Raw genomic sequence first — 57,671 nt, 5'->3', positions numbered from 1 at the left:
AGCAGGCGGTGGTGGCCAGCGTCATGGCCATCCCGACCGGCCAGGAGACGTGCAGGTCCTCCCAGCTGTGGTTGTGCATGGCCCACTGGGCGGTCATCCGGCCCTTGGCCCAGTACGCCATCACCGCGCCGCCCGCCAGCACCGGTACCGAGGCGATCCGCACCCACCGCGTCCGCAGCAGCTGCCAGTGCTCGGGGCGCAGCACGAGGCCGATCACGAAGAACGGCAGGAACTGCAGGACGCGGGCGAGGTTGAGGACGCCGCTCAACGGGGTGGCCGCGCCGATCAGCGCGACGGCGAGGGCGAGGCCGACCGCGACGTACCAGCGCAGCGCGCGCCACACCGGGGCGGTGAGCCGCCATACGAAGAGCGCCGCGAGGAACCAGGTCAGGTACCACGGGGAGAGCAGGCTGAGGTCGTTGTGCCGGCCGTCGACGGCGTTGCCGTAGAGCGTGTACGCGGCCTCGAAGACGAGGTAGGGCACGGCGACCCCGGTGATCAGCCGTTTGCCCTGCTCGGGCTTGAAGGCGAAGCTCCGCGAGAAGTAGCCGGAGATCACGATGAACAGCGGCATGTGGAACATGTAAAGGAACAGGTACCCGGACCACACGGCGTGGCTGTCCTTGAGCGGCTGCCAGGCGTGCCCGGCCACGACCAGGACCATGGCCAGCAGCTTGGCGTTGTCGAAGAACGGATCGCGTCCCGTGCCCTGCATGTCCGGCGAGCGCTGTCCCACGTGACCTCCTCAGCGATGACCGCGGCACCCTCCCGCTGTCCCCACCGCTTCCACCGGTCACCGTGAGCGGGACGGCCCACCCTCCTCCTACACGTTGTAGGGCACGACCCTAGGGGCCGATGGGGCGCGGCGTCGAATGCCGTACGGAGGTGGAGGCGGAGGGCCGCCCGGCGCCCCGGCTTCCCGGCTTCCCGGCTTCCCGGCTTCCCGGCTTCCCGGCTTCCCGGCTTCCCGGAGGACGGCATCCGGCCGTGCGGGGCGGCCGCCGGGGCGTGACACTGGCCGCATGGACTGGTACCCCCTGCGGCTGACCACGCCCGTGAAGCAGCACGTCTTCGGTGGCCGCGCCATCCCCGACCGGCTCGGCCGCGGCGGGCTCCCCGAGGGGCCGGTCGCCGAGACCTGGGAGGTCAGCGACGTGGAAGGGGAGAGCGCGCGGATCGGCAACGGCGCGCTGGCCGGGTGGACCCTGCGCCACTTGACCCTGGAGCATCCGGCGGAGCTGGTCGGGCGCGACTGGCACGGCCCCCGCTTCCCGCTGCTGACCAAGTTCATCGACGGCCACCGCCCGCTCCCGGTCCACCTCCACCCCGACGACGCCGCGGCCCGCGGCAAGGAGGACGAGCCGAACGGCAAGACCGAGGCGTGGCACATCCTCGACGCCCCGCCCGGCGCCACCGCGTACGCGGGTGCGCACCCAGGGGTGGACCGCGCGCGGCTGCGGCAGGCACTGCTCTGCCAGGACTTCGCCTCCGTACTGCGGCGGCTGCCGGTCCGCGCGGGCGACACCCTGTACGTACCGGCGGGAACGCTGCACCGCTTCGGGCCCGACACGCTGGTGTACGAGATCGAGCAGACCTCGGACCTGCAGCAGCACGCGATGCGGCACCGGATGGAGGACGGTTCGCCGCTGGACGAGGCGGAGTGGCGGGCGAACATCGAGGCACTGCTGGACGAGTGGAAGCCGGAGCCGCGGCCGGAGTTCCACCCGGGGCTGCGGCTGCCGTCGCCCGACGGCGTCGAGGGCCGGATGCTCTGCGCGGGCCCGTACTTCGCGCTGGAGCGGTGGCGGACGCGGCACACAGGGACACCGCTGGTCCGCTCGTTCGACACCGCCGTCGTGCTGAGCAACGCCGGGCCCGCGGTGACCATCGCGTACGGAACGGGGAGCGAGCCGCTCGGGCGGGCCGAGACGCTGCTGCTGCCCGCGGCGCTCGCGCGGGTGGAGATCCACGGCCCGGCGGACGTCCTGCTCGGTTACCTGCCCGACCTCGACCGGGACGTCCGCACCCCGCTCCGCGCCGCGGACCACGACCCGGCCGCGATCGCCGCGCTGGGCGAAGGCCTGGAGGGCTAGCGGGCGCGGGCTAGAGGGCTGGCGGCTCCCCCGGCGCCTGACGCCCATCCGGCACCGAACACGCGAACACGGGAGCGGTTGTTCCCCAGAACGCGTGATCACCCGCCAAAGCGCTTTCCTTGGTTGCCTGAGGCAGGCGATTCTTACGGGGCGCAAGCGACGGGCTGCAGACCGTTACAGCGCCGCTTCCGGCCGAAGTCCCTTTCCGGAGCGGGAGCGTGTCCCAGAAACGCATCATGCACAAGGAGAACGACGAGATGAACTTCCTCACCAACCTGCTGGCCGGCGTCGTCCACTTCGTGGGTTGGCTCGTCTGACAGAACCGCACGACCGGGCGCCGCTCCTCCCCGTCCCAGGGAGGAGCGGCGCCCGCCGTTGCGCCTAACCGGCAGTCTCGTACTGCCCCACCTCGCGGAAGTGGCGCAGGGTTTCCGGGGAGCCGTCGTCGAGGGCGGCGTTGGCTGCGGCGCGCAGGGAATCACTGATATTCGGGTCCGCGAGCAGGCGAGCTGTGTAGACGGCGTCGTCTTCGGCTTGGGCCAGCCGGTAGCCGGTCTCCAGCCAGGCGCGCATCTCTTCGGGGGAGCCGTTGTCGAGGAGCTTGTTGGCCTCCTCGATAACTCGCTTGTCGTTGTTCTGCGTTGCTCCGTAGAGGATGCGGGCGATGGCGACCCGGTCGTCCTCGGCCTGAGCCAGCCGGTAGCCGGTCTTCAAGAAGGTGCGCATGTCGTCCACGGTGCCGTTGAGTGCCTCATTGGCCTCTCGGGCGACCCCCCGGCCGCTGTCCTCGTCCGCCAGGATGGCGGCGATCGCGGCCCGCAGTTCGTCCTCCGACATCTCGTCCACCGGTGTGTCGGACATGGTCGCCGCGGTGGTGGCGACCGGGGCCGGCGCCGAACCGCCGGCGAACGCCGGGGCGGTGAAGAGGAGGGCCGGGGTCAGGGCAGTGGCCACGACGAGCAGAACGGCACGCGTCGGTCTCATGGAAATATGCCTCCGTGTTCGAACTTGGGTTATGAGATTCAGATATGACGCCAGGTAGGCAGATGATCCCCCAGCACCGGACGCTCCGGTAGCCACATGCCCACAGCATCCGGGTCCGGCATGGGGCCCGGTCCGTGGGGCGTGGGAAGGCGCTGGTCATTTCTCCTTCAGGCCCGCGACCATCGCCGCGACCTGATTGCGGGAGCTGAAGCCGAGCTTCGAGAGGATGTGTTCGACGTGTGCATCCGCCGTGCGCTTGGAGATGACCAGCCGCTCGGCGATCTGGCGGTTGGCGAGCCCCTCGGCGATCAGGCGGGCGACCTGCCGCTCGCGCGCCGTGAGGGGGCCGAGGGGGCTGCCGTCCTCGGCGCCCTTGGGGCCGCGGGAGCGTCCGCTGGCCACGTCCACCAGCTCCTCGACGGAAAGCCGCGCCCCCTGCGCGTACATTTCGGTGAAACGCTCGGCGCCCAGGCTGAGCATCAGCGTGCGCTCGATGTCGTTGTGCAGGCGCGTCAGACCCCGCTGGGACCACAGGAGCGTGCCGACCTTGCGCCACAGGGCCCCCGCGCCGCCCAACAGCACGGTGCCCAGTGCGTGCTCCCCTTTTGTGCAGGCCACCCAGGACAGGTACTCCATCACGGCGGCGAGCTCCATCGTCTCGCCCTGCTCGACGATGGAGGGCAGCACGGACTGGCCCAGTTCGCGGCTGCGGTCCGGCTCGCCCGCCGCCCACAGGCACAGCACCTGCATGATCAGCAGATAGTTCCGCACCCAGCGCTCCTGGGGGATGTGCTCCAGCGCCCGCAGCCCCTGCTCCACCTCCTGCAGGGCCCGGGCGTGATCGCCGCGCGTGGCGTGGATCGCCGCGGTGTCGGGGCGGCCGGCCGCCAGCAGAAACAGGTCGTCCGCCGCCGCGAGCTGCTCTCTCGCCTGCTCGTACAGCGCGAGTGCCTCGTCCGTGTCCCCCCACAGGGCCGTGTCGAACGCCTCCATGAGCGCGGTTCGGGCTCGCAGGAAGTCGTCGTCCAGCTGCTCGGCGACCGCCCGGCAGCGGCCGACCAGTTCGCGGGCCGCCGTGTCGGCCTGCAGCAGCCCGTACATGCAGCCGTGCCAGAGTGCCTTGCCGTACTCGGCCGTCACCTCCTGCTCGGCCGCGAGGGCCTTGTCCGTCCAGCGGCGGGCCTCCGTCAGCCTGCTCTTGCCCAGCCACAGCCCCCACAGGCCGTTCACCAGCCGCAGCGCCGCCTCGTCCCCGGGGCGCGCGACGGCGCAGTCCATGGCCGCCCGGAAGTTGTCGAGGTCGGCGGCGAGCCGCTCCCCCCACCGGACCTGGTCGTCACCCAGCCACTCCTGGCCGGCGCGGGTGGCCATCCGCAGGAAGAAGTCCAGGTGGCGCCGCGCGTAATCGTCGGTACGGCCGCTTCGCTGCAGCCGCTCGGCGCCGTACTCCCGGAGCGTGTCGAGCATCCGGTAACGGTCCTCCTCGACGCCGTCGGCGCGCTGCACCACCGACTTGTCCACCAGGGCGAGGAGTACGTCGATCACGTCGGCGCCGTCCAGCTCGTCGCCGAAGCAGACCTCCTCCACCGCGGCCAGCGTGAAGCCGCCCGCGAAGACCGACAGCCGTGCCCACAGTTCCTGCTCGTGCGGCGAGCACAGGTCATGGCTCCACTCGATGGTGGCGCGCAGCGTCTGATGGCGGGCCTGCGCGGACCGTACGCCCGTCAGCAGCTGGAAGCGGTCGTCGAGGCGGCGCAGGATCTGTTCCAGGGAGAGCGTGCGCAGCCGCACGGCGGCGAGTTCGATGGCCAGCGGCATGCAGTCGACGCGGCGGCAGAGCGCGACGACCTCGGCACGGTTGTCGTCGCTGACGACGAAGGAGGGGCAGGCCGCCCTGGCGCGGGCGGCGAACAGCGCCACGACGTCGCTGGTGCTCTCCGTCGCCTCCGGGTCCGGCTCGGGCAGCGGCCCTACCGGCAGTACGTACTCGCCGGCCAGCGCCACCGGCTGCCTGCTGGTCAGCAGCAGGACGAGCCGGGCCGAGCTGTGGACGAGGATGTCGGCGAACATCGCCACGGCGTCCACGAGGTGCTCGCAGGTGTCGAGCACCAGCAGCGCCCGCTTGTCCGCGAAGTACTCGATGAGCTGGTCCATCGCCGACTGGGCCACGATCTCGGGCAGGCCCGTCGCGGAGGCGACGGTGTGCGGCAGAAACTCCGCATCGCGCAGGCCACTGAGCTCGGCGACGGTGACGCCGTCGGGGAAGTCGACGCTCAGCTGCTGTGCGGCCCGCAGGGCGATACGGGTCTTGCCCACTCCCCCGGGCCCGGTCAGCGTGATGACCCGCGCCAGCGCGACGGCCTGGCCGACCGCGGCGAGTTCTGCCGCACGGCCGACGAAACCGGTGGGCTCATGCCGCATACTGCCCCTGGCCCACTCCCATTGCGCCACGGGGACAGTGTCCTCCCGTAACGTACAAGTCCCCCACGGATTCCACGGTTTGAGCGCGACGGCAAGAATTCCGCGCTACCCTCGCACGTCGCACGCTCCTGCGGACCATGGGCCGATTCCCAGCATCCTCACCGCTCCAGCGGGCGGTGGGCCGTCTCGGGGAGCCGGAGGTAGACGGCGGAGGAGACCAGGCACAGCACGGCCACGTACACGGGGAAGAGGCCGGCCTGGCCCATGTCCTTGAACAGCGTGCCGATGTAGGGCGCCGTGCCGCCGAAGAGGGCGACGGTGAGCGAGTAGGGGAAGCCGATTCCCGCGGCGCGCACCCGGGCCGGGAACGTCTCCGCGTTCACGGCCGCCGAGATGGCCGTGAAGCCGCTCAGCAGGATCATGCCCGCGCACTGCACGAGCAGCAGCGTGGTGAAGGAGTCGTTCAGCGCGCGCAGCAGCGGCACGCTCAGCAGGGCGAAGCCGATGCCGAACGTCAGCAGCAGCGGCTTGCGCCCGAAGCGGTCGGACACCATGCCCGCGATGGGCTGGAGCACGGCGAAGAACGTCAGCGAGAGGGTGCCCGCCAGCAGCGCGTCCGCCTTCTCCACCCCGGCGTTGAGCTCGGCGTACGTCGGCAGGTACGACGTCCACGTGTAGTACGCGAGCGTGCCGCCCGCCGTGATGCCGCAGATCAGCAGCGACTCGCGCGGATGGCGGCGCAGCGCCTCGAAGAGGCCGGGGCGGGGCGCCTTCGCCTGCTCCTCGCTCCGCGTCTCCTCCGCGCCGCGCCGGACCCAGAAACCCACGAGACTCAGCAGCGCGCCCAGCACGAACGGCACTCGCCAGCCCCAGCTGTCCATGGTGGCGGGCGCGAGTTCCGCGACGAGCAGCGCCGCGACGCCGGACGCGACGAGCTGCCCGATGGTCGTCGAGACGTACTGGAAGCTGGAGAAGAGTCCGCGTCGCCCGGGCCCGGCCGACTCCACGAGGAACGTGGTCGACGCGGCGAACTCACCGCCCACCGACAGCCCTTGCAGCAGTCGGGCCAGGACGAGGATGACCGGCGCGAGGACCCCGGCGGCGGCGTACGTCGGCGTCAGTCCCACCAGCAGGCTGCTGCCGCCCATCAGCAGAATGGTCACCGTCAGCGCCGTACGGCGCCCGCGCCGGTCGGCGACCGCGCCCATCAGCAGCCCGCCGACGGGCCGCATGAAGAATCCCACCGCGAAGACCGCGAACGTCGAGAGCAACGGCACCAGCGAATTCGCCGCGCCCTTGGGAAAGATCTGCGCGGCGATGTACGTGGCAAGGAAGGTGTATGTGTACCAGTCGTACCATTCGACCGCATTGCCTACGGACGCCGCGGCGAGCTGCCGCACCGCGGACACCGGGCGCGTCTCCCCCGCCTGCCGGTCCGCCATCTTGTTCTCCGCGCTCGACATGCGCCTCCGCTCCCGGGTCCTTCACGTGGCCCTGCCGCTCGGGCAGGATGAGCCGTCAGGTGATCATGCCTCCGCGAGGCCGGTGGCCGCCAGCCGATTCGGCGGCCGAAAGGAGATGGCAACGTGCGCGTAGCGCTCTTCGTCACCTGCATCAACGACACGCTGTACCCACGGACCGGCCGGGCGGTGGTCACCCTCCTGGAACGGCTGGGCGTGGAGGTCGGCTTCCCGGCCGAGCAGAGCTGCTGCGGGCAGCCGCAGTTCAACACCGGTTACCGGCATGCCACCGAGCCGCTCGCGCTGCGGTACGCGCGGGCCTTCCGGGACTACGAGTACGTCGTGGTGCCCTCCGGGTCGTGCGCGGCGATGGTGCGGGACAACTATCCGCGGCTCGGCGAGAAGGCCGCGGCGGAGGGGCGCGGCCGGGCGCTCGCCGAGGCGGCGGCGGAAGCCGTGCCCAAGACGTACGAGCTGACGGAGTTCCTGGTCGACGTGTTGAAGGTGACGGACGTGGGTGCGTACTACCCGCACGCGGTCACCTACCACCCGACCTGCCACGGCCTGCGGATGCTGGGGCTCGGCGACCGGCCGCGCGCCCTGCTGTCGCACGTGAAGGGCCTGGAGCTGCGGGAGCTGGAGGGTGCCGAGGAGTGCTGCGGCTTCGGCGGCACGTTCACGGTCAAGAATCCGGCCGTCTCCGCCGCGATGGGTGCCGACAAGACCCGGCACATCCGGGAGACCGGCGCGGCGGCGGTCTGCACCGTCGACAACTCCTGTCTGATGCACATCGGCGGGATGCTCTCCCGCCAGGGATCGTCGGTCCGTCCAGTCCATCTCGCGGAGATCCTGGCGAGTACGGAAGGGGACGTGCTGTGACGGGGACGGGCGAAGGACCTGCGGCGGAAAGGGAGCGTGCTGTGAGCGTCACCGAACTGGGTATGCCCGCCTTTCCGGCGGCCGCCGCCCGCTCCACCCGCGACACCCGCCTGCGCGCCAATCTCCAGTACGCCACGCACACCATCCGGGACAAGCGCGCCAAGGCGGTCGGCGAGCTGGCGGACTGGGCGCAGTTGCGCGCGGCGGGGCGTGCGATCAAGGACCGCACGCTGCGCCACCTGGACCACTATCTGGAGCGGCTGGAGGAGGCGGTGACCGCGGCGGGCGGCCAGGTGCACTGGGCGGCCGACGCGGCGGAGGCCAACCGCATCGTGACGCGGCTCGTGCGGGCCACCGGGGAGCGCGAGGTCGTCAAGGTCAAGTCGATGGCGACGCAGGAGATCGGGCTCAACGAGGCGCTGGCCGAGGCCGGCATCAGCGCGTACGAGACGGACCTCGCGGAGCTGATCGTGCAGCTCGGCAAGGACCGCCCGTCGCACATCCTGGTCCCGGCGATCCACCGCAACCGCTCCGAGATCCGCGACATCTTCCGCTCCGAGATGGGCAATTGGGGGCGGCCGGCGCCGGACGGGCTCAGCGACCGGCCGACGGAGCTGGCGGAGGCGGCCCGGCTGCACCTCCGGGAGAAGTTCCTGCGCGCGAAGGTCGGCATCTCCGGCGCCAACTTCATGGTCGCGGAGACCGGGACGCTGGTGGTCGTGGAGTCCGAGGGCAACGGCCGGATGTGCCTGACGCTCCCGGAAACGCTGATCTCGGTCGTCGGCATCGAGAAGGTCGTGCCCAGTTGGCAGGACCTGGAGGTCTTCCTGCAGCTGCTGCCGCGCTCGTCCACGGCCGAGCGGATGAACCCGTACACCTCGATGTGGACCGGCACCACCGACGGTGACGGCCCGCAGACGTTTCATCTGGTCCTGCTGGACAACGGGCGGACGGACACCCTCGCGGACACGGTCGGCCGGCAGGCGCTGCGCTGCATCCGGTGCTCGGCCTGTCTCAACGTCTGCCCGGTGTACGAGCGGGCCGGCGGGCACGCCTACGGCTCGGCCTACCCGGGGCCGATCGGCGCGATCCTGACGCCGCAGCTGCGCGGCACGGCGAGCGCGCTGGACGCCTCCCTGCCGTACGCGTCGTCGCTGTGCGGGGCCTGTTACGAGGTCTGCCCGGTGGCGATCGACATCCCGGAGGTGCTGGTGCACTTGCGGGAGCGGGTGGTCGAAGGCGGCCGGGTCACCCGGCACGGGATGCGGACGGTGATCCAGCCGGCGAAGGGGCACGCGGCGGAGCGCGCCGCCATGCGTGCCGCGGGCTTCGTGTTCGACCGGCCCGGTGTGCTGCGCGCGGGCCAGCGGCTGGCGGCCCGCACTCGGAAGCTGCATCCGCGGCGGCTGCCGGGCCCGGCGCGCGCCTGGACCGACACCCGCGACCTGCCCCCGGTGCCGACGGAGTCGTTCCGGGACTGGTGGCAGCGCACCCGACGCGTAGAGCGCGGCGACGGACGCGAGGAGGACGGTAAGTGAGCAGCCGGGATGTGGTGTTGGCGCGGGTGCGCCGGGCGCTGGCGGACGTGCCGCGCGCCGCGGGGCCCGAGGAGACCGCGGTGCCGAGGGACTATCTGCGGGCGCACGGCGATCGGCCCGCGGCGGACACCGTACGGCTGCTGGCGGAGAACCTCGCGGACTACCGCGCGATCGTGCACGACATCGACGACGCCGGGCTGCCGGGCCTGCTCGCGCATCTGCTGGGCGAGCGGGGCTCGCGGTCGGTGGTGGCGCCGGCGGGGCTGCCACCGGAGTGGCTGGCGGCCTGTGACCTGGAAGTGGTGCCGGACGCGCCGGAGACGACGCCCGGCGAGCTGGACGCGGTGGACAGCGTGGTGACGGGCTGCGCCGTTGCCATCGCCGAGACCGGCACGATCGTGCTGGACGCGGGCCCGGACCAGGGGCGCCGCCGCATCACGCTCGTGCCGGACCATCACATCTGTGTCGTACGGGTGCCGGAGCAGGTCGTGGCGTCGGTGCCGCAGGCGTTGGAGCGGCTGGCCCCGCAGCGCCCGCTGACCTGGATCTCCGGCCCGTCCGCGACGAGCGACATCGAGCTGGACCGGGTGGAGGGCGTGCACGGGCCGCGGACGCTGGAGGTGGTCCTGTTGACGTCACGGCGGGGGTCCGAGTGACTTTCTGAGCGAAATGGCGTGCGTGAGGCTTGTGTTACGGACGGATTGCGTTCGATCCTGATGCTTCCTGTTGCCTTACGTTCGGAGCTGTCGCATGTCGTCGCGTCGTTTCAGCCGCCGGTCGTTCCTCGCCACCGGCACAGCCCTGGCCGGCTGGGCCGCCTTCAGCGCGCAGAAAGGTGCCTTCGCCGCCGTGGCCGGACGGGCCACGGCGACGGCGGGCGAGGAGTGGAACGGCGCGCCCCGCACGTTCCAGGTCAACCGTGAGCCCGCCCGCCCGCGCCTGATCCCGTTCGCGAGCGCGGCGGCCGCGCTCGCCGGCGAGGTCTCCAGATCGCCGTACCACCGCTCCCTGAACGGCACGTGGCGCTTCCACTGGTCCAAGAACCCCGACGAGCGCCCCACGGGCTTCCACGCCCCCGGCTTCGACGACGGCTCCTGGGACCGCATCACCGTTCCCTCCAACTGGGAGATCGAGGGCTACCCGGAGCCGATCTACCTCAACATCAAGTACCCCTGGGTCGGCTACGAGGACCCGCAGCCGCCGCAGGTCCCGCACGACTTCAACCCGGTCGGCTCCTACCGCCGTACGTTCACCGTCCCCAAGGACTGGGACGGCCGCCGCACCCTGCTCTCCTTCCAGGGCGTGAAGTCCGCGTTCTTCGTGTGGGTCAACGGCGAGAAGGTGGGCTACAGCGAGGACAGCTACACCCCCGCCGAGTTCGACATCACCAGCAGGCTCAAGCCCGGCGAGAACAGCCTGGCCGTCGAGGTCTACCGGTGGTCCGACGGCAGCTGGCTGGAGGACCAGGACATGATCGACCTGTCCGGGATCTTCCGCGAGGTGTATCTGTACTCCGTCCCACAGGTGCATCTGCACGACCTCTTCGTGCACACCGACCTCGACGCCGCCTACCGGGACGCGACGCTGAAGGTGTCGGCGACCGTACGCAACGGGGGCTCGGCGGCGCCCGGCGACCACCGGCTCTCGGCGGTGCTGTACGACGCGCAGGGCAAGCCGGTACTGGCCAAGCCGCTCACCGCTGACGTGCGGTTCGGCGAGGGCGCGGAGGTCACGGTCGCGCCGGAGGCCGCCGTGAAGGCCCCCGCCCTGTGGTCCGCCGAGGACCCGAACCTCTACACCCTCGTCGTCACCCTCACCGGGCCCGACGGCAAGGCCGTTGACATCCAGCGCACCCGTGTCGGTTTCCGTTCGGTCGTGTGCGAACCGGGGAAGTTCACCGTCAACGGCGTGCCGATCGTCTTCCGCGGGGTCAACCGCCATGAGTCCGACCCGGACCACGGCCAGGCCGTCCCCGAGCAGCGGATGATCGAGGACATCCGCATCATGAAGCAGCACAACGTCAACGCGGTGCGCACCTCGCACTACCCGAACTCCACGCGCTGGCTGGAGCTGTGCGACGAGTACGGGCTCTACGTCGTCGGCGAGGCGAACCTGGAGTCGCACGGCGTGCGCGACAAGCTCCCGGCGAGCCTGCCGGAATGGACCGACGCCTGCCTCGACCGGATGCGCACGATGGTCGAGCACGACAAGAACCACCCCTCGATCGTCGTCTGGTCGCTGGGCAACGAGGCCGGCCAGGGCGACAACTTCAAGGCGATGGCGGAGTGGACGCACGGCCGGGACTCCTCGCGGCCCGTCCACTACGAAGGCATGAGCTCCGTGGCCGACATGGAGAGCCAGATGTACACCAAGCCGGCCGACGTCGAGAAGTACGGCAAGTCCGGCAATCCGAAGCCGTTCATTCTGTGCGAGTACGCGCACTCCATGGGCAACAGCACCGGCAACTTCCGCGAGTACTGGGACATCTTCGAGCGCTACCCGAACCTGCACGGCGGCTTCATCTGGGACTTCGTCGACCAGGCCATCCGGCTCCCGGTCCCCGGCGACCGCAAGCGCACATACCTCTCCTACGGCGGCGACTGGAAGCCCGGCTACCCCACCGACGGCAACTTCAGCTGCAACGGCATCGTCTCCTCGGACCGCGTGCCGCATCCGGCGATCCACGAGGTCAAGAAGTGCTACCAGGCCGTCCGGATGGCCGCGGCCGACCTGGCCTCCGGCACCGTGAAGGTCACCAACAAGCAGCTCTTCCTCGGCCTGGACGCGTACGAGCTGCGCTGGGAGGTCACGCGTAACGGGGAGCGCATCCAGCAGGGCACGCTCCCCGCGCCGCAGATCAAGCCGGGCCAGGACGGCACCGTACGCATTCCGTACCGGCGTCCGGCGCGGCCCGAGCCCGGCGCCGAGTACTGGCTGAACCTCTCCTTCGTGCTGCGCCGCGGCACCCGGTGGGCGGACGCCGGACACAGCGTCGCCGCCGAGCAACTGGCGCTGCCCTGGCACGCGAAGGCCCCGGCCGATCCCCCGGCCTCCGCGCTCCCCGCCCTCAAGGTCTCCGAGACCGACAAGGCGGTGACGGTCAGCGGCAAGGACGTGGAGGTCGTCGTCGACAAGTCGACCGGCACGCTGTCCGCCTACCGCTACCGCGGCCGGACCCTGTTGGCCGGCGGCCCGGTCCCCAACTTCTGGCGGGGGCCGACCGACAACGACATCGGCCGCGGCGCCCAGAAGTCGCTTCGGACGTGGCGCGACGCGGGCACGAAGCGGACGGTCGACTCCGTGAAGGCGGCGCAGCCCTCGGCCTCCGAGGTCACCATCGAGGTCACCGCCACCCTGCCCACCTCCCCCGCCGCCTCCACCTGGCGCACGGTCTTCACCGTGCGCGGCGACGGCGAGGTCCGCGTCGCGCACACCCTGAAGCCGGGCGCCGGCCTCCCCGACCTGCCGATGGTCGGCGCCCTTCTCACCGTCCCGGCCGGCTTCGAGACGCTGTCGTGGTACGGCCGCGGGCCGCAGGAGAACTACCAGGACCGGCGCACCGCCGCGTTCGTCGGCAGCTACCGCTCCTCGGTGGACGACCAGTACGGCCCGTACATCCGGCCGCAGCAGACGGGCAACGTGGTGGACGTCCGGCACGCCTCGCTCACCGACCGGGACGGCGCGGGCCTGACCGTGCGCGCCGAGCCGGGCGACGACGCGCCGCTGCTGGAGATCAGTGCGCTCCACTACACGCCGCACGATCTGGACGGGCCGCGCCATCCGTACGAGCTGAAGCGCCGGCCCGAGACGATGCTCGGCGTCAATCACCGCCAGATGGGCGTCGGCGGCAACGACTCCTGGGGCGCGCCCCCACTGGAGCAGTACCTGCTGCACGCCGACCGCGAGTACACGTACGCGTACCGGCTGACGCCCGCGTAACGGGACCGGCGGTGCCCTTCCCCGCGGGACCCGTTACGCGGGCAGGGGGAGGGCATCGTGCTCGGGCACGGCCCGCAGGCTAAGGGGCCGGCTGGGGCTGGGCCACGGGCTTTTCCGGAGCCGTCGGCTTTTCCGGAGCCGCCGGAGTCCGGTCCGGGTCCGCCCCCGCACCGTCGTTCCGCGCCTTGTCCGACGCGGCGCGCTCGTCCCGCCGTACGAGGGCGGCGTACCGGCCGTCGGCGGCCAGCAGTTCGTTGTGCGTGCCGCGCTCGGCGATCCGGCCCGCGTCCAGGACGACGATCTGGTCGGCGTCGCGGACGGTGGAGAGCCGGTGCGCGATGGTGATCGTCGTGCGGCCCGCCGACAGCTCGTCGATGGCCTGCTGGACGGCGTGCTCGGTACGGGTGTCCAGCGCGCTGGTGGCCTCGTCCAGTACCAGCACCGGCGGGTCGCGCAGGATGGTCCGGGCGATGGCGAGGCGCTGCTTCTCGCCGCCGGAGAAGCGGTAGCCGCGCTCGCCCACGAGGGTGTCGTAGCCGTCGGGCAGGGCGGCGATGTGGTCGTGGATCTGGGCGGCCCGCGCGGCGCGGACGATCTCCTCGTCGGTCGCGTCGGGCGTGGCGAAGCGCAGGTTGTCGGCGACGGAGGCGTGGAAGAGGTATGTCTCCTGGGAGACCACGCCCACCGAACGGGCGAGCGTGTCGAAGTCCAGCTCGCGGACGTCCGTACCGTCCAGCGTCACCCGGCCGCCGGTCACGTCGTACAGCCGCGGCACCAGGTAGCTGAGCGTGGACTTGCCGCTGCCGGTGGGGCCGACCACGGCGAGGCTGCCGCCGGCCGGGACGGTCAGGTCGATGCCGGTCAGGGTGGGCGCGGCGGCCGGGTCGTACGCGAAGGTGACGTCCTCGAAGCGGACCTCGCCGCGGGGCGCCGCAAGCCGCACCGGCTTCTCGGGCTCGGTAATGGCCACCGGCAGGTCGAGGTATTCGAAGATGCGCTGGAAGAGCGCGAGCGAGGTCTGCATCTGCACGCCGGTGGTGAGCAGCGAGACGGTCGGGCGCAGCAGGCCCTGCTGGAGCGAGACGAAGGCGACGAGCGTGCCGATGGAGAAGACCGGGCCACCGAACTGGAGGACCATTCCCGCCGCCCAGTAGATCACCGCGGGCATCGCGGCCATGACGATGCCGATCGTGGCCATCCGCCAGCGGCCCGCCATGTTGGCGCGGATCTCCAGGCCGACCAGTCGTTCGGATTCCTTGGTGAAGTTCTCGGTGAGCGAGTCGGCGCGGCCCATCGTGCGGCCGAGCAGGATGCCGGAGACGGAGAGCGATTCGGTGACCATCGCGGACATCGTGGCCATCTGCTTCTGCCGCTGGGTGGTGATCCGCTTGCGCTCGTTGCCGACCCGGCGGCTGACCCAGACGAACAGCGGGAGCAGCAGAAGGGAGACGAGGGTGAGCCGCCAGTCCAGGGCGAGCATGGCCACGACAGTGGCGATCACGCTCGTGAGGTTGGAGACCAGCGAGGTCGCGGTGGACGTGACGGTGGCCTGCATGCCGCCGATGTCGTTGGCGATGCGGGACTGCACCTCGCCGGTGCGCGTACGGGTGAAGAACGCCAGCGGCATCCGCTGCAGCTTGGCGTAGACGCCGGTCCGCAGGTCGTGCATGACGCGCTGGCCCACGGTGGTGGAGATCAGCGTCTGCAGCACGCCGAAGACGCTGTTCATCACGGCGGTGGCGATCATGCCGAGGGCGAGCAGGCTCAGCAGTCCGGTGCGCCGCTCCGGGATCGCCACGTCGAGGACCGCGCGCAGCAGGAACGGCGAGGCGACGGAGACCAGCGAGGCGGCGGCCACCAGCAGGCCCACCAGGGCCAGCCGGCCGCGGTAGGGGCGGAAGAGGCGGAGGATCCGCCGCAGCTGGACGGGCTGCTGCTCCTCCTTGGGCGGCGGGGTCCAGTCAAGGGTGTCGGGACGCAATGAGCTCCTTCGAAGGGTCGAGGCCGACGGGCGGCTGCCGAGCGGCCGACGGGCAGCTTCAGGGGTTGCGGCGGCCCGTGCCGGGCCCGGCGACAGCCGAGCGTAGTCCATTGTTACCTATACTCACAATGAGCCATGTCCTGATAACCTCCCGGCATGTCCTCGCCCCAAACCGGCCCCGGTCCCGGCTCCCCCACCGGCTCCGGCACCGGCGCCCAAGCCGGCACGAGCACCGGCACGAGCACCGCGCGCTCCGCCCCCGACACCGACCTCGCCGAACAGCTGGTACGGCTGACCCGGCGGATGCACCGCGCGCAGAAGCGGCACCTCGAACCGCTCGCCCTCACCCCCGCGCAGTCCCGGCTGCTGCGCATCGTGGCGCACTGCGACACTCCGCCCCGGATGGCCGACCTGGCGGCGCGCCTGGACGTCGTGCCGCGCGCGATCACCACCCTCGTGGACGCGCTGGAGGCGGCGGACGCCGTACGCCGGGTACCGGACCCGGCCAACCGCCGCGTCGTACGCATCGAGCTGACCGAGACCGGCCGGACGACACTCGGGGCGCTGCGGAGCGCGCGCCGGGCCGCCGCGGAGGACATCCTGGCTCCATTGACCGCCGACCAGCGCGAGCTGCTCGGCGGGCTGCTGTCCACCCTGGTCGACGAGCCGGGGCGGCGCTGCTGAACCGATGGCCCGCTGACGAGGAGACGCCATGCCGTTGCTGGAGCCGGAGCCGACCGCACTGCGGCCCGCCACGACCGAGGGACCGGCCGTCGACCGGGTGGCCGACGCGCAGGCGTCCGGCACGCCCGAGCCACTGCGCGGCGACCTGATCGCCCTGCTCGGCCCGGAGAAGGTGCTGCACGGCCTCTCCGACCTGGTGAAGTACGCCTCGGACGCGAGTCCCTACCGCTTCGTCCCGCAGGTGGTCGTGCTCGCCGAGGACATCGACGACGTCTCGGCGGTCTTCTCCTACGCGCACGGCCACGGCCGCGAGGTCGTCCTGCGCGCCGCCGGCACCTCCCTCAACGGCCAGGCACAGGGCGAGGACATCCTCGTCGACGTGCGCCGCCACTGGGCAGGCATCGAGGTACTGGGCGACGGCGAGCGGGCCCGCATCGGCCCGGGGACGACCGTCGTCCGGGCCAACACCACGCTCGCCCGGCACGGCCGGCTGCTCGGCCCCGACCCGGCCAGCGCCATCGCCTGCACCGTCGGCGGCGTCGTCGCCAACAACGCCTCCGGCATGACGGCCGGCACCACCCGGAACTCCTACCGCACGCTGGCCTCCGCCACGGTCGTGCTGCCGTCAGGCACGGTCGTGGACACCGCCGACCCGGCCGCCGACGAGGAGCTGGCGCACGCGGAGCCGGCGCTCTGCGAAGGACTGCTGGCCCTGAAGGCGGAGATCGAGGCGGACCCCGAGCTGGTCGCCCGCATCCGCGCCAAGTACGAGCTCAAGAACACCAACGGCTACCGGCTCGACGCCTTCCTCGACGGCGCCACCCCCGTCGAGATCCTGCGCGGCCTGATCGTCGGGTCGCAGGGCACGCTCGGCTTCATCGCCGAGACGGTATTCGACACCCTGCCCCTGGACCGCTGCACCTCCACCGCATTGCTCTTCTTCCCCGATCTGCGGGCCGCGGCCGCCGCCGTCCCGCGGTTCAACGAAGCGGGCGCGCTCGCCGTGGAGCTGATGGACGGCAACACGCTGCGCGCCTCGGTCCGCGTCGCCGGAGTACCCGCCGACTGGGCGGCACTCCCCACGGAAACGACCGCGCTGCTCGTGGAGTTCCGCGCCCCGGACGAAGAACGTCGGGCAGCGTACGAAGAGGCCGCCCAACAGGTGCTGAGCGACCTCGAACTGGTCGCGCCGGTCGAATCCGTCACCAACGAATTCACCCGCGACCCCGGCACGATCGCGGGCTACTGGAAGGCCCGCAAGGCGTTCGTCACCGCGGTCGGCGGCTCCCGGCCCTCCGGTACGACGCTGCTCACCGAGGACTTCGCCGTACCGCCCGCACAGCTCGCGGACGCCTGTACGGCGCTGCTGGAGCTGCAGGCCCGGCACGGCTTCGACGCCGCCGTCGCCGGCCACGCCGCCCACGGCAACCTGCACTTCCTCCTCGCGTTCGACGCCGCGAAACCCGCGGACGTGGCGCGCTACGCGGCGTTCATGGACGACTTCTGCCGGATGACCGTGGAGCGCTTCGACGGCTCGCTCAAGGCCGAGCACGCCACCGGACGCAACATCGCGCCCTTCCTGGAGCTGGAGTGGGGACCGCGCGCGACGGACCTGATGTGGCGGATCAAGGACCTGTTCGACCCGCACGGCATCCTCGCCCCGCGCGTCGTCCTGGACCGCGATCCCAAGGCCCATCTCCGCGGTCTGAAGACCATCCCCGAGGTCGAGGCGGTCGCCGACCCCTGCATCGAGTGCGGTTTCTGCGAGCCGGTCTGCCCCAGCCGCGACCTCACCACCACGCCCCGCCAGCGCATCGTGCTGCGCCGCGAGATGATGCGCCAGCACCCCGACTCCCCGGTCACCGGCGCGCTCCTGGACGCGTACGGATACGACGCGGTCGACACCTGCGCGGGCGACTCGACCTGCAAACTGGCGTGCCCGGTCGGCATCGACACCGGCGCGATGATGAAGGACTTCCGGCACCGCCGGCACTCCCCGCGCGAGGAGAAGGCCGCCGCGCTCGCCGCCAAGCGCTTCAAGGCGGTCGAGGCGTCGGCGCGGCTCGCGGTCGCGGCGGCCGAGCGGATCGGCGACCGGCTCGGCGACCGGCTGCTGGAGACCGTGACGGACGCCGCCCGCAAGGCCGTACGGCCGGATCTCGTGCCGCGGTGGCTGCCCGAACTCCCGGGCGCGGCGGCGCGCCGGCTGCCGCCCACCCGTAAGCAGGACGCGGTCGCGGTCTACTACCCGGCGTGCGTCAACCGGATCTTCGGTGAACCGGACGGGTACGAAGGCCCCTCCCTCCCCGAGGCCGTCGTCGCCGTCTCCCGGCGGGCCGGCAAGCCGGTGTGGATCCCCGGGGACGTCGCGGGCACCTGCTGCGCCACGATCTGGCACTCCAAGGGCTACGACGAGGGCAACGCCGTAATGGCGAACCGGATCGTGGAGGCGGCCTGGGGCTGGACCGCCGGCGGCCGCCTGCCCCTGGTTGTCGACGCGTCCTCATGCACCCTCGGCATCGCCCACGAGGTCGTCCCGTACCTCACCGAGGACAACAAGCAGCTGCACGCCGAGCTGACCGTCGTGGACTCCGTCGTCTGGGCGGCCGAGGAGCTGCTGCCGCACCTGGAGGTGGTGCGGACCGTGGACTCCGCGGTGCTGCATCCCACTTGTTCGATGCGCCACCTGGGTGACGAGGCGCAGCTCCGTACGGTCGCCGAGGCGTGCGCCCAGGAGGTCGTGGTACCGGACGACGCGGGCTGCTGCGCCTTCGCCGGCGACCGCGGGATGCTGCACAAGGAGCTGACCGAGGCGGCGACAGCCCGGGAGGCGGCCGAGGTGACGTCCCGTCACTTCGACGCGCACCTGTCGGCGAACCGCATGTGCGAGGTGGGCATGGACCACGCGACGGAGGGCCGCGGCTACTACTCGGTGCTGCTGGAACTGGAACGCGCGACGCGGCCCGCCTGAGGGGCGGACCGCGCGCGGCGTACGGGAGGGGTCAGGCCTCGGCACCTACGTGCAGGGCCACCGCCCCCTTGGCGGGCACGGTCAGCTTGGCCTTGCCATCGTCGCCGACCGTGACGGTGTTGCCGTCACAGGAGTCCGGCGCGGCCTTTGCGACATTGCAGTACGTACCGGTGGGCAGTGACGTCGCGAAGGTCTCGGACAGCTCGCCGTCGCCTGCGTTGAGGGCGACGAAGCCCTTGTCGCCGCGGCCGAAGGCGATCGCGCTGGACCCGTTGTCCCACCAGTCGGTCAACTTGGCGTCGCCGACCGCGTTGCGGAACCCGACCAGGCCGGTGATCTCCCGCTTCGCGTGCATGTCCGTCCAGCCGTCGGCGCCGCTGGGCGGGCCCGCGTCCTTGTCGGACCACTCGTAGCCGGAGAAGACGTTGGGCGAGCCGTAGGGCGAGGCGAGCATGAAGACATTCGCGAGCGTGTACGCCGCGCCGTCCTTGTACGTGAGCGTCGAGCCGTTACGCTCGGTGTCCCAGTTGTCGACAAAGGTACGTGCCGACCCGCTGCTGAGCTTGCCGTCGGCGACGGACTTCAACTGGGCGATGCTGCCCCCTTGGAAGGCGCTCTTGAGGTGGCCCCCGTAACGGAACTCGTCGACGTCGCCGATCCCCGTGTACTCCTCCGGCTTGACCGCCTCGCCGCCCCCGTAGATGACTTCGGAGACCCAGAAACCCGGGTCGCTCATCTTTCCCTTGATCGCGGCCATGTCGTCGGCCGCCATGTGCTTCGCGGCGTCGACGCGGAAGCCGTCGGCGCCGAGCGAGCGCAGGTCGTCGAGGTACTTGGCGATGGTGGTGCGGACGGCGTCGCTGCCGGTGTCCAGGTCCGCCAGGCCCACCAGTTCACAGGTCTGCACGTTGTCGCGGTTGCCGTAGTCGGAGATGTCCTTGCGGCAGGCGTGGAAGTCCTGGTCCTGGAAGTACCCCGGGTAGTTGTACTTCGTGTACTGCGTGCCGCCGGTGCCCGTGCCGGACCCGGAGGACATGTGGTTGATGACGGCGTCGGCGATGACCTTGACGCCGGCCTTGTGGCAGGCGGCGGTCATGGCGGCGAAGGCGTCCCGGTCGCCGAGCCGGCCCGCGATCTTGTAACTCACCGGCTGGTACGACGTCCACCACTGGTCGCCCTTGATGTGCTCCGAGGCGGGCGAGACCTCGACGTAGCCGTAACCGGCCGGGCCGAGCTGGTCGGTGCAGGCCTTGGCGACGTCCGCGTACGGCCGCTCGAACAGCGTGGCGGTGACGGTCTTCTCGCCGGGCGGGGTGGCCTGGGACTGCCAGGGCGCGAGGGTCGCGAGGCCGGCGGCGACGAGCACGCCGGCCAGCGTGCCACCGATTATCCGGGATCGTTGGTGCAACATGCGGCTCCTTCTGCATACCGACGCGGTGGGGGACGCGTCCACGAAGGCAGCCACGCGCCGGGCCGCCGTGGGGGGATTCCGCGAGGGAGCCTGCCTTTACGAAGTGAACACGTCAAGGCGTTACGCAAGAATTTCCAGGAGCTTGCGCAAGAGAAGAGTCCAAGAACTCACCCCAGGAGTCCAAAGAGCCCTCTTGTGGCCCAGTGGTCTCAACCACCAGGGTCCTCTTCGAGCTTGGACGTATTCGCCGCGCACCATCCGCACCCCGGGAGGACCCATGCACGACGCACGACCTGAGCCTCACGACCGGCACAACGAGCACGACCAGCACGACGAGCACGGCGGCGCCGGCACGGCCGGCCACGGCGGCACGGCCGACGGGTCCGGCCCGAGCCGCCGTTCGGTGCTGTGGACCGCGGGCGCCGCGGGCACCGGGCTCGGACTCGCCGGAATGGCCGCGGGCACGGCGTCGGCGGCGACGCCTTCGGCGGCCGGCTCCGCAGTCGGCGCCGCCGACACCGCCGCGGCGCCGAAGCGGCGCGGCAAGACGATGATCGGCGTGCCCTTCGAGGGGCGCAGCACCGTACGCGTCGGCATCGTCGGCCTCGGCAATCGCGGCGGCTCCATGATCGACCTCTTCCTCGCCGTGCCGAACACCCGCGTCGTGGCGGTCTGCGACCCGGTCAAGGAGAAGACCGCCAAGGCCGCGAAGAAGGTCACCGACGCCGGTCAGCCGGCCCCCGCCGTCTACACCAAGGGCGACCACGACTTCGAGAACCTCTGCAAGCGCGGCGACATCGACTTCGTGTACGTCGCCACGCCCTGGGACTGGCACTTCGAGATGGCGAAGACGGCCATGCTCAACGGCAAGCATGTGGGCGTCGAGTGTCCGATAGCGCTCCGGCTGGAGGAGCTGTGGGAGCTCGTCGACCTCTCCGAGCAGACCCGTAAGCACTGTTTGCAGCTGGAGAACTGCTGCTACGGGCGGAACGAAATGCGGGTGCTGCGGATGGCGCACGCGGGCCTCTTCGGCGACCTGCTGCACGGCGCCGGCGCCTACAACCACGACCTGCGCGGCCTGATGTTCGACCCGGACTACTACGAGGGCCCGTGGCGGCGGCTGTGGCACACCCGGCTGCGCGGCGATCTGTACCCCAACCACGGGTTCGGGCCGGTCGCCAACTACATGGACGTCAACCGCGGCGACCGGGCGGTACGGATCTCCAGCTTCGGCACGCCCTCGCTGGGCCTGGCCGCGTACCGCAAGGAGCACATGCCGGCCGGCGACCCGAGCTGGAAGGAGACGTACATCGAGAGCGACCGGACGCTCTCCCTCGTGCAAACGGCCAAGGGCCGCGTGATCCGCCTGGAGCACGACGTCTCCACCCCGCACCCCTACAGCCGCATCAACAGCCTCGGCGGCACGAAGGGCGTCTTCGAGGACTACCCGGAGCGGATCTACATCGAGCCGGACCACAGCAACGACGAGTGGGGCGACTTCGGCGCGTACACCGAGTGGGACCACTGGCTCTGGAAGGAGCACGCCAACCCGCCCGGCGGGCACGGCGGCATGGACTACATGCTGGTCTTCCGGCTGACCCAGTGCCTGCACCTGGGCCTGGTACCGGACTTCGACGTGTACGACGCGGCGACCTGGACCGCGCCCGTACCGCTGAGCGACCTGTCGATCAAGGCGCACGGCATGCCGCTGGAGATCCCGGACTTCACGCGCGGCGACTGGAAGAAGGCACGGCCGGGGATGGATTCGGAGAAGCCCACGGCGTGACGGCCGGCGGGGCCCGGCCTTGCGCCGGGCCCCGGGAGGTCACTTCTCGACGGGCGCGTCGGCGGGGACGGGCTTCGCTGCGGCGGCGGGGGCATCGGGTGCGGCGGGCGACGTGGAGGTGGCGTGTGCTGCGGAGGTGGCGGGCGCGGCGGACGTGGCGGGCGACGTGGAGGTGGCGGGCGCGGCGGGCGCCTCCCCGTTGAGGACCTTCTTCGCCGTCACGCGGTCCAGGGCGCCCTCCCAGCGGGAGACCGCGAAGACCGCGACACAGTTGCCGAGCAGGTTGGTGACGACCCGCATCGAGTCCATGATCCGGTCGACGCCGAGCAGCAGCGCCACCGCCGCCGCGGGGATGACGCCCAGCGCGGACGCGGTCGCCGACAGCGCCAGGAACGCCGAACCGGGTACGCCCGCCATTCCCTTACTGGTCAGCATCAGGATCAGCACAACGGTGATTTGCTGACCTATCGACAGATCGACACCCACGGCCTGCGCGATGAAGAGCGTGCCGATGGAGAGGTAGATCGACGCGCCGTCGAGGTTGAAGGAGTAACCGGTCGGCAGGACCAGCCCGACCGCGTCGTCCCGGCAGCCCGCGGCGCGCAGCTTCTGCATCATGCGCGGCATCACCGTCTCGCTGGAGCCCGTGCCCAGCGCCAGCAGCAGCTCCTCGCGGGTGTAGCGGACGAACTTCCACAGGCTGAGCCCCGTGACGGCCTTGAGCGCGAGCCCCAGCAGCACGAGGAAGGCCAGCGCGACGCCGTAACAGACCGCGATCAGCTTCGCGTACGTCGTCATCGCGCCGAGGCCGTACTCCCCCACGAGGTGCGCGGTCGCCCCGAAGACGGCGAGCGGCGCGAGTCGCATGATGTAGCCGACGATCGTGAAGACGACCTCCTGCGCCTGCTCGATGAACGGCAGGATCTGCGGCACCTTCGTCTGCCCGAGGTGCAGCAGTGCCGCGCCCACCAGGCAGGACAGCACGAGGACCTGGAGCAGCGAGTTCTCCGCGAACGCCCCGACCGCGCTGTCCGGCAGCGACTCCAGGATGAACTGCGCGGTGGACGGCAGGTGCCCGCCCCCGGTCTTGGCGTCCACGGCGCCCTGGTCGAGCGACGCCGGGTCGACGTGCATGCCCGTACCGGGCCCGAAGACGTTGCCGGCGAGCAGGCCGATGACGAGCGCGAGTGTGGTCGCCACCTCGAACCAGATCAGCGCCTTGAGGCCGATCCGCCCGAAGGCCCGCAGGTCACCGGCCTTGGTGATGCCGGCGACGACGACGCAGAAGACGAGCGGGGCGATCATCGCCTTGATGAGGCGGACGAAGCCGTCGCCGAGCGGCTGGACGGCCGAGCCGAACTGCGGCCACAGCCGTCCGACGAGGACTCCGATGAGCAGGGCGACGAGGACCTGCGTGAACAGACTGGTGCGCAGCATGCGGCCTGCTCGGCGAGCGAGCGATCCGGTGGCGTGCGGCACGGGCACTCCCTAGGACGGATTCTGGGATGCGGAAACGGACTTCCGGTTTCCGTGATCCGTCACTATGGCTGAGCCGCATGCCGCACAGAAGGGGTCGGTGTTACATCGAAGAAAATCTTGGAGCTTGCTCCAAGTAACCGACGGTACGACAGCCTGTTACCAAATCTGTCACCCCGCGCGGAGTGCGTTCCGCGCCGCGCGTGATCAGCGTGCTGCGGAGAGCATGATCATGCCTCCAGGTGGGCCTTGTCGCCCATCACCACGACGGGGTGCTGCGCGGGATCGATCGTGCGCAACAGGTACCGCATACCGGACTTGGGCAGGCTCACGCAGCCGGACGTACCACTGCCGTGGTCCATGTGCAGCCAGATGCCGCCCCCCTTGGACTCCCCCTCGGGCCGGGTCGGGTCGAGCGGCGAGACGCCCTTGGCGCGGTTGTAGTCGATGGCGATGACGTAGTCGAAGTCGTGCCGGGTCCGCTTCGCCCAGTACGAGGGCGGCGTGAAGGCAGCAGACGCGGTGTACGGCAGCTTCGCGCCCGGGTCGGGCAGCACGCCGCCCGCGTCCGAGAGCGTGTACACGCCGACCGGGCTGCGCTTGTCCCCCACGTGGTGGTGCAGCGTCCAGCCACGCTTGCCGTTGTGCGCCTCCCAACTACGCTCCCGGCTCCAGGTGCTGCCGGAGCCGCTGCCGGTGCTGGTACCGGAGTTCTCTCCGGCGTCCTTCGTATACAGCACGACGGTTGAGGTGGTGGCGTTCTCGCCGTTGCCGTAGACCGCGATCACCTGCCGGGAATCGGCAGGGATGCGGGACTGCAGCCCCTCACCCACGCCGGGTATGCGCGTCAGCCCCGTCGACGGCGTGGCGCCGGACTTCCCCGCGCGCCCGGCGGCTTCCTTGCCGTCCCCCTGGGCACCGCCACAACCCGCCACCAGGACCAGCCCCGCGGCGACCAGCACGGCCGCCTTACTTGTACTCCGCATGGTTCACATGGTCGCACTGTCCGACCCCGGCCCATCGGGCGAGGCGGCCCACCACGAACGGGCCGACGCCCTCCCGGACCGCACATCGTGGCCCGATTCATGCGTTCCGCCAGAAAAACAATTGAAAATCCCGGCCATTCCACGCCAACCTTCCATGGCTCTGCCCTGCTCCTGTCGCAGGCGCAAGCGGCACAGCCCTGCCCTGTTCCGCCGCGCCTGCCGCGCCCCGCGGGCTCCCGGCCACGCTCCTCCGGCCGGGGCTCCGTGCCCGGCCTCGTGCCCGGACTCCTGTCCGGGCCCCGCACCCGGGCTCCGTACCCGACGAAACTCTTGGACGTCATGCAGATTCGCGATCTACCGCATCCCGACCCGGGTGTCCCCGACGTCCGTTCCGGCGGCCGCTTCCTGGTCTGGCTCTACCGCCGGCAACTGGGCGGCCAGCTCAAGGCCACGGCCTGGGGGCTGGTGCACACCGGTGCTGTGGCCTCCTTCCCTGTGCCGGTGGGCATCGCCGTCCAGGCCGTCGCCGACCGTTCCGGCGCCGGACTGGCCCTGGCGGGCGGCCTGATGGTGGTCCTGGGCGTACTGGTCGCGGTCGGCGACACGATGCTGCACCGCGCTGCCGTCACCAACTGGATCACCGCCGTCGCCCGCATCCAGCAACTGCTCGCCCGCAAGACCGCGGAGTTGGGCTCCGCCCTGACCCGGCGGGTCGCGGCCGGCGAAGTGGTCGCCGTGAGCACCGGCGACCTGGAGAAGATCGGGTGGTTCGTCGAGGCCATCTCCCGCTTCTCGGCCGCCGCGCTCACCACGGTCGGCGTGTGCGTGGCCCTGGTGATCTACCAGCCCACGCTGGGCGTCGTGGTCGCGATCGGCGTACCGGTACTGGCGCTCGCCGTACTGCCGCTGCTGCCGCGCGCGACGCGCCGCGCCGACGAGCAGCGGGAAAAGGCCGGCCGCGCCACGGAACTGGCCTCCGACACCGTCGCGGGACTTCGTGTGCTGCGCGGCATCGGCGGCGAGGAGCTGTTCCTCGGCCGCTACCGCACCGCCTCCCAGGATGTCCGCAAGGCCGCCGTCCGCAGTGCCCGGATGTGGTCGCTGATCTCGGCCGTCCAGGTCGCGCTGCCGGGGCTGCTGCTGATCGTGGTCGTCTGGTACGGCGCGCGGCTGGCCCTGGACGGCCGCGTCGAGGTCGGCGCGCTGGTCACCATGTACAGCGCGGTCACCTTCCTGCTCTTTCCGCTGCGGCACTTCGAGGAGATCGCGCAGGCGTACTCCTTTTCCCGGCCGTCCGCGAAACGGACGGCCCGCGTCCTGGCCCTCAGCCGTCCGACCGACGGTCGCATCACGGACCACGCCCCGCTCCGGGGTGACCTCTACGACCCGGCCACCGGCCTGCTCGCCCCGGCCGGCCGTCTCACGGCGGTGGTCTGTGGCGACCCGGACGCGGCCGGCCGACTGGCGGAACGGCTGGGCGGACATCCGGCGAACGAACCGGAGGAAGGGGATGAGCGGGGCGAGCGCGCCGCGGACGGCGCGGGCAGCGTGGGCGACGCGGGCGACGCGGGCGACGCCAAGCGCGAGGACAGCGAGAAGGGCAGCGGGGAGGCCGCGGCGGACGCGGCCGTTCCCTCGCGCGTCGCTCTCCCTTCCGTGGAACTCGGCGGCACCCCCCTGGACGACGTACCGCGGGACGCCGCCCGCCAGGCGGTCCTGGTACAGGACAAAGACCCGGTACTGCTGTCCGGAACGCTGCACGAGCTGTTCGATGTGCCGTCCTCCGGCGCCGTCACCGCCGAACAGGCCCTGGCCGCCGCCCAGTGCGACGACGTACTGGCCGCGCTCGCCCAGTCCGGCACCGACGACTCGGGCGACCCGATGCACAGCCGCATCACCGAACGCGGCCGCTCCCTCTCCGGCGGTCAACGCCAACGGCTGGCGCTGGCCCGGTCGCTGGTCACCGACCCGGAGGTGCTGGTACTCGACGAGCCGACCAGCGCGGTCGACTCGCACACCGAGGCCCGGATCGCCGACGGTCTGCACGCCCTCCGCGACGGCCGCACCACGGTCGTCCTCACCTCCAGCCCGCTGGTACTGGACCGCGCGGACCAGGTGGTCTTCGTGCCCGACGGCAAGGTCACCGCGGTCGGCCCGCACCGCGACCTGCTCCGTACCTCCCCGGCCTACCACTCGGTCGTCACCCGCGAGACCGAGGAGGAACGTGTGCGGAAGCAGGCCGCCGACGCCTCCGTCCCGCGGGAAGATCCGCAGGAAGGTCCGTACGAGGGCCCGGGCACAGACCCGCGTGAAGGAGCGCAGGGCACCTCGCACGAAGCCCGGACGGACACCCCGCGGGACACGGAGCCCCTCACCCCACCGCACGCCCGCGTAGGCGCGCTCGACTCCATCGAGGAGACGGCATGATCGGCCTGGCGCCGCCGGAGCACGATCCGGAAGCCGCACGTACCACGACCATTCTCCCCGTCGGTTCCCCCGCGACCGTACGCAGCTACGCCGCGGGGCTGATCCGCCGTCACCGAAAAGCATTTGTCCTCCTCGTCACCGTCAATGCCGTCGCCGTCGTCGCTTCGATGGTCGGCCCGTATCTCCTTGGCGGCCTCGTGGAAGACCTCGCCGACGGCGCGCGCGGCCTGCATCTGGAGCGCACCATCGGGCTGTTCGCGCTCGCCCTGGTCATCCAGACGGTGTTCGTGCGGATGGTCCGGCTGCGCGGCGCGATGCTCGGCGAGCGGATGCTCGCGGACCTGCGCGAGGACTTCCTCGTACGGTCCGTCGGGCTGCCGCCCGGCGTGCTGGAGCGGGCCGGCACCGGCGACCTGCTGTCCCGGATCACCACGGACATCGACCGGCTGGCCAACGCGATGCGCGAGGCCGTGCCGCAGCTGTCCATCGGCGTGGTCTGGATCGGGCTGCTGGTCGGGGCGCTCGGCGTGACCGCCCCGGCGCTCGCCCTGTCCGTACTCGTCCCGCTGCCCCTGCTGATCGTGGGCTGCCGCTGGTACTTCAAACGCGCACCGAGCGCCTACCGTTCCGAGGCCGCCGGATACGCGGCGGTCTCCGCCGCGCTCACCGAGACGGTCGACGCGGGGCGCACCATCGAGGCGCACCGGCTCGGCGACCGCCGCATCCGGCTGTCGGAGCGGCGAGTCCGCGAGTGGACCCAGTGGGAGCGGTACACGCTCTACCTCCGCTCGGTCCTCTTCCCGGTGATCAACGCGACCCACACCCTCAACCTCGGTGCCGTCCTGATGCTCGGCGGTGTCTTCGTCCTGCAGGGCTGGATGACGCTCGGCCAACTGACGACGGGCGCGCTGCTCTCGCAGATGATGATCGAGCCGATCGGCATGATCCTGCGCTGGTACGACGAACTGCAGGTCGCCCAGGTGTCGATCGCGCGGCTCGTCGGCGTGCGGGAGATCGAGCCCGAGGCGGCCGACGAACGGATCACCCCCGACGGCCGGCACGTCCATGCCGACGGGGTGCGGTTCGGCTACCGCGCCGGCGTCGACGTCCTGCACGACGTCTCGCTGCGGGTACAGCCCGGCAGCCGCGTGGCACTCGTCGGTCCGTCGGGCGCGGGAAAGTCGACACTCGGCCGGCTCCTCGCGGGCATCTACGCACCGCGCAAGGGTGAGATCACCCTGGGCGGTGCCGAGCTGTCCCGGATGCCGGCGGAGCGAGTACGCGCCCACGTGGCGCTGGTCAACCAGGAGCACCACGTCTTCGTGGGCTCGCTGCGCGACAACCTGCTGCTGGCCCGCACGGGCGCCGACGACGCGGAGCTGTGGGCCGCGCTGGGCGCGGTGGACGCGGACGGCTGGGCACGCGGACTGGACGAAGGGCTGGACACGGAGGTCGGCTCCGGCGGCCACGCCTTGACTCCGGCGCAGGCCCAGCAGATCGCACTGGCGCGGCTCGTCCTGGCGGACCCGCACACGCTGGTCCTGGACGAGGCCACCTCGCTGCTGGATCCGCGGGCCGCTCGTCATCTGGAGCGCTCGCTGGGCAAGGTGCTGGACGGCCGTACCGTCGTCGCCATCGCCCACCGGCTGCACACCGCTCACGACGCGGACGTCATCGCCGTGGTCGAGGAAGGCCGCATCACCGAGCTCGGCAGTCACGACGCGCTGGTGTCCGCCGACGGCGCCTACGCCGCCCTCTGGCGCTCCTGGCACGCCTGATGCGCTCGCCCCGGCCGCGCTCTCCGGGGACCGACGACCTCCGGCGAGCGTGGCCGGGGAGCCCCGCTCGGGGGCGGCGGGACCACGCGTCCGGGCGTCAGACCGCTCGCTCGGGGCCCGTCGCCCTGGTCGGTCGGCCGGGACGGCTGGGCCGCCGGGGCCGGCCGGGTCGCCCGGACCGACCGGGTCGCTCGGGCCGGCTCGACCGGCTGGGCCGGCTCGGCCGGACAGGACGGCCGGGCCGTTCGGGCCTGCGGGGTCGGCCGGGCTGCACAGTACGGCTTGGCCTTTCGGGCCTTCGGGGTCGGCCGCGCCGCCCGGAGCCTCCGGGGCGCGGCGGGCTCCGGGAGTACCGAGGGCGCCAGAGGACCTCGGCGCGCCAGTGGTACTCAGTACTCCAGCGGCACTCAGTACGCCAGCGGTACTCGGTGCGCCCGGGGAGTCCGGGATGTCGCGGGCGACCGGTTCGCCGCGGGTGCCGGGCCCAAGGGCTACAGGAAGCCGAGGGCCGTCAGGCCGCCTATGCCGCCGAGGAGGGTGAAGATCGGCATCAGGACCTTCAGCTCCACCCAGCTGCCCGCACGGAAGCGCATGCCCTTCGGCGGACCGACCGCGTACCAGCGCTTGCGGCCTATCGGGATGGGCCACATGATCGGGCAGCCCGAGACGGTCAGGGCGTCGCCGATGTCGTGCACCAGCGCGCCCAGCACGATCGGCAGGCCCAGCCAGAGGTACTCCTGGCCCGGGTCCGTGAAGAGCCAGTGCGAGCCGTTCCCCGGCTGGTCCAGCACCCCGGCCAGAATCCACGCCGAGGCCGCGCCCAACAGCCACACCAGCACATCGCTGGAGACCCGCGCCGCTCGCCACAGCAGCCCTTCGATGGCGAGGACCATGTGCACGAAGAGAATGGCGAGCACCGCCCAGCGGCCACCCTGTACGGCCAGTACCGACATGCCCGCGCCGACGAGCACCGCCCACAGCCAGGTGTGGGTCAAGGTGCGGTGACCACCGGAACGGCGTGCGTCGCCCTTCATCCGAGTGGCTTTGTAGACGGCGTGGGAGATGTTGTCGACGATCTCGCACAGCCCCCGGGACAGCGGGCCGAAGGCACGCGAGATCGTGGCCGCCTTGTGGTCCAGGTCGGGGGCGAGGGCCGCACCGGCACAGATCAGCGCGCCGACGACGACCACCGGCCAGGGCATCGGGTGCCCCGCGGCGCCGGCCGCCGCGCCCACCCCCAGCCAGGCCGCGGCCCCGGACAGCGAGTGCGCCGGTCCCATCATGGTTGTTCCCCACCCCTTGTCGTCTTTGTTCTCGCCCCGGCGACGGGTGTTCGCGCGCCGGTGACGTGTGGTCGGCGACACAGCGTAGCGCCCGATGATCACCGCCGAACCCGCCGGTTCCCTCTTCCGGGGTGAAGGAAGGCAGTATGGGGGCGTGACCCTCATCGATCATCTGCCGAACGACGCCGACCCCGATGCCCTCTTCGAAGCCTTTTCGACCTGGGCCGAGCAGCAGGGCATCTCGCTCTACCCTGCCCAGGAAGAGGCAATGATCGAGGTGGTCTCGGGGGCGAACGTCATCCTGTCCACCCCCACCGGTTCCGGTAAGAGCCTCGTCGCGGCGGGCGCGCACTTCACCGCCCTGGCCAAGGACCAGGTCACCTTCTACACCGCCCCCATCAAGGCGCTGGTGTCCGAGAAGTTCTTCGACCTGTGCAAGCTCTTCGGCACCGAGAACGTCGGCATGCTCACCGGCGACGCCTCCGTCAACGCCGACGCACCCGTCATCTGCTGCACCGCCGAGGTGCTCGCCTCGATCGCGCTGCGGGACGGCAGGGACGCCGACGTCGGCCAGGTCGTCATGGACGAGTTCCACTTCTACGCCGAGCAGGACCGCGGCTGGGCCTGGCAGATTCCGCTGCTGGAACTGCCGCAGGCGCAGTTCATCCTGATGTCGGCGACGCTCGGCGACGTCTCGATGTTCGAGAAGGACCTGACCCGGCGTACGGGCAGGCCGACCTCGGTCGTCCGGTCCGCGACGCGTCCCGTGCCGCTGTCGTACGAATACCGCACGACACCGATGACGGAGACGCTGACCGAGCTGCTGGAGACGCACCAGGCGCCGGTCTACATCGTGCACTTCACGCAGGCCGCGGCCGTGGAACGGGCGCAGGCGCTGATGAGCATCAACATGTGCACGCGGGCCGAGAAGGACGAGATCGCCAAGCTGATCGGCAATTTCCGCTTCACCACCAAATTCGGGCAGAACCTCTCGCGGTACGTACGGCACGGAATCGGCGTGCACCACGCCGGGATGCTGCCCAAGTACCGGCGCTTGGTGGAGAAGCTGGCCCAGGCGGGTCTGCTGAAGGTGATCTGCGGGACGGACACGCTCGGCGTGGGCGTGAACGTGCCGATCCGCACCGTGCTCTTCACCGCGCTGACGAAGTACGACGGGACCCGGGTGCGCACCCTGCGGGCCCGTGAGTTCCACCAGATCGCGGGACGCGCCGGGCGGGCCGGTTTCGACACCGCGGGCTTTGTCGTCGCGCAGGCCCCCGAGCACGTCGTCGAGAACGAGAAGGCGCTCGCGAAGGCGGGTGACGATCCGAAGAAGCGCCGGAAGGTCGTCCGGAAGAAGGCGCCCGAGGGCTTCATCAACTGGGGTGAGAACACCTTCGAGAAGCTGATCGCCGCCGATCCGGAGCCGCTGACCTCCCGTTTCCGCGTCACCCACGCGATGCTGCTGTCCGTGATCGCCCGGCCCGGCAACGCCTTCGAGGCCATGCGCCGCCTGCTGGAGGACAACCACGAGTCGCGCAAGAACCAGCTGCGGCACATCCGGCGGGCCATCGCCATCTACCGTTCGCTGCTGGACGGCGGGATCGTGGAGCGGCTGGACGAGCCGGACGCCGAGGGCCGGATCGTGCGGCTCACCGTGGACCTGCAGCAGGACTTCGCTCTCAACCAGCCGCTGTCCACGTTCGCGCTGGCCGCATTCGACCTGCTGGACCCCGAGTCGCCGTCCTACGCGCTCGACATGGTCTCGGTCGTGGAGTCCACTTTGGACGACCCGCGGCAGATCCTGGCCGCGCAGCAGAACAAGGCCAAGGGCGAGGCGGTCGCCCAGATGAAGGCCGACGGCGTCGAGTACGAGGACCGCATGGAGCGCCTCATGGACGTCGAGTACCCCAAGCCGCTGGAGGAGCTGCTCTCCCACGCCTACGGCCTCTACCGGCACAGCCACCCCTGGGTCGGCGACCACCCGCTGTCGCCCAAGTCGGTCATCCGCGATATGTACGAGCGGGCCATGACCTTCACGGAGTTCGTCTCGTTCTACGAGCTGGCCCGGACCGAGGGCATCGTGCTGCGCTACCTCGCGAGCGCGTACAAGGCTCTGGACCACACGGTGCCCGACGACCTGAAGTCCGAGGACTTCGAGGACATCATCGCCTGGCTCGGCGAGATGGTCCGCCAGGTCGACTCCAGCCTCCTGGACGAGTGGGAACAGCTCGCCAACCCCGAGGCGGAGACGGCCGAGGAGGCCATGGAGCACGCGGACGAGGTCAAGCCGGTCACGACCAACGTCCGCGCCTTCCGGGTGCTCGTCCGCAACGCGATGTTCCGCCGGGTCGAGCTCGCGGCGCTGGACAAGGTCGAGGAGCTGGGCGAGCTGGACGCCGACTCCGGGTGGGACGAGGACGCCTGGGCGGACGCGATGGACGCCTACTGGGACGAGTACGAAGACCTGGGCACCGGCCCCGACGCGCGCGGCCCCAAGCTTCTGCAGATCGAGGAGGACACCGCGCACGGACTGTGGCGGGTCCGGCAGACGTTCGCCGACCCGAACGGCGACCATGACTGGGGCATCTCTGCCGAGGTGGATCTCGCCGCCTCGGACGAGGAGGGACGCGCGGTCGTGCGCGTCACCTCGGTGGGCCAGCTCTGACGATGGACACCTGCATGATTCCGACGGTGGGCGCCCGTCCGGTTCCGACCGGGGGCGCCTGCTCAGGGACCACCGTGGGTCTCGTGCCGGCCGAGCGCCTCTGCTCCGACTCCTCTCCGACACCGACGAAGGACGCCCGTAGATGACCAATCCGGCGGAAAAGCTGGTCGACCTGCTCGATCTGGAACAGATCGAGGTGAACATCTTCCGCGGCCGCAGCCCCCAGGAATCCCTGCAACGGGTCTTCGGCGGCCAGGTCGCCGGGCAGGCGCTGGTGGCCGCCGGGCGGACCACGGAAGGGCACCGGCCGGTCCACTCGCTGCACGCGTACTTCTTGCGGCCGGGCCGGCCCGGGGTGCCGATCGTGTACCAGGTCGAGCGGGTGCGTGACGGACGTTCCTTCACCACGCGCCGGGTCGTGGCCGTCCAGCAGGGGCGCACGATCTTCAATCTGACCGCCTCCTTTCACAAGCCCGAACCGGGCTTCGAGCATCAACTTCCGATCGGCCGAGTGGTGCCGGCTCCCGAGGACCTGCCGACGGTCACCGAGGAGGTACGCGAGCACCTCGGCGGACTGCCCGAGGCGCTGGAACGGATGGCCCGCCGCCAGCCCTTCGACATCCGCTACGTCGACCGCCTGCGGTGGAAGCCGGAGGAGATCGAGGGTGCGGAGCCGCGCAGCGCCGTGTGGATGCGAGCGGTCGGGCCGCTGGGTGACGACCCGCTCGTCCACACCTGCGCGCTGACGTACGCCAGCGACATGACGCTGCTGGATGCCGTGCGCATCCCGATCGAGCCGCTGTGGGGTCCGCGCGGATTCGACATGGCGTCTCTCGATCACGCGATGTGGTTCCACCGGCCGTTCCGCGCGGACGAGTGGTTCCTCTACGACCAGGAGTCGCCGATCGCCACCGGCGGCCGGGGGCTGGCCCGTGGCCGTATCTACGACCGCGAGGGCAGACTGCTCGTCTCGGTCGTCCAGGAAGGGCTCTTTCGCAAGCTGGGTGACTGAGGGCGAGAGCGGCCGGCGAAGCCGCGGCCGCGGCCGGGCGGGGGCGCACCGGGGCGATCGGTCGACGGTCGGGCCGGGGACGGTCCGGCCGCCTCGCCGACCCTTCCGGCCCGTCGCCGACCGAACAACGAGCCGGGCCTGTCGGCGCCGGACCTAGGCGGGGTGCCGCCGGTAGCTGCCGTCCTCGGCCGAGTGCGGGAGGGAGTCGGAGTCCCTGTCCGTGCGCGGATGAGACGTGCACGGCGCGCGGCTGCCTCGGGGGCGAGTACTCCTCCAGGGCTGTGGTGTGTGGCCACCTCTCCGCTCGGTACCTCGTCGGGGCTGGGGCTGTTGGGCGCGGTTGCCTCGTGGGACGGCGCCTCATCGGGGCCGTGGGGCGCGGCGACCTCGTCGCTCGGTGCCCGATCGGAACCGTTGGCAGAGCCGACTGTCGCAGGGCCCGTTGCCGTATAAGGCTCTGCCCCGTACGGCTCCTGAAGGCGGGATTCGTCGAAGTCCGGGCGCGAAGGGCCGATGCCGGGGCGGGAGAGAGTCGGTGCCGGGTGTTCCTGGCGGGCCGCGTCGAGCTGCCGGGAGAGGCTGATGCGGTACCACATCACCTCATCGAACTCCTCCGCCGTCTCGGCGCGTTCGACCGCCTCACGGGTGCGGGTCGTGTTCGCCCCGGCCGACGACAGGCGTGGCCTCAGCTTGCGCAGCCAGGCCCGCTCCGCCGGGTCACGTACCAGCGATGCCAGCTCCTCCGGCGGCAGTACGGCGGCGATCACGGCCGAGACCGCCCAGGAGCCGTCCGCCTCCTCCACGAGCTGGGCGACCCGTCGACTCCGCCACAGCCGGCCCCGCCAGTCCTGGCCGCGGGTCAGCAGCTCGCGCATCGGCGGCGGTGTGGGCCCGTGGATGAGGCTGCATTCCCTGCCCGCGAAAGCCTGGAGCTCCGCTGCCAGGTACTGCCACACGATCGCGCCGTAGCGGTTCACATAAAAGCGGACAGGGCCGAAGCAGCCCGCCCGGGCCAGACGCAGGAACCTGCCGGGGGCGATGCCCAGCAGTTCGGCGCCCTCCGTCGCGCCGACGACGCGGATCCGCTCACGCAGCGTTTCCGGGAATCCCTCTTCCTCCCGCAGCCGCTCGACCTCGGCCGCCGGCACCCGCCGCCGGCCGGGCGCGCCGCCCGGCCCCGGCAGGACCGTCATCACTTCTTCGAGCTGCGTGGCGAGCTCGAACTCGCCTGTTTTCAGCCCTAGTTCACGAGCCGCCCGCCCCATCGCGAGTGTCTCGGAACCCTCGTACATCGCGGTCATGTCGCACTCCCCCGCTACAGTCCAATCACTGACAGTCACGACTGTAGCCGCGGGGTGTGACAGCGGGTCAACCCCCGCCTCAGACCTGTGGATAACTTTCCGGCTGGCGCACCGCGACGCCGAGATGTTCCCCGACCCGGTTCACCAACAGCGTCATCTCGTACGCGATCTGCCCCAGGTCGGAGTCGGCCTCGGCCAGCACGCACAGGCAACTGCCGTCGCCCGCCGCCGTCACGAACAGCACCCCGTCGTCGAACTCGACCATGGTCTGCCGTACCCGGCCCGCCCGGAACTGCTGCCCGGAACCCTTGGCCAGACTGTGCAGTCCGGAGGCGACCGCGGCCAGGTGCTCGGCGTCCTCCCGCTCCAGCCCCTCGCTCGCTCCGGTGACCAAGCCGTCGTTGGAGAGCACGAGGGCGTGCCGCACCTGATCGACGCGTCGTGTCAGGTCGTCCAGCAGCCAGTCCAGTCCGCTGCTCAGTGCCATGCCCGCTTCCTCCCCGTAACACCGTGCTACCTACCGGTCGGCAGTGCCACGTGTCGCGCACCGCTGTGCCAGCCTCGCTCACCTCGGCGTTCTCGGCAAGCGGCCCGGCACGTCGGCCCGCGCCCTCCGACTCCTGGGACTCCGGATACAGCAGGATGGCTCCATGGCACGAAGGATGACCAAGGACGAGTGGCAGGCGTTCGTCTCCCACGGCACCCGCACGGGCAAGCTGGCGACCGTGCGGGCCGACGGCAGGCCGCATCTCGCGCCCGTGTGGTTCCTGCTGGACGGCGACGACGTGGTGTTCAACACCGGGAAAGAGACGGTGAAGGGCCGGAATCTGCTCCGGGACGGGCGGGTGGCGCTGTGCGTGGACGACGACCGGCCGCCGTTCGACTTCGTCGTGATCGAGGGACGGGCGCAGGTCAGCGAGGAACTGCCGGAGGTACGCGCGTGGGCGACCCGCATCGCCGCGCGGTACATGGGCGAAGAGCTGGCCGAGCAGTTCGGGGCGCGCAATGGCGTGCCCGGGGAGTTGCTCGTACGGGTCCATGTCGACAAGGCGCTGGCCATGGCGGAGATCGCGGCCTGACCTCGAGCGGGGCCGCGGGACCGCTGGACCTAGGGGCGACTCGCGGTGTCCAGTAGGCGGGCCGTGTGCATCCGCCCTGCGTGCTCGACCAGCCGGATCAGTACTTCCTTCCCGGAATCTCGGTCGCGCGCGTCGCACAGCAGCACAGGCGTACCGCCGTCCAGGTCCAGCGCCCGCGACACGTCGTCCGCGCCGTAGGAGCGCGTTCCGGGGAAGCAGTTGACGGCCACGAGGAACGGCACCCGGCGGTTCTCGAAGTAGTCCACCGCGGGGAAGCAGTCCGCCAGTCTGCGGGTGTCCGCGAGGACGACGGCGCCCAGGGCGCCTTCGGAGAGGTCGTCCCACAGGAACCAGAAGCGCTCCTGCCCGGGGGTTCCGAAGAGGTACAGCGACAGGCCCGATCTGATGGTGATCCGGCCGAAGTCCATGGCCACCGTGGTGGTGGTCTTGCCGTCCACACCGCGGGTGTCGTCGACCCCCTCCCCCACCTCGCTGAGGTACTCCTCGGTGCGCAACGGGCGGATCTCGCTGACCGAGCCGACCAGCGTCGTCTTGCCGACTCCGAAGCCGCCCGCTATCAGGATCTTCAAGGCCATCTCGGGCTCGTCCTGCACCGTTCCGGGGTGCACGGAATCCGCGGAAACCATCGGTACTGTCCTCCAGGAGGCGGTGTGCGCACTCGGGGCCAGTGCGCAGGTGAGGTTGACGCGTTCGTGGGTGCCGGGGCCCGGTCACACCGGTGCCGGCCGATGTGACCGGAGCGGTCCGGTGGCCCGATGTGCGGTGCTCGGGACGTACGGTCAGGACCGTAATCCCTCTCGCGTCACAATCGGGGGCGATTCGGTGAACTGGATCACCGCCGTGGCGCACGGCCGTGGACCGGTGCGGGCGGACCTGCGGCCCTGCCGACGTGGTGTACCACCGGCGGTCCTGGGGCATCACGCACCGCCTGCGCCTCTCATGTGGTGAAGCGCGGTGGGGTACGCAGGTGTTCGCCCACGCGCCGGACGAGCCGGGCCATCTCGTAGGCGATCATCCCGATGTCGGCCACCGCCGTACTGAGCACCGCCAGACACGAACCGTCCCCGGCCGCGGAGACGAACAAGACGCCGTTGTCCATCTCCACCACCGTCTGGCGCACTCTGCCCGAGCAGAAGTGGCGCCCGGTGCCCTTGGCCAGGCTGTGGAATCCCGAGGCCACGGCCGCCAGGTGGTCGGCGTCCTCCCGGGGGAGCGAGCCCGAGGCCCCGGTCACCAGGCCGTCGCCGGAGAGCACCACGGCGTGCCGGACCTCCGGCACCCGGGCGGCCAGATCGTCCAGCAGCCAGTCGAGGCCGCTCCGGGGACGCGACGGTGTGCCGCTCGCTCGTTCCTCGTGCATCAGGGTTCTCCCTTCGTGGAGCCGCGGGCCCAGCCGTGGCGGTAGGCGGTCATACGGGTGCGTGCCTGTTCCGGGCTGAGCGTGGGCTCCTCCTCGGGCGGCGTGTCCGCCTCGGCAGGGGGCGAGTCGCGCAGCTGAACGGCGAGGCTGCGCTGCGGTATGCGGCGCGGGAGCCCGTCCAGGCCGTCGGGCTGTGCCCCGCCATCGGGCGAGGCCGTTACGGCTGCGTCTGCCGAGGGCTCCAGTGCGCGGCCGGTCCGGCGTTCGAGGTGCGCGCGTACCCGCTCCAGTGGCACATCCCGGGGCGGGCGGGCCGGCGCGCTCCGTACTGGGGGCGTGGCCTCGTGCACCAGCGCGTTCGGCAGAAGTACCACCGCCGTCGTGCCTCCGTATGCCGAGGCGCGCAGGACGACGCGTACGCCGTGCCGGGCCGCCAGCCGGCTGACCACGAAGAACCCCAGTCGGTCGGCGTCAAACGGGTCGAGCGAGGCGGCCTGCTCGATGCGCCGGTTGGCTTCGTCCCGTGCCGCTTCCTCCATGCCCAGCCCACGGTCCTCGATCTCCAGCACGTGCCCGGTGCCGACCTGTTCTCCCTGGACCCGCACCTTGGTGTGCGGCGGTGAGAACTGTGCGGCGTTCTCGATGAGCTCGGCCAGTAGGTGGGTGAGCTCCGCGACCGCGTCACCCGGGATCACGCCCGCGGGGAGGCGCCGCACCTCGATGCGCGCGTAGTCCTCGATCTCCGAAACCGCCGCGCGCACCACGCCCGTGAGCGGCACCGGTGACCGCCAGGCGCGTCCGGGAGCCGCGTCCGAGAGGATGAGCAGGCTCTCGGCATGGCGCCTCATACGGGTGGTGAGGTGGTCGAGCCGGAACAGGTCGCCGAGTTCGGCCGGGCCCTGGGAGCGGCGTTCCATGCTGTCCAGGAGGGCGAGCTGGCGGTGGAGGAGGACCTGGCTGCGGCGGGCGAGGTTCACGCAGACGCCGCTGATGCCGTCGGCCGGTCCGGCCCGCTCCGCGACCGCGTCCAGCGCTGCCCGGTGCACGCTGTCCAGGGCAGCGCGGACCTGTGTGATCTCGTCAGCGGCGGTCGGTGTCTCGTGGGCGGTGGGCGGTGCTTCATGGGCGGTGGAGGTGTCGGCCTGTCGGCCGGCACGCGCTTCGTGCAGCGCTTCGGGGAGTTCGTGCCGGGCGATGCCGAGCGCACCGTCACGCAGGGCGGTGAGTTCCGTGGCCAGTCGGCGGCCGATCCGTACGGCGACGACCAGGGAGAGCACGAGGGCGACGAACCCGAGGCCGACAGCCGCTGCGGAGAACGGCGAGAACCCGTACACGAGCGGGCCAGGGCGGCGTGCGGTGTCGGCGGCCACGTCCTTCTCGATGCCCCGCAGTCCGCGCCGCAGATCCTCGTACGAGGGCCGCCAGCGGGCTCCTGGGGCCGCCTGTGCCGCGTCGCGGCCGGGGGCGGCGGCGCTCACCGCGCTCTCCATGGCGCGGACGTCCGCGTGAGCGAGGCCAGTGGCGAGTGTGCGCCAGGGTGCGTCCACGGATGTCGGCAGGTTCTCGGTGGCGATGCGTTCCATGAGGCGCCGCGCCGCGACGGTACCGGTGAACGACCGCTGCCGGTCCTTGTCCAGCGTTCCCGTGAGGTCGGCGGCGGTGAGGTCGGCGTCCTCCTGGGCGAGCAGCTCACAGGCGCGGCCCAGTTCCCCGAGGAGCCGTGTGCCGTTCGCCGGGCCGTTCAGCGCTCCGTTGACGGTGAAGGCCGAGGCGATGGCCGCCGTGTAGGGACCGGATGCCTGCTGCCAGGTGAGGGAGCGCTCCATCGTCAGCCGGCGCTGTTTCGGCAGGGCATCGAGTGCGGTGGCGAGATCCGTCAGATGGCCGACCGTGCGGTCCGGGAGCCCCGCGCTCTCGGGCGCCGTGTGCCGGCCGTCCAGCCGCAACCTGGTGGCGGTCTTCGCCGTCTCCCTGGCCCGCGCTCCGAAGGCGTTCTCGCGCGCCTGAGTGGGGTCCGCCAAGTACGCGACGGCGGCTCGGCGTTCCTCCTGGAGGGCCCGCACCACTTTGTGCACGGGCGCGCGGACGTCGTCCTCGATGCGCTGCGCCTGACGCGCTGCCGCGGCGTCCTGCACGGCGGTGACGGTCTCCGAGCCCCAGAGGGCGAGCAGGGCCACGACGGGGACCGCGAGCACGCAGCTGATGCGGGCGCGCACCGTACGGGGGCGGAGGGTACGGCCGCCCCGTACGGCGTGCGCTCCACGGCCCCGTGGGCCCGACGAAATCGGGCTTTCGGGGCCGGGAAGACGATCCGGGTGTCCCATGGCCACGGGACGCTAGCCGCGTCAGGGCCGCCCCCCGGGCGTACAGTCCGGAAGTGCTGGCAATTGGCGGCGCCGTGCCGACGCCCGACCGGCCTACGCCCGAACCTGTGCGCCCTACGGGTGTTCCGGTCGTTGCGGGATCAAAGCCGTACACGGCCCGGCCGATGGGGGATCATGTCGTCACCATGAACGAATTCAGCGACAGCACCCCTGCCGAAAGCTTCTCTGCCGACGGCGCCGGTCGCCGCGACCGGGCCGGCCACCGGCCGCACGACGTGCGGGAGTTCTTCGGGCAGCGGGCACGGCACTGGGACACCCGTTTTCCCGACGACGGGCCGGCGTACGCGGCAGGCGTCGCGGAGCTGGGCCTGCGGGCGGGCGATCGCGTACTGGACGCCGGATGCGGCACCGGACGGGCGCTGCCCGCGCTGCGCGCCGCCGTGGGGCCGTCCGGCACGGTGTTCGGGGCCGATCTCACGCCGGAGATGCTGGAGGAGGCCGTACGGGCCGGGCGGGGCGCCGAGGCGGCCCTGCTGCTCGCGGACGTCTCCGCGCTGCCGGTGCGGGACGGCGCCCTGGACGCGGTCTTCGCGGCCGGGCTGATCTCCCACCTCGCCGACCCACCGCACGACCTCGCCGAACTGGCCAGGGTCGTACGGCCCGGAGGGCGGCTGGCGCTCTTCCACCCGATCGGCCGGGCCGCCCTCGCAGCCCGTAAGGGGCGACCGCTCACCCCGGACGACCTACGGGCGGAGCCGAACCTCCGGCCGATGCTGGCACGCAGCGGCTGGGACCTGGTCCAGTACATGGACGAGGACGCGCGCTATCTGGCGCTGGCCGTGCGCGGAGGGTGACCGTACGTCAACGGCGGCTCGATTTCGCCGCGCCGTCGGCGTGCGGCACCGGACAGCCCGCGCCGCCCTGCCGGCCCTTGGGGAAGGTGCCGAGGTCGGCGATGCGGTAACCGTTCGGGTAGCCCTTGATCTCCGGGTTCTGACGGGCGTAGTGAGGTGTGCGACGCGGCGGCAGCAGGCGGACGGCCTTGGCGCGCAGCCGCAGCGCGCCGCGTACGGCGGCCTGTACTGCCGGGCGCGGCCGGTCGTAGCGGAACGCGTCCAGCAGCGCGTCGTCCAGGAGGGCCTTGCTCCCGGCGCGCACTACGGGGGCCAGCGGTCCGTACCACCCGGCCATCAGGTCGAGCGAGGCGTCCGAGACGCGCCTGCCGCCCTCATCCCAGCCGAAGTGCTCGTGTTCGTAGTCGTCCAGGTAGCGTTCGAATTCCTGGTAGGTCCGGGGCACGTCGGTGATACCCATGTGCTCGCCGAGCGTCCTGTAGTAGGCCGCCATCGCGCGCTTCTCGTGCTCGCTCAACCGCCGCCAGCCGTACTGATCGATCCAGCGCTTCGGTACGACCACGAACGTGCACAGCACATAACGCATGTCGTCGTTGCTGATGTCGTAGCTGCGGTGCATCTGATTGATGCGCCGGATGGCCGTGCGGCCGTCCTCGGTCTCAAAGCCGTGCTCGACGACCGAGTCCAGAAGGAGCGCGGTGTCGTCGTAGCGCTTTTGCGTACGCTCCGTCAGCTCCGCGGTCTCCGCGAGCAGACGGCCGATGCTGGGCACCGCATACGTACGGTAAAGGGCGAGTTCAAGCGCTCTGGTGATGTCCCATGGGAACTCGTGCGTCACCGTGATGCGGAAGATCCGCAGGAAGTCGCGCTCAGGATCCAGCCGCTGAATCTCCTTGAGGAAGTCGTAACGCCCCACGAGAACACCGTCCCTTTCGTCGCCGAAGGTCCAACCCTACGGGGAGAGGGGAGACTTGAAAGGCGCCATACGCTTCTCTACCGGCATGGAGGAATGATGACCGACCTCCTTCGCAGACTCCGGCTCCGTCTCGCCCATGGCCTGTTCGGACCGCGGCCACCACGTCCGGAGCGGGAGCCGGCAAGGAAGGGCGCGCACAACCTCTTCGAGGCCGCGGCCACGCATGTGGCAGCGTGCGCCGAAGGGGACGAGGACCGCGGCGCCGAGGCCGCGGACTGGGTGTCCCCTGAAGCACTCGCCTTCGGCATCAACGAACTGGCGTGCCGGGCGCTGATCGCGCTGGCGCGGGAGCGCCGCCAGTCGCCGCAGGAAGTGGCCAGGGACCTGCTGAGCCTGCCGGCTGCCTGAGCCGCGCCGGATTCACCGGGAGCGGGCACACGGGCCGTGACAATCGCCTGTCCGGCCAATTAAGGTGCGCCGACGACGTGATCTGTGCGGTCGGCACCTGCCCCGGCCGCGAACGAGTGGGAGGCCCAGTGTCCGCGACGGAGGGCGCCGTCGGCGACGGCAGCTACGTCGGCGAGGTCGATGACGACCAGCTGTTCGTACTGACCGCGGTGCTGCTGACGCCGGGGCAGTTCCCGAGCGTGCTCGGTGACGACTATCCAGAGGTCTGCGCCAAGCTGCGCCTGGAGCCGTACGAGGAGGGCTACGGGCTCGTGCTCGGCCAGGACGGCCGGGGCGCGCGCTGGACCGTCGCGACCGAGGACGTCTCGCTGGTCGCCTGCGCGATAGCCGCCTGGGACTGCGGTATGGAGTACGACCTCTCCCCCGACGAGCACAGCATCGTCGCGGCCCTGCCGGGCTGGCCGCTCGCGCTCGCGGTGGCGGCGCCCGGGGTGCCGGCACCGCACGACCCGGCGCCCGAGGAGGGCGATCCGGAGCCGCTGACGCCTCCGGACGCGCTGGAGTGGGGTCCGGCCCAACGGCGCCTCGGAGCGGACGAGATCGCCCTGCAGTGGGCGGTGTGGCGCGAGCAGGTCGAGGGCGAGGTCACGTTCGTCGATCCCGGCGCCAAGCCGCACGCGGGGGTGCGGCGGGTGCTGGACGAGGCGCGTGAGTACGTGCGACAGCCTCCGCCGCCGGGGCGGGTGCGTTCGTCCTTCGCCGCCGGTGAGGCGCGCACCCTGCGCGTGGACGGGCCGGGCTGGAGCCTCGTCGCCCGGACCGACGACATCGCCTTCGTCCTGCTCGACGACGAGCCGGGCGAGGTCCTTCCCGTGGGCCGTGGTCCGGAGCTTCCCGGGCTGCTGGAGTCGCTGGACGCGATGGCGGCCCGGCCGGCCTGAGGCAGCGCACCGCGCGCGGTGGCGTCACGGCCGCGCCGCGGCCGCGGTGGCGCCGCGCACCGGTCACCCGGGCGCCGACCGCACCGGCGCGGCGTCCGGGGTACTCAGCGGCCCAGCTCCTTGCGGGTGACGCGGCGCAGCCGCCGCCGCTGCGAGGGGTCCAGCGTCAGATACGCGATCGCGGGCACCCCGATCATGACCAGCAGCGCCGCCCAGAACGGCAGCAGCCACAGCAGGATCACGCCTGCCGCCACGCCGCCGACGGCGACCTTCGCACGTGTGGACATCCTTCACGCCCTTTCCGCGGCGGATGCCGCGTTCGTTGTCTTCCATTGAACGCCGAATCGGCGCCGGAGGTTCCACGCCGGCACGGATCGTGTTGTACCCTCGGCCGCTCCAAAGGCAAGTAGTCAAACTTGAGGAGCCGTCGGCACGTGCCACTACTTCCCGCGCTCACCCTCGACCGGCTCTCCGGACTCTCCCGGTGCGCCGCCGTGTACGTGCCAGGTGATCCGCCGCGTACGGGACGGATCGCCTTCTGGTGGCCCGATGGCGGGCCGTCGCCCGATGGCGAGCCGCTTCCCGATGGATTCGCCGCGGGCACCGTGTCCGCCGAGAGGCTGACCGTCGCCCTGCCCTCCGAAGAGGGCCAGGTCGTCACCCGTGAGGTGCCCGCGCTCTTCCTGCCGGTCGCCGCCGCGCTCCCCGTACTGACCCGGGCACGCGTCTCCCGTACCGCGCACCCCGCCGCGGCCTTCTGGGGCGCCGCTTCCGTGGTCGCGCTGCACCTCGTGGCACGGGGCAGGCTGCTGCCCGGGCTGAGTGCCGACGAGCACGACGCCTGGCGGTGCGGACCGCTGGAACCGGAGGACATCGCCCGCATACGGGAGCTCGCCGCCGCGATGCCTCCGTACGCGCACGCCACGCCGCTCCCCGGTACCTCCCCGGTACGGCTGCCCGCGCCGGAGCGGCTGCTGCGCTCGTTCCTGGACGCCGTGGCCGACGGGCTGCCGCGCTCCCCCGCAGCTGTGACGGCCGTCGGCGGCCCCGCGTACGCGGCGGAGGCTCCTCAGCACATCCCCGAGCAGCGGGCCTGGGCGGCCGATGTGGCGGCCGGACACGACGCGGGCGTGCGTCTCTCCCTCCGCATCGAGATCGCGGGGCTGGACGGCCAGGACGGCGATCTCGGCTTCCGCGGCGGGCCCACTCCTGCGCGCTTCACCGCCGTGCTCCAGCTGCACAGCCTCACCGACCCCGCCCTGGTCGCCGACGTCTCGGACGTGTGGGCCGGCGACTCGCCGGCGGGGCAAGCCTTCGGGGCGCGCGCCCGCACGGACACGCTGCTGACGCTGCGGCGGGCAGCCGCCGCCTGGGCACCGCTGGAGCCGCTGCTCTCCGCCGCCGTACCGGACGTCCTCGAGCTCGCCGAGGAGGAGATCGGCGAGCTGCTGGGGCCCGGCGCACGGGCACTCGCCACCGCCGGTGTACAGGTCCACTGGCCCAAGCAACTCGCCCGCACCCTCACCACACGTGCCGTCGTGGGCCCACCGGAGGCGACGGCTTCTGCGGAGCCGGCGCCGGACCGCACGGAGTCCGCGCTGCCGTCGCTGCTCTCCGCCGATGCGCTGCTCTCGTTCAGCTGGCGCTTCGCCATCGGGGAGCAGGAGCTGAGCCGGGAGGAGCTGGACCGGATGGCGGAGGCCGGACGGCCACTGGTGCGGCTGCGCGACCAGTGGGTGCTCGTCGCCCCCGAAGCGCTGCGCACCGCACACGAGCGCCGGGACCGGAAGGTCACGCCCATGGACGCGCTCGGGGCAGCGCTCACGGGAGCGGTCGAGACCGGCCGCGGCGAGCATGTGGAAGTACAGGCGTCCGGCCCGCTGCGCCAGTTGCGCGACCGGCTCGCCGACCCGGAACGTCTGGGGGACGACGCGCCTGCGCAGCCGACCGCGCTCGCCGCGACGCTGCGCGACTACCAGTTGCGCGGCCTGGGCTGGCTGCACCGTATGACGTCGCTCGGCCTCGGGTGCTGCCTGGCCGACGACATGGGACTGGGCAAGACGATCACGTTGATCGCGCTCCATCTGCACCGCCAGGCCGCGCCGGAGCGCGCGGGCCCGACTCTCGTGGTCTGCCCGACCTCGCTGATGGGCAACTGGCAGCGGGAGATCGAGAAGTTCGCGCCGGGCACCCCCGTGCGCCGGTTCCACGCGGGGCGGCGCAGCCTCGCGGACCTGGCGGACGGCGAGGTCGTACTGACGACGTACGGCACGATGCGGGTGGACGCCGAAAAGCTGGCCGAAGTGGGCTGGGGCATGGTCGTGGCCGACGAGGCCCAGCACGTGAAGAACCCGTTCTCCGCCACCGCCAGGCAGCTGCGGACGCTGCCGGCCGGTGCCCGGGTGGCGCTGACCGGCACCCCGGTGGAGAACAACCTCTCCGAGCTGTGGGCGATCCTCGACTGGACCACGCCGGGCCTCCTGGGCCCCCTCGGCCGCTTCCGTACGCGCTACGCGCTGGCCGTCGAGGGCGGTGCGGACCCCGCCGCAGCGGAGCGCCTGGCGCGGCTTGTACGGCCGTTCCTGCTGCGCCGCCGCAAGTCCGACCCGGGCATCGCGCCCGAGTTGCCGCCCAAGACGGAGACCGACCGCGCGGTGGCGCTCACCGGGGAGCAGGCCGCGCTGTACGAGGCGGTGGTGCGCGAGGGGCTCGCCGACATCGCGGGCACGGACGGCTTCGCCCGCCGCGGCCTCGTGGTCAAGCTGCTGACCTCGCTCAAGCAGATCTGCAACCACCCCGCGCAGTACCTGAAGGAGGAGGGTGTCGAGCAGATCCCCGGGCGGCGCTTCGCCGAACGCTCGGGGAAGGTGGAACTCCTGGACGAACTGCTGGACACCCTGCTCTCCGAGGGGGCCGGCGTGCTGGTCTTCACCCAGTACGTGCGGATGGCGCGGCTTCTGGAGGCGCACTTGGCGGCGCGCGGCGTGCCGAGCCAACTGCTGCACGGCGGTACGCCCGTCGCGCGCCGGGAGGAACTGGTGCAGCGCTTCCAGGACGGCGACGTGCCCGTGTTCCTGCTGTCTCTGAAGGCGGCGGGCACCGGGCTGAACCTCACCCGGGCCTCGCACGTCGTGCACTTCGACCGGTGGTGGAACCCGGCTGTCGAAGCACAGGCCACCGACCGCGCGTACCGCATCGGCCAGACCCAGCCGGTGCAGGTGCACCGCATGATCACCGAGGGCACGGTGGAGGACCGGATCGCCGACATGCTCGCCCGCAAGCAGCGGCTGGCGGATGCCGTACTGGGCTCGGGAGAAGCCGCGCTCACCGAGCTGACCGACGCGCAACTGGCCGACCTGGTGGAGCTTCGAGGGAGCGAACGATGAGCGATTTCCACGGCGCCGGGAGCGCGTACGACGACGAGACCGACGGCACGTACGGGGACGAGCACGCGGGGCGGTCCGAGCGGACCTTCGCCGCGCTGCCGCCCGCCCATGGGCGCGGCTTCGCGGGCACCTGGTGGGGACAGGCGTGGCTGAAGGCGCTGGAGGACACGGCGCTGGACAACGCGCAGCTGAAGCTGGGGCGCCGGCACGCCCGCGCGGGGGCGGTGGGCGCGGTGTCCGTGAGGCCGGGGCGGATCACCGCCGTCGTACAGGACCGTGACCGCACCCCGCACCGTTCGGACGTGCTGCTCCAGGAGCTGGGCGCGGCGGACTGGGACCGCTTCCTGGACATGGTCGCCGACCGGGCGGGGCACATCGCCGCGCTACTGGACCGTGACATGCCGCCGCAGCTCGTCGAGGACGCGGCGGCGGCCGGCGTCGAACTGCTCCCCGGGATCGGCGACCTGGAGCCGTCCTGCGACTGCGAGGCATGGGACCACTGCGCCCATACGGCCGCGCTCTGCTATCAGATGGCGCGGCTGCTGGACCAGGATCCGTTCGTGCTGCTCCTGTTGCGCGGGCGCGGCGAGGAGGGGCTGCTGGGCGAGCTCCAGGCGCGCAGTGCGGCGCGCGCACAGACGTACGCGCCGGAGCCGGGCGAGGAGACCGGCACGACGGAGGCCGAGGACGGTGTGCCAGCGGCCGAGGCGTTCGCGGCCCAGGAGGTCCTGCCGCCGCTGCCGCCGCCTCCGCCCCCGGTGAGCGAGCCGGGCACCGCGCCCGCGCTGGGCGGCGGCACCGCGCCGGCGCCCGGCATCGATGTACCGGCCCTGGAGTTCCTCATCGGGGACACCGCGGAGCGGGCCGGGAGGCTGCTCGCCGAGGCGCTGTCCACCTGGCACGCGGACACCCCGCCGGCGAGCGGACCGACGCCCGCTGAGGACCTCGTACGGCTCGCTGCGGCCGGCCCGCCCGCGCCGGTCGCCGAACGGCTCGCGGCGGCCTCCGGGCGGGACGCCAGGGGCCTGGCGGCGGCCGTACGGGCATGGCGACAGGGCGGCCCGGCCGGGCTCGCGGTACTGGAGGAGGAGTGGGCCCCGGGACCCGAAGCGCTGGACCGCGCCACCACGGGGCTGGCCGCCGCGTGGGCGGACGAGGCGGACCGGCCCCGGTTCCGGGTCACCCGCAACCGGTGGACGGTGGTCGGCACCGCCGCGCAGCTGCGGCTGGGCAGGGACGGCCGCTGGTGGCCGTACCGGAAGGAGCAGGGCCGCTGGCTGCCCTCGGGGCCGCCGGACGAGGACCCCGCAGCGGCGCTCGCGTCCCTTCTGGCGGAGGAAGGGGCGTACACAGGGTAGGCAGTACGCGGGCCCTGAGGGGAGTGACTCTTCAAGCACCCTAAGTACCCCAAGTGCCCCAAAGGCCCGCTCCACGCCGGAAATTGCGTCGACACCGCACACACCGGTCGTCATGATCGGGCCATGGCGAATCCGAACCCGGAGCCCTCCGGCAGTCCCGTCAGAGAACGTGCCGAGCGCGCCGTCCGTATCGCGGTCAGAGCCGCGCGCCGGCTGGGGCTGCGGGCGGGCGAACCACGGGTGCTGCACGACGTGTTCAACGTACTGGTGCACCTCGCGCCGGACCCGGTGGTCGCCCGCGTACCGTCGCTCGCCCTGGTGTCCGCCGAGGAGCAGGCGGTCAAGCAGCGGCGCGAACTGGACGTGGCGGGCTGGCTGGCCGACGCGGGAGCGCCGGTCGTACGGCCCAGCCCGCTGGTGCCGCGGGAACCCGTCGCGTGCGACGGCAGGTCGCTGACCTTCTGGGAGTACGTCGACGAGAAGGACCCGTTGCGCGAGGCCGTCGCGGCCGGTCCGGAGGCGCTGGAGGACCGCTTCGTCGAGCAGACGGGCTGGACGGCGCAACTGCACGGCTTCCTGGCCCGGTATCCGGGCGAGCTGCCCGTGCTGTCCCCCGTGGTGCCCACCCTCGCGCCGCTGCTGGCCGCGCTGCGGAAGGAGCCGCAGGGGCTGACGACCGCCGAGCTGGACCGGGCGGAGCAGGAGTACGCGGTCCTCGAAGCGCTCGCTGCCGACCTGCCCGGCCACTTCCCCGGGGTCCGCATACAGCCACTGCACGGGGACGGGCCGTCGTACAACCTCCTGCGGACCGCCGAGGGGCATCTCTTCAGCGACTTCGAGGACGTCACCCGCGGCCCAGTGGAGTGGGACCTGGCCATGGTGACGCCGCGGGCGACAGCGGAGTACGAGCGCGCGAGCGGCCACCGCCTGGACCGCCCGCTGCTGGACGTCATGGAGCGGGCGCGGCTGCTGCAGGTGGTGGGGGCGCTGGCCGTCGTGCCCTCGATGCCGGAACTGGGTTCGATGCTGGCCCTCATGGTCGACCAGTGGCGCGAACGTCCTCCGCTCGGCCCGGACCTCCTCACCCGATAGCGGAGACCTGTGCCGTCCGGTGCTCCGCCGCCCGCTGCACCAGCAGTTCGTGCAGGTCGCGGGCGGCCCTGGGGACGGCGCCGGCGCGGCGGCGCTGTACGGCCATGTGGACCTCCGTGCCGTCGCCGAGCAGCGGGCGGCACGTGAGGGCGCCGGAGCGCTGCAGCGGGTCGCCCAGGACGCTGTAGTCGGGCAGCACGGTGGCACCCAGCCCCTCCGCGACCATCAGCTTGCCCATCTCGGCGCCGTCGGTGGAGTACGAGAAGGACGGCGTGCGGCCCGCCAGCAGCCGGTGGACGTAGCGGTGCATCACATAGCCGGCGCGCATCACGATCAGCGGCTCGGCGAGCAGGTCCGCCACGCTCACGGCGCTCAGGGCGGCCAGCGGGCTGTCCGGGCGGACGCAGACGACGGGGCGGCCGCGGAGCAGTTCGGTGGTGTGCAGGTCGGGCGGCAGGTCGTCGCCCTGGAGGTAGTTGACCAGACCGAGGTCGAATCCGCCGTCCATCAGACCGTGGTGGATGCCGTTCTGCTGCTCCATGACCACCTCGACCTGTGTGGCCGGGTGGCTGCGGCGGAAGGCCTGGACGGCCGGTACCAGCAGCGGCACGGTGGCGGCGTTGACGGTACCCAGGCGCACCGTGCGGCTGATGTGGTGCTGCTGGTCGGCGGCGCTGCGGAGTTTGTCGACCGCGTCGAGCACACCGATGATGTGCGGCAGCAGCTCCCGCCCCTCGTCGCTGATTTTCGCGCCGGAACGTTTGCGGTCGAGCAGGTCGACGCCGAGTTCGCGCTCCAGATTCCGGACCGTTTCGCTCAGCGCGGGCTGTGACAGATGCAGCGCGTCGGCTGCGCGGCGCAGCGAACCGAGCCGGGTCACGGCCTCTATGTACTCCAGTTGTTCCGTCCGCACGGCTGCTTTCCTTTCGGTGGGCCGGGATCGATTCCCGCATGTCCGACTGCCGGTGTCGATCTGCCGCTGCATATTGACGGAGCGCCGCTTCAAGGGGGAACCTATCACCACCTCAAGGATGCCGAATCGACCGATGCGGCATCCTGACGGTAAACTCACCGACAGCGCCGCCGGGAATTACCCGGAAGGCCCGGCCGGAGGCCGTTCACGGCCTGTTTCGGAAGAAATGTTGCAGGGAGGTGACGTGTTGATGAAGCCGCGACCGAGTCTGCCGCAGCGCTTGACGGAGCGCCTGACGGAGCGGCGTCACGTCGACCTCGTCCGGGTCTCCAGCGCCCTGTGTCGCCCCTCGGCCTGAGCGCCGCCTTCTCTTTCCACGGACACTCACCGGTCCGGTAATTCCGCATACGCGCGCCGCGCGCTCCCCACAATTCACGCCTGTTCGCGCGCGCTGCGGTCTCTTTTTCACGGATTCCCACGGCTTTCCGTGGCCTTTCCGTTCATTATCTCCGCCGGTGAATCCGCCTGCCCTGACGGGTATTTTCTCCGCACCCCGACACCTCGATTCCCCCTGCCCTTTTTCAGCGATCCGGAGTTCTTCCATGTCCGCATCCGCTCATGTTCCACAGCCCGCCGGCGGCCCGGCGCGGTTCGCCTACTGGGTGCCCAATGTCAGCGGTGGCCTGGTCACCAGCACCATCGAGCAGCGCACCGACTGGGGCTACGAGTACAACCGCAAGCTCGCCCGGCTCGCCGAGGACAACGGCTTCGAATACGCGCTGAGCCAGGTCCGCTACATGGCCAGTTACGGCGCCGAGAACCAGCACGAGTCCACCTCGTTCAGCCTGGCGCTGCTGCTCGCCACCGAGCGCCTGAAGGTCATCGCCGCCGTCCACCCGGGGCTGTGGCACCCGGGCGTGCTCGCCAAGTTCGGGGCCACCGCCGACCACCTCTCCGGCGGCCGGTTCGCCGTCAACGTGGTCAGCGGCTGGTTCAAGCAGGAGTTCACCGCGCTCGGCGAACCGTGGCTGGAGCACGACGAACGCTACCGACGCGCCGAGGAGTTCATCCGCGCCCTGCGGGCGGTGTGGACCGAGGACCACGCCGAACTGGCCGGCGACTTCTACCGGATCCGGGACTTCTCGCTGAAGCCGAAGCCGCTGAACACCGCGGAGCGCCCGCACCCGGAGATCTTCCAGGGCGGCAACTCCACCGCGGCCCGCGCGATGGCCGGCCGGGTCTCCGACTGGTACTTCAGCAACGGCAAGGACTTCGACGGAGTCACCGAGCAGCTCACCGACGTCCGTGCGGCCGCCGCGGCCGCCGGCCGCACGGCGCCGAAATTCGGCCTCAACGGCTTCCTGATCGCCCGGGACACCGAGAAGGAGGCCCGGGAGGTACTGCGCGAGATCGTCGCTCAGGCGGACACACAGGCGGTCCGCGGCTTCGGCCAGGCGGTCCAGCAGGCGGGCAGCTCCACCGCGGACGGCAAGGGCATGTGGCAGGACTCCTCGTTCGAGGACCTGGTGCAGTACAACGACGGGTTCCGTACCGGGCTGATCGGGACACCGGAACAGATCGCCGAGCGCATCGTGGCCTACAAGCGGCTCGGCGTCGACCTCTTCCTGCTCGGCTTCCTGCACTACCTGGAAGAGGTCGAGTACTTCGGCGAGCGGGTGCTGCCGCTCGTACGCGAACTGGAAGCCCAGGACAAGAACCTCACCGAAGGAGCACTGGTATGAGCACCGCCGCACACACCGACTGGCAGCACCGCCCCGCGCCCGCCACTTCCGCTGCCTGGGTCGACCGCGCCGCAGAGGTCGCCGCCGTCCTCGCGACCGACGCCGCCGCCCGGGACCGGTCCGGCGCCACCCCGTACGACGAGGTCCAGCTGCTCAAGGACTCCGGCCTGGTCACCCTGCTGGGGCCGGTGGAGCACGGCGGGGGCGGCCAGGACTGGCCGACCGCGTACCGGGTGGTGCGCGAGGTCGCCAAGGCCGACGGGTCGATCGGTCAGCTGCTCGGCTATCACTACCTGTGGAACTGGGCGGCCCGGCTGGTCGGCACCCGGGAGCAGTGGGAGCACGTGGAGGCCGAGGCCGCCCGCAACCGCTGGTTCTTCGGGGGCGCCGTCAACCCGCGCGACAACGACGTCGTCGTACGGGACGAGGGCGACACCCTGACGTTCACCGGGCGGAAGTCCTTCTCGACCGGCAGCAGGGTCTCCGACGTCACCGTGCTGGAGGGCGTCCTGGAGGGCAGCGTGGGGCCCGACAACCCCGAGGGCGACCATGTCTTCGCCATCGTGCCGTCCGACAGTGCGGGCCTGGCCTTCCACGACGACTGGGACAACATCGGGCAGCGGCTCACGGAGAGCGGCAGTGTGACGATCGACGGGGTACGCGTCCCGTGGAGCGCGGCGGCGGGCTACGTCGACAAGTCGTTCCAGCGACGTGTCTACAACACCCTCAACGTGCCCACCATCCAGCTGGTGTTCGCGCACTTCTACCTGGGGATCGCGGCCGGCGCGCTGGAGACGGCGGGGACCTACACCCGTACCAAGGCCCGCTCCTGGCTGCACGGCGGCCACGAGCGGGCCGTCGACGAGCCGTACGTCATCGACACGTACGGGGACCTGACGGCGAAGCTGTGGGCCGTCGAGGCGCTGGCCGACCAGGTGGCCGAGGAGGGCTGGGCGCTGCACTCCGACCCCGATGCGGTGACCGAGCGGGACCGCGGTGAGCACGAGGTGCGGGTGGCGGCCGTGAAGGCGCGTGCCACGGACGTCGCCCTGGAGGTGGCGAACCGGATCTTCGAGGTGACCGGCGCGCGGTCGACGGCGACCGCCGAGGGCCTGGACCGCTTCTGGCGCAACATCCGTACGCACACCCTGCACGACCCCGTCGCCTACAAGCGCCGCGAGGTCGGCCGCTTCGTGCTCACGGGCGAACTGCCGGAGCCGACCTGGTACTCGTAAGCCCCCCGCCACCCGGTACTCGTAGGCACACCGCGGCGGGCCCGAACCGGGCGGGCCCGCCGCTCCTCTCATACGTGTTCGCACCACCACACACCCCGAGGTGAACCTCCATGGCCACCGTGCTGTCCCTCTCCGGAAGCCCCTCCCCCACGTCTCGTACGGCGCGACTGCTGCGCCACCTGGACACCGCCCTTGTTGAACAAGGACACGAAGTGATCCCGCTGGATGTCCGGACGCTGCCCGCGGAGGCTCTGCTGGGCGCGGACTTCGGGCACCCGGCGATCGTCCGGGCCACCCGGCTCGTCGAACAGGCCGACGGCATCGTCATCGGCACGCCCGTCTACAAGGCGGCCTACTCCGGCCTGCTCAAGTCCCTGCTCGACCTGTTGCCGCAGTACGCGCTGGCCGGCAAGACCGTGCTGCCGCTGGCCACCGGCGGGTCCACGGCGCACGTCCTCGCCATCGACTACGCGCTGCGGCCCGTGCTCTCCTCGATGGGCGCCTCGCACATCGTGCAGGGCTGGTTCGTCCTGGACCGCGACATCACCGTCCAGGAGGGCGGCGGCGTCCACGTGACACCGGGGACGCGCGAGGCGCTGGACGGTGTGCTCGGGCAATTCGCGGCGGCGCTGGACCGCGCGCCCCTGCGGGTCGCGGCGTGACCGGCCCCGTCGCCCATGTGATCGCCGACGACGCGGAGGCGCTGGCGGTCGCGGCCGAACTGGCGGCGGAGTTCCGTACCGGCGCGGCGCACCGGGACGCCGAGCGCCGGCTGCCGCGGGTCGAGCTGGACCGGCTCTCCGACAGCGGCCTGCTCGGCATCACGGTGCCGCGCGCGCACGGTGGCGCGGACGTGACGGCCGAGACGCTCGCCGGGGTCTTCCGGCTGCTGGCGAGCGCCGACGCGAGCCTGGCGCAGATTCCGCAGAGCCACTTCGTGTACGTGGCGGTGCTGCGCCGACAGGGGACCGCGGAGCAGCAGAAGTTCTTCTTCGAGGAGGTGCTGGCCGGGCGGCGGCTGGGCAACGCCCAGTCGGAGGCGGGCACCAAGCACGTCCAGGACATCCGCACCCGGCTCGTCCCGCAGCCGGACGGCTCGTACGTCCTGGAGGGCGTCAAGCACTATTCCACGGGCGCCCTGTTCGCCGACTGGATCCCGGTGCTGGCCCGCGGCGCCGACGAAGAGCTGCACGTCGCTTACGTACCGCGTCACGCGCCCGGTGTGACCGTCGTGGACGACTGGGACGGCATGGGCCAGCGCACCACCGCCAGCGGAACGGTGCGGCTGGAATCCGTCCTGGTCCCGCGCGACCGTGTGGTGCCGCACCACCTCACCTTCCGGGGCCCGCAGCTGCACGGCGCGCTCGCTCAGTTGCTGCACGCGGCCATCGACACCGGGATCGCCGAGGGCGCGCTCAATGAGGCGGCGGAGTTCGTCCGGGTCAAGAGCCGGCCGTGGTTCGAGAGCGGGCTGGAGACCGCCGCTGAGGACCCGCTGCTGATCCAGCAGTTCGGCGAGCTGGCCCTGAAGGCGCGAGCCGCGGGCGCGCTGCTGGCGGAGGCGGCCCGCGGCGTCGACGCGGCGACCGGTGACCTCACGGACGACAGCGCGGCGGAGGCATCCATCGCGGTGGCCGCCGCCAAGGTGCAGGCCGCACGGGCGGCGGTGGAGACCGGCAGCGCGCTGTTCGAGGGGGCCGGCACCCGCGCGGCGCTGAACGGCCTGAACCTGAACCGGCACTGGCGCGACGCACGCACCCACACGCTGCACGACCCCGTGCGCTGGAAGGTGCAGCACATCGGGCGGTACGTCCTGAACGGCACCAAGCCGCCCCGGCACGGCCTCCTGTGAATCGCCGGCGCACCCGGTAATCGGCGGAATGTGGTCGCCATGGTGAGGCACGCATGTTTCGCTGACGGAATGGTGACGTACGAGGAAGATGTGCCGCATTCCGAAGAAGACGTGCCGTACTACGAAGACGTGATGCCGGGCAGCGGCTGTCTGCCGCCCGGTGCCCGGCTGCCCGGGTCGGACGCCGCCCGGCTGTCGCTCGGCGGGACCTGGCGGTTCCGGCTGTCGCCGACCGCGGCCACCGAGGACGCGAGCTTCGCCCGCCCCGAGTACGACGACTCGGCATGGGAGGAGCTGCGGGTGCCGGGCCACTGGGTCCTCCAGGGGCACGGTGCTCCGGTGTACACGAACACCGGGTATCCGTTCCCTGTGGACCCGCCCCGGGTGCCGGAGGAGAATCCCACCGGCGACCACCGGTACGCGTTCGACCTCCCGGCCGACTGGCCGGCGGGCTCCGCCGTGCTCCACTTCGGGGGCGTCGAGTCCTGTGCCCGGGTGTGGCTGAACGGCAGCGAGCTGGGTCACTTCAAGGGCAGCAGGCTGCCGCACGAGTTCGAGGCGGGCTCCTTGCTGCGGCCCGGGCGCAACGTCCTGGCCGTCCGCGTCCACCAGTGGTCGTCCGGCAGCTACCTTGAGGACCAGGACCAGTGGTGGTTGCCGGGCGTCTTCCGCGAAGTGGAGCTGCGGCACCGCCCTGAGGGCGCGGTGCGGGACGCCTTCGTGCACGCCGGGTACGACCACCGCACCGGGCAGGGCACGCTGCGGGTGGACAGCGACCCGGCGGGGCGGGTGACCGTACCGGAGCTGGGCCTGGACCTGGCGACCGGGGAGAGCGCGACGGTGCCGGTCGAGCCGTGGACGGCGGAGACGCCCCGGCTGTACGACGCGGAGCTGGCCACCTCCGGGGAGCGCGTGCCGCTGCGCATCGGGTTCCGCACGGTCGTCGTCGAGGACGGGCTGCTGAAGGTCAACGGGCGGCCGATTCTGCTGCGCGGCGTCAACCGGCACGAGTTCGATCCGGTCCACGGGCGCGCGGTGGGAGCGGACGTCATGCGGCGCGATCTGCTGCTGATGAAGCAGCACAACATCAACGCCGTGCGCACCAGCCACTATCCGCCCGACCCGGCCTTCCTGGCGCTCTGCGACGAGCTGGGGCTGTGGGTGGTCGACGAGTGCGATCTGGAGACGCACGGCTTCGCACAGCAGGACTGGCGGGGCAATCCCGTCGACGACGAGCGCTGGACGCCGGCGCTGCTGGACCGGGCCCGCCGGATGGTCGAGCGCGACAAGAACCACCCGTCCGTGATCCTGTGGTCGCTCGGCAACGAGTGCGGCACCGGACGCGGGCTGTCCGCGATGGCCGCGTGGATGCGGGAGCGCGATCCGTCCCGGCCGCTGCACTACGAGGGCGACCCGAGTTGCGCCGACACCGACGTCTACTCCCGGATGTACGCGGATCACGCCGAGGTCGAACGGATCGGGCGGCGTACGGAGGAGCCGCTCCCGGACGCCACTCTGGATGCCCGGCGCCGCGGCCTGCCCTTCGTGTTGTGCGAGTACGCGCACGCCATGGGGAACGGGCCCGGCGGGCTGAGCGAGTACCAGCGGCTGTTCGAGACCTACGAGCGCTGCCAGGGCGGCTTCGTGTGGGAGTGGATCGACCACGGGCTGCGGCAGTACACCGCGGACGGCGTCCGGTACCACGCGTACGGCGGGGACTTCGGCGAGGAGCTGCACGACGGCAACTTCGTGTGCGACGGGCTGGTCTTCCCAGAGCGCGCGCCCTCCCCCGGGCTGATCGAGTACAAGAAGGTCATCGAGCCGGTCCGCTTCGAGGCGGCCGGTCCGGACGGCGCCCCCGGGGCGGTGCGCGTCACCAATCTGCACGACTTCGCCGACCTCTCCGCGCTCGCCTTCCCGTGGAGTTACGAGGTCGAGGGCCGGCCGATCGCGGAGGGAACCCTCACGGTGCCGCCGCTGCTGCCCGGCGAGAGCGCCGAGGTGAAGCTTCCCGCGCCGCCCGAGGACGCCCCGAGGGACGGCGAGGCGCTGTGGACCGTACGGGCGGTGCTGGCCGAGGACGCCGCCTGGGCCGAGGCCGGGCACGAGGTCGCGTGGGGACAGCTGCCGGCCGCGCCGCTTCCGGTGCCGCGGCCGTGGACGCCGAGCGCGGCCCCGCGCCGGGGCACGGACCGGCCCCTCACGCTCGGTCCGGGCGTCTTCGACGCCACGACCGGGGCCCTCGGCCGCCTCGGCGGCTTCCCCGTGACCGGCCCGCGGCTGGACGTCTGGCGGGCGCCCACGGACAACGACGAGGGCGCGCCCTGGCAGCCGGGGCAGCGCTGCGGGCCCGAGTGGCGGCGGATCGGCCTGCACCGGATGCGGCACCGTACGGACATGGTGGCGGCGGAGGGGGACGCGCTGGTCGTCCGTACCAGGGTGGCGCCGGCCGCCACGAGTCTGGGCTTCGCCGTGGTGCACCGCTGGACCTCGGACGGGGCGGCGCTGCGACTGGAGGTGGCGGTGACGCCCGAGGGCGACTGGCCGGTGCCGCTGCCGCGGCTGGGGGTACGGATGGGCCTGGACGGCGATCTGGGCGCCGTTCGGTGGTTCGGCGGCGGTCCGGGCGAGGCGTATCCGGACACGTCCGCAGCGGCCCGCGTGGGCCACTGGTCGCTGCCCGTCGACGCGCTCCAGACCCCGTACGTACGGCCGCAGGAGAACGGCGCGCGGATCGGTGTGCGGTGGGCCGAGCTGACGCGTCCGGACGGGACGGGGCTGCGTATCGAAGGAGAGCCGGACTACTTCTTCACCGCGCGGCGCTGGACCTCCGAGGAGCTGGACGCCGCCCGGCACACGCCGGATCTGGTGGCCGGTGACCGGGTGTGGCTGAACCTGGATCATGCGCAGCACGGGATCGGCAGCGGGTCGTGCGGCCCGGGCGTGCTCCCGCAGTACCGCCTCGAAGCCGCTCCCGCCGCGTTCGCCTTCACCTTCCGGCTGCTGGAATGACAGGCTTCAGGGCATGAGCACTTCCTCCCCCTCGTTCGCGGAAGCCCTGGTCCGCGGCCCCGTCGTCCTCGACGGCGGGCTGTCCAATCAGCTGGAGTCG

The 57,671-nt window shown here is 71.7% G+C and carries 43 protein-coding genes (2 of these 43 running past the window's edge); 26 read left to right on the top strand and 17 right to left on the bottom strand.

Annotated features, from left to right (window positions below):
- Positions 1 to 736: the 5' portion of an acyltransferase family protein gene (locus tag ACZ4MH_RS09620; protein ID WP_351588805.1), read on the bottom strand. The gene continues 392 nt to the left of window position 1, outside the view; the window shows 736 of its 1,128 coding nt (coding positions 1-736); it begins with the start codon at positions 734 to 736; its stop codon lies beyond the left edge, outside the window.
- Positions 737 to 1,022: 286 nt separating this feature from the next.
- Here ACZ4MH_RS09620 and ACZ4MH_RS09615 point away from each other — a divergent pair, with 286 nt between their 5' ends.
- Positions 1,023 to 2,093 (top strand): type I phosphomannose isomerase catalytic subunit, encoded by a 1,071-nt coding sequence (locus tag ACZ4MH_RS09615; RefSeq protein ID WP_351588803.1) that lies wholly within the window; start codon positions 1,023 to 1,025, stop codon positions 2,091 to 2,093.
- A gap of 381 nt (positions 2,094 to 2,474) precedes the next feature.
- Here ACZ4MH_RS09615 and ACZ4MH_RS09610 read toward each other — a convergent pair whose 3' ends face one another.
- The 3 genes from ACZ4MH_RS09610 to ACZ4MH_RS09600 form a co-directional block, all read right to left on the bottom strand.
- A complete protein-coding gene (locus ACZ4MH_RS09610; protein ID WP_351588800.1) occupies positions 2,475 to 3,077 on the bottom strand; it encodes an ALF repeat-containing protein in 603 nt (200 codons plus the stop codon).
- Between the two features lie 156 nt (positions 3,078 to 3,233).
- A complete protein-coding gene (locus ACZ4MH_RS09605; protein ID WP_351588797.1) occupies positions 3,234 to 5,498 on the bottom strand; it encodes an ATP-binding protein in 2,265 nt (754 codons plus the stop codon).
- A 158-nt stretch (positions 5,499 to 5,656) separates the two neighbouring features.
- The gene (locus tag ACZ4MH_RS09600; protein ID WP_351588829.1) at positions 5,657 to 6,940 is read right to left on the bottom strand and encodes an MFS transporter; all 1,284 of its coding nucleotides are present in this window, start codon (positions 6,938 to 6,940) and stop codon (positions 5,657 to 5,659) included.
- A gap of 144 nt (positions 6,941 to 7,084) precedes the next feature.
- Here ACZ4MH_RS09600 and ACZ4MH_RS09595 point away from each other — a divergent pair, with 144 nt between their 5' ends.
- The 4 genes from ACZ4MH_RS09595 to lacZ all read left to right on the top strand — a co-directional run bounded on the left by ACZ4MH_RS09595 (position 7,085) and on the right by lacZ (position 13,314).
- Positions 7,085 to 7,837, top strand: a complete 753-nt coding sequence (locus tag ACZ4MH_RS09595) for a (Fe-S)-binding protein (RefSeq protein WP_351588794.1) — start codon at positions 7,085 to 7,087, stop codon at positions 7,835 to 7,837.
- A 41-nt stretch (positions 7,838 to 7,878) separates the two neighbouring features.
- Complete coding sequence (locus ACZ4MH_RS09590) at positions 7,879 to 9,375, top strand: lactate utilization protein B (RefSeq protein WP_351588791.1); 1,497 nt, start codon at positions 7,879 to 7,881, stop codon at positions 9,373 to 9,375.
- Positions 9,372 to 10,031, top strand: a complete 660-nt coding sequence (locus ACZ4MH_RS09585; RefSeq protein WP_351588788.1) for a LutC/YkgG family protein — start codon at positions 9,372 to 9,374, stop codon at positions 10,029 to 10,031. Before ACZ4MH_RS09590 ends, ACZ4MH_RS09585 begins: the two co-directional genes overlap by 4 nt.
- Before the next feature lie 94 nt (positions 10,032 to 10,125).
- A complete protein-coding gene (gene lacZ, locus ACZ4MH_RS09580; protein WP_351588785.1) occupies positions 10,126 to 13,314 on the top strand; it encodes a beta-galactosidase, LacZ type in 3,189 nt (1,062 codons plus the stop codon).
- 79 nt (positions 13,315 to 13,393) lie between these two features.
- Here lacZ and ACZ4MH_RS09575 read toward each other — a convergent pair whose 3' ends face one another.
- Positions 13,394 to 15,295, bottom strand: a complete 1,902-nt coding sequence (locus tag ACZ4MH_RS09575; RefSeq protein WP_351588782.1) for an ABC transporter ATP-binding protein — start codon at positions 15,293 to 15,295, stop codon at positions 13,394 to 13,396.
- A 303-nt stretch (positions 15,296 to 15,598) separates the two neighbouring features.
- Between ACZ4MH_RS09575 and ACZ4MH_RS09570 the strand changes: the two genes are divergently transcribed.
- Together ACZ4MH_RS09570 and ACZ4MH_RS09565 are read left to right on the top strand one after the other, a co-directional pair.
- A complete protein-coding gene (locus tag ACZ4MH_RS09570; RefSeq protein WP_351588826.1) occupies positions 15,599 to 15,979 on the top strand; it encodes a MarR family winged helix-turn-helix transcriptional regulator in 381 nt (126 codons plus the stop codon).
- A 28-nt stretch (positions 15,980 to 16,007) separates the two neighbouring features.
- Positions 16,008 to 18,950 (top strand): FAD-binding and (Fe-S)-binding domain-containing protein, encoded by a 2,943-nt coding sequence (locus ACZ4MH_RS09565; RefSeq protein WP_351588779.1) that lies wholly within the window; start codon positions 16,008 to 16,010, stop codon positions 18,948 to 18,950.
- Between the two features lie 31 nt (positions 18,951 to 18,981).
- Here the strand turns inward: ACZ4MH_RS09565 and ACZ4MH_RS09560 are convergent, their stop codons facing one another.
- On the bottom strand, positions 18,982 to 20,361 hold the full coding sequence (locus ACZ4MH_RS09560) for an alpha-amylase (protein WP_351588776.1): 1,380 nt from the start codon (positions 20,359 to 20,361) through the stop codon (positions 18,982 to 18,984).
- 277 nt (positions 20,362 to 20,638) lie between these two features.
- Between ACZ4MH_RS09560 and ACZ4MH_RS09555 the strand changes: the two genes are divergently transcribed.
- Complete coding sequence (locus ACZ4MH_RS09555) at positions 20,639 to 22,147, top strand: Gfo/Idh/MocA family protein (protein ID WP_351588774.1); 1,509 nt, start codon at positions 20,639 to 20,641, stop codon at positions 22,145 to 22,147.
- A 39-nt stretch (positions 22,148 to 22,186) separates the two neighbouring features.
- On the opposite strand, the gene ACZ4MH_RS09550 is transcribed toward ACZ4MH_RS09555, so the two are convergent.
- Positions 22,187 to 23,584: a cation:dicarboxylate symporter family transporter gene (locus ACZ4MH_RS09550; protein ID WP_351588771.1), complete on the bottom strand. Its 1,398-nt coding sequence runs from the start codon at positions 23,582 to 23,584 to the stop codon at positions 22,187 to 22,189.
- Between the two features lie 269 nt (positions 23,585 to 23,853).
- Positions 23,854 to 24,609, bottom strand: coding sequence for a L,D-transpeptidase family protein (locus ACZ4MH_RS09545; RefSeq protein ID WP_351588769.1), 756 nt, complete (start codon positions 24,607 to 24,609; stop codon positions 23,854 to 23,856).
- A 339-nt stretch (positions 24,610 to 24,948) separates the two neighbouring features.
- On the opposite strand from ACZ4MH_RS09545, the gene ACZ4MH_RS09540 reads away from it, so the two are divergent.
- Together ACZ4MH_RS09540 and ACZ4MH_RS09535 are read left to right on the top strand one after the other, a co-directional pair.
- On the top strand, positions 24,949 to 27,036 hold the full coding sequence (locus tag ACZ4MH_RS09540; RefSeq protein ID WP_351588766.1) for an ABC transporter ATP-binding protein: 2,088 nt from the start codon (positions 24,949 to 24,951) through the stop codon (positions 27,034 to 27,036).
- Positions 27,033 to 28,814, top strand: coding sequence for an ABC transporter ATP-binding protein (locus ACZ4MH_RS09535; protein WP_351588763.1), 1,782 nt, complete (start codon positions 27,033 to 27,035; stop codon positions 28,812 to 28,814). The genes ACZ4MH_RS09540 and ACZ4MH_RS09535 overlap by 4 nt, the downstream gene beginning before the upstream one ends.
- Before the next feature lie 491 nt (positions 28,815 to 29,305).
- On the opposite strand, the gene ACZ4MH_RS09530 is transcribed toward ACZ4MH_RS09535, so the two are convergent.
- Entirely contained in the window at positions 29,306 to 30,097 is a 792-nt protein-coding gene (locus ACZ4MH_RS09530; protein WP_351588760.1) for a metal-dependent hydrolase, read from the bottom strand.
- Between the two features lie 154 nt (positions 30,098 to 30,251).
- Here ACZ4MH_RS09530 and ACZ4MH_RS09525 point away from each other — a divergent pair, with 154 nt between their 5' ends.
- On the top strand, positions 30,252 to 32,765 hold the full coding sequence (locus ACZ4MH_RS09525; protein ID WP_351588757.1) for a DEAD/DEAH box helicase: 2,514 nt from the start codon (positions 30,252 to 30,254) through the stop codon (positions 32,763 to 32,765).
- Positions 32,766 to 32,907: 142 nt separating this feature from the next.
- The gene (locus tag ACZ4MH_RS09520; RefSeq protein WP_351588754.1) at positions 32,908 to 33,777 is read left to right on the top strand and encodes an acyl-CoA thioesterase; all 870 of its coding nucleotides are present in this window, start codon (positions 32,908 to 32,910) and stop codon (positions 33,775 to 33,777) included.
- Here ACZ4MH_RS09520 and ACZ4MH_RS09515 read toward each other — a convergent pair.
- Together ACZ4MH_RS09515 and ACZ4MH_RS09510 are read right to left on the bottom strand one after the other, a co-directional pair.
- Positions 33,708 to 35,078: a DUF6397 family protein gene (locus ACZ4MH_RS09515; RefSeq protein WP_351588751.1), complete on the bottom strand. Its 1,371-nt coding sequence runs from the start codon at positions 35,076 to 35,078 to the stop codon at positions 33,708 to 33,710. The two genes, ACZ4MH_RS09520 and ACZ4MH_RS09515, sit on opposite strands and share 70 nt — an antisense overlap.
- A 79-nt stretch (positions 35,079 to 35,157) precedes the next feature.
- Entirely contained in the window at positions 35,158 to 35,565 is a 408-nt protein-coding gene (locus ACZ4MH_RS09510; RefSeq protein WP_351588748.1) for a roadblock/LC7 domain-containing protein, read from the bottom strand.
- Between the two features lie 163 nt (positions 35,566 to 35,728).
- Here ACZ4MH_RS09510 and ACZ4MH_RS09505 point away from each other — a divergent pair, with 163 nt between their 5' ends.
- The gene (locus ACZ4MH_RS09505; RefSeq protein ID WP_351588745.1) at positions 35,729 to 36,157 is read left to right on the top strand and encodes a PPOX class F420-dependent oxidoreductase; all 429 of its coding nucleotides are present in this window, start codon (positions 35,729 to 35,731) and stop codon (positions 36,155 to 36,157) included.
- A 29-nt stretch (positions 36,158 to 36,186) separates the two neighbouring features.
- Here the strand turns inward: ACZ4MH_RS09505 and ACZ4MH_RS09500 are convergent, their stop codons facing one another.
- The 3 genes from ACZ4MH_RS09500 to ACZ4MH_RS09490 all read right to left on the bottom strand — a co-directional run bounded on the left by ACZ4MH_RS09500 (position 36,187) and on the right by ACZ4MH_RS09490 (position 39,754).
- Positions 36,187 to 36,804 carry a GTP-binding protein gene (locus ACZ4MH_RS09500; protein ID WP_351588742.1) on the bottom strand — a complete coding sequence of 206 codons (618 nt, stop codon included), beginning with the start codon at positions 36,802 to 36,804 and terminating at the stop codon, positions 36,187 to 36,189.
- A gap of 311 nt (positions 36,805 to 37,115) precedes the next feature.
- Complete coding sequence (locus ACZ4MH_RS09495; RefSeq protein ID WP_351588740.1) at positions 37,116 to 37,538, bottom strand: roadblock/LC7 domain-containing protein; 423 nt, start codon at positions 37,536 to 37,538, stop codon at positions 37,116 to 37,118.
- Positions 37,538 to 39,754: a sensor histidine kinase gene (locus ACZ4MH_RS09490; protein ID WP_351588737.1), complete on the bottom strand. Its 2,217-nt coding sequence runs from the start codon at positions 39,752 to 39,754 to the stop codon at positions 37,538 to 37,540. The genes ACZ4MH_RS09495 and ACZ4MH_RS09490 overlap by 1 nt, the downstream gene beginning before the upstream one ends.
- 293 nt (positions 39,755 to 40,047) lie before the next feature.
- On the opposite strand from ACZ4MH_RS09490, the gene ACZ4MH_RS09485 reads away from it, so the two are divergent.
- Positions 40,048 to 40,716: a class I SAM-dependent methyltransferase gene (locus tag ACZ4MH_RS09485; RefSeq protein WP_351588734.1), complete on the top strand. Its 669-nt coding sequence runs from the start codon at positions 40,048 to 40,050 to the stop codon at positions 40,714 to 40,716.
- Between the two features lie 7 nt (positions 40,717 to 40,723).
- Here the strand turns inward: ACZ4MH_RS09485 and ACZ4MH_RS09480 are convergent, their stop codons facing one another.
- Entirely contained in the window at positions 40,724 to 41,632 is a 909-nt protein-coding gene (locus ACZ4MH_RS09480) for an oxygenase MpaB family protein (RefSeq protein ID WP_351588731.1), read from the bottom strand.
- 96 nt (positions 41,633 to 41,728) lie between these two features.
- Here ACZ4MH_RS09480 and ACZ4MH_RS09475 point away from each other — a divergent pair, with 96 nt between their 5' ends.
- Together ACZ4MH_RS09475 and ACZ4MH_RS09470 are read left to right on the top strand one after the other, a co-directional pair.
- Positions 41,729 to 42,040, top strand: a complete 312-nt coding sequence (locus ACZ4MH_RS09475) for a hypothetical protein (protein ID WP_351588728.1) — start codon at positions 41,729 to 41,731, stop codon at positions 42,038 to 42,040.
- 128 nt (positions 42,041 to 42,168) lie between these two features.
- Positions 42,169 to 42,981, top strand: coding sequence for a hypothetical protein (locus ACZ4MH_RS09470; protein ID WP_351588725.1), 813 nt, complete (start codon positions 42,169 to 42,171; stop codon positions 42,979 to 42,981).
- Positions 42,982 to 43,085: 104 nt separating this feature from the next.
- Here ACZ4MH_RS09470 and ACZ4MH_RS09465 read toward each other — a convergent pair whose 3' ends face one another.
- Positions 43,086 to 43,268: a hypothetical protein gene (locus ACZ4MH_RS09465; RefSeq protein WP_030612121.1), complete on the bottom strand. Its 183-nt coding sequence runs from the start codon at positions 43,266 to 43,268 to the stop codon at positions 43,086 to 43,088.
- 147 nt (positions 43,269 to 43,415) lie between these two features.
- Here ACZ4MH_RS09465 and ACZ4MH_RS09460 point away from each other — a divergent pair, with 147 nt between their 5' ends.
- The 3 genes from ACZ4MH_RS09460 (at position 43,416) to ACZ4MH_RS09450 (ending at position 48,817) form a co-directional block, all read left to right on the top strand.
- Positions 43,416 to 46,367: a DEAD/DEAH box helicase gene (locus ACZ4MH_RS09460; protein ID WP_351588721.1), complete on the top strand. Its 2,952-nt coding sequence runs from the start codon at positions 43,416 to 43,418 to the stop codon at positions 46,365 to 46,367.
- Positions 46,364 to 47,725, top strand: a complete 1,362-nt coding sequence (locus tag ACZ4MH_RS09455; RefSeq protein ID WP_351588718.1) for an SWIM zinc finger family protein — start codon at positions 46,364 to 46,366, stop codon at positions 47,723 to 47,725. Before ACZ4MH_RS09460 ends, ACZ4MH_RS09455 begins: the two co-directional genes overlap by 4 nt.
- A gap of 123 nt (positions 47,726 to 47,848) precedes the next feature.
- Positions 47,849 to 48,817, top strand: a complete 969-nt coding sequence (locus tag ACZ4MH_RS09450; protein WP_351588715.1) for an aminoglycoside phosphotransferase family protein — start codon at positions 47,849 to 47,851, stop codon at positions 48,815 to 48,817.
- Here the strand turns inward: ACZ4MH_RS09450 and ACZ4MH_RS09445 are convergent.
- On the bottom strand, positions 48,807 to 49,730 hold the full coding sequence (locus ACZ4MH_RS09445; RefSeq protein WP_351588712.1) for a LysR family transcriptional regulator: 924 nt from the start codon (positions 49,728 to 49,730) through the stop codon (positions 48,807 to 48,809). The genes ACZ4MH_RS09450 and ACZ4MH_RS09445 overlap by 11 nt on opposite strands.
- On the opposite strand from ACZ4MH_RS09445, the gene ACZ4MH_RS09440 reads away from it, so the two are divergent.
- The 7 genes from ACZ4MH_RS09440 to mmuM form a co-directional block, all read left to right on the top strand.
- Positions 49,705 to 50,088 (top strand): putative leader peptide, encoded by a 384-nt coding sequence (locus ACZ4MH_RS09440; protein WP_351588709.1) that lies wholly within the window; start codon positions 49,705 to 49,707, stop codon positions 50,086 to 50,088. The two genes, ACZ4MH_RS09445 and ACZ4MH_RS09440, sit on opposite strands and share 26 nt — an antisense overlap.
- A gap of 244 nt (positions 50,089 to 50,332) precedes the next feature.
- Positions 50,333 to 51,472, top strand: a complete 1,140-nt coding sequence (sfnG, locus tag ACZ4MH_RS09435) for a dimethylsulfone monooxygenase SfnG (protein ID WP_351588706.1) — start codon at positions 50,333 to 50,335, stop codon at positions 51,470 to 51,472.
- Complete coding sequence (locus ACZ4MH_RS09430; protein ID WP_351588703.1) at positions 51,469 to 52,707, top strand: acyl-CoA dehydrogenase family protein; 1,239 nt, start codon at positions 51,469 to 51,471, stop codon at positions 52,705 to 52,707. The genes sfnG and ACZ4MH_RS09430 overlap by 4 nt, the downstream gene beginning before the upstream one ends.
- Before the next feature lie 110 nt (positions 52,708 to 52,817).
- On the top strand, positions 52,818 to 53,369 hold the full coding sequence (gene ssuE / locus ACZ4MH_RS09425) for an NADPH-dependent FMN reductase (RefSeq protein ID WP_351588700.1): 552 nt from the start codon (positions 52,818 to 52,820) through the stop codon (positions 53,367 to 53,369).
- Positions 53,366 to 54,559: an SfnB family sulfur acquisition oxidoreductase gene (locus ACZ4MH_RS09420; RefSeq protein ID WP_351588697.1), complete on the top strand. Its 1,194-nt coding sequence runs from the start codon at positions 53,366 to 53,368 to the stop codon at positions 54,557 to 54,559. The genes ssuE and ACZ4MH_RS09420 overlap by 4 nt, the downstream gene beginning before the upstream one ends.
- Positions 54,560 to 54,628: 69 nt before the next feature.
- Entirely contained in the window at positions 54,629 to 57,571 is a 2,943-nt protein-coding gene (locus ACZ4MH_RS09415; protein ID WP_467754437.1) for a glycoside hydrolase family 2 TIM barrel-domain containing protein, read from the top strand.
- Between the two features lie 13 nt (positions 57,572 to 57,584).
- Positions 57,585 to 57,671, top strand: the start of a protein-coding gene (gene mmuM / locus ACZ4MH_RS09410; protein ID WP_351588694.1) for a homocysteine S-methyltransferase. The gene runs 834 nt beyond the window's last position; the window shows 87 of its 921 coding nt (coding positions 1-87); its start codon is at positions 57,585 to 57,587; its stop codon lies off the right edge, out of view.

The organism is Streptomyces sp. NPDC026301 (assembly GCF_055567935.1).
Note: the sequence above shows the minus strand (reverse complement) of the source record. Positions and strands in the feature narration are given on the sequence as shown.

Coding starts and splice junctions, on each gene's coding strand:
- ACZ4MH_RS09615 (WP_351588803.1), top strand. CDS start 1,023: ATGGACTGGTACCCCCTGCGGCTGACCACGCCCGTGAAGCAGCACGTC.
- ACZ4MH_RS09610 (WP_351588800.1), bottom strand. CDS start 3,077: ATGAGACCGACGCGTGCCGTTCTGCTCGTCGTGGCCACTGCCCTGACC.
- ACZ4MH_RS09605 (WP_351588797.1), bottom strand. CDS start 5,498: ATGCGGCATGAGCCCACCGGTTTCGTCGGCCGTGCGGCAGAACTCGCC.
- ACZ4MH_RS09600 (WP_351588829.1), bottom strand. CDS start 6,940: ATGGCGGACCGGCAGGCGGGGGAGACGCGCCCGGTGTCCGCGGTGCGG.
- lacZ (WP_351588785.1), top strand. CDS start 10,126: ATGTCGTCGCGTCGTTTCAGCCGCCGGTCGTTCCTCGCCACCGGCACA.
- ACZ4MH_RS09570 (WP_351588826.1), top strand. CDS start 15,599: ATGCACCGCGCGCAGAAGCGGCACCTCGAACCGCTCGCCCTCACCCCC.
- ACZ4MH_RS09565 (WP_351588779.1), top strand. CDS start 16,008: ATGCCGTTGCTGGAGCCGGAGCCGACCGCACTGCGGCCCGCCACGACC.
- ACZ4MH_RS09560 (WP_351588776.1), bottom strand. CDS start 20,361: ATGTTGCACCAACGATCCCGGATAATCGGTGGCACGCTGGCCGGCGTG.
- ACZ4MH_RS09555 (WP_351588774.1), top strand. CDS start 20,639: ATGCACGACGCACGACCTGAGCCTCACGACCGGCACAACGAGCACGAC.
- ACZ4MH_RS09550 (WP_351588771.1), bottom strand. CDS start 23,584: ATGCTGCGCACCAGTCTGTTCACGCAGGTCCTCGTCGCCCTGCTCATC.
- ACZ4MH_RS09545 (WP_351588769.1), bottom strand. CDS start 24,609: ATGCGGAGTACAAGTAAGGCGGCCGTGCTGGTCGCCGCGGGGCTGGTC.
- ACZ4MH_RS09540 (WP_351588766.1), top strand. CDS start 24,949: ATGCAGATTCGCGATCTACCGCATCCCGACCCGGGTGTCCCCGACGTC.
- ACZ4MH_RS09535 (WP_351588763.1), top strand. CDS start 27,033: ATGATCGGCCTGGCGCCGCCGGAGCACGATCCGGAAGCCGCACGTACC.
- ACZ4MH_RS09530 (WP_351588760.1), bottom strand. CDS start 30,097: ATGATGGGACCGGCGCACTCGCTGTCCGGGGCCGCGGCCTGGCTGGGG.
- ACZ4MH_RS09520 (WP_351588754.1), top strand. CDS start 32,908: ATGACCAATCCGGCGGAAAAGCTGGTCGACCTGCTCGATCTGGAACAG.
- ACZ4MH_RS09515 (WP_351588751.1), bottom strand. CDS start 35,078: ATGACCGCGATGTACGAGGGTTCCGAGACACTCGCGATGGGGCGGGCG.
- ACZ4MH_RS09510 (WP_351588748.1), bottom strand. CDS start 35,565: ATGGCACTGAGCAGCGGACTGGACTGGCTGCTGGACGACCTGACACGA.
- ACZ4MH_RS09505 (WP_351588745.1), top strand. CDS start 35,729: ATGGCACGAAGGATGACCAAGGACGAGTGGCAGGCGTTCGTCTCCCAC.
- ACZ4MH_RS09500 (WP_351588742.1), bottom strand. CDS start 36,804: ATGGTTTCCGCGGATTCCGTGCACCCCGGAACGGTGCAGGACGAGCCC.
- ACZ4MH_RS09495 (WP_351588740.1), bottom strand. CDS start 37,538: ATGCACGAGGAACGAGCGAGCGGCACACCGTCGCGTCCCCGGAGCGGC.
- ACZ4MH_RS09485 (WP_351588734.1), top strand. CDS start 40,048: ATGAACGAATTCAGCGACAGCACCCCTGCCGAAAGCTTCTCTGCCGAC.
- ACZ4MH_RS09475 (WP_351588728.1), top strand. CDS start 41,729: ATGACCGACCTCCTTCGCAGACTCCGGCTCCGTCTCGCCCATGGCCTG.
- ACZ4MH_RS09465 (WP_030612121.1), bottom strand. CDS start 43,268: ATGTCCACACGTGCGAAGGTCGCCGTCGGCGGCGTGGCGGCAGGCGTG.
- ACZ4MH_RS09455 (WP_351588718.1), top strand. CDS start 46,364: ATGAGCGATTTCCACGGCGCCGGGAGCGCGTACGACGACGAGACCGAC.
- ACZ4MH_RS09450 (WP_351588715.1), top strand. CDS start 47,849: ATGGCGAATCCGAACCCGGAGCCCTCCGGCAGTCCCGTCAGAGAACGT.
- ACZ4MH_RS09440 (WP_351588709.1), top strand. CDS start 49,705: ATGTACTCCAGTTGTTCCGTCCGCACGGCTGCTTTCCTTTCGGTGGGC.
- sfnG (WP_351588706.1), top strand. CDS start 50,333: ATGTCCGCATCCGCTCATGTTCCACAGCCCGCCGGCGGCCCGGCGCGG.
- ACZ4MH_RS09430 (WP_351588703.1), top strand. CDS start 51,469: ATGAGCACCGCCGCACACACCGACTGGCAGCACCGCCCCGCGCCCGCC.
- ssuE (WP_351588700.1), top strand. CDS start 52,818: ATGGCCACCGTGCTGTCCCTCTCCGGAAGCCCCTCCCCCACGTCTCGT.
- ACZ4MH_RS09415 (WP_467754437.1), top strand. CDS start 54,629: ATGGTGACGTACGAGGAAGATGTGCCGCATTCCGAAGAAGACGTGCCG.